Origin of the sequence: Faecalibacterium gallinarum (assembly GCF_022180365.1) — a bacterium.
Classification (GTDB): Bacteria; Bacillota; Clostridia; order Oscillospirales; family Ruminococcaceae; genus Faecalibacterium; species Faecalibacterium gallinarum.
Genome location: NZ_BQKV01000109.1, coordinates 1 through 42,265, shown reverse-complemented (window position 1 = coordinate 42,265; position 42,265 = coordinate 1). Strand labels below are relative to the sequence as shown.

Annotated in this window: 42 protein-coding genes and 1 tRNA gene; 36 read left to right on the top strand and 7 right to left on the bottom strand. The window is 62.2% G+C overall.

Annotated elements, in window-relative coordinates; translation table 11 throughout:
• Positions 1–409 precede the first annotated feature (409 nt).
• The 6 genes from JCM17207_RS13090 (at position 410) to JCM17207_RS13065 (ending at position 6,433) form a co-directional block, all read left to right on the top strand.
• Entirely contained in the window at positions 410–1,708 is a 1,299-nt protein-coding gene (locus JCM17207_RS13090; protein WP_238318070.1) for a D-alanyl-D-alanine carboxypeptidase family protein, read from the top strand.
• Positions 1,709–1,797: 89 nt separating this feature from the next.
• Positions 1,798–2,364 carry a dTDP-4-dehydrorhamnose 3,5-epimerase gene (rfbC, locus tag JCM17207_RS13085; RefSeq protein ID WP_238318069.1) on the top strand — a complete coding sequence of 189 codons (567 nt, stop codon included), beginning with the start codon at positions 1,798–1,800 and terminating at the stop codon, positions 2,362–2,364.
• Between the two features lie 23 nt (positions 2,365–2,387).
• Complete coding sequence (locus tag JCM17207_RS13080) at positions 2,388–3,179, top strand: ABC transporter permease (RefSeq protein WP_238318068.1); 792 nt, start codon at positions 2,388–2,390, stop codon at positions 3,177–3,179.
• Between the two features lie 16 nt (positions 3,180–3,195).
• The gene (locus JCM17207_RS13075) at positions 3,196–3,939 is read left to right on the top strand and encodes an ABC transporter ATP-binding protein (RefSeq protein WP_238318067.1); all 744 of its coding nucleotides are present in this window, start codon (positions 3,196–3,198) and stop codon (positions 3,937–3,939) included.
• 24 nt (positions 3,940–3,963) lie between these two features.
• On the top strand, positions 3,964–5,841 hold the full coding sequence (locus JCM17207_RS13070) for a glycosyltransferase family 2 protein (protein WP_238318066.1): 1,878 nt from the start codon (positions 3,964–3,966) through the stop codon (positions 5,839–5,841).
• A 55-nt stretch (positions 5,842–5,896) separates the two neighbouring features.
• The gene (locus JCM17207_RS13065; protein ID WP_238318065.1) at positions 5,897–6,433 is read left to right on the top strand and encodes a DUF5662 family protein; all 537 of its coding nucleotides are present in this window, start codon (positions 5,897–5,899) and stop codon (positions 6,431–6,433) included.
• A 75-nt stretch (positions 6,434–6,508) separates the two neighbouring features.
• On the opposite strand, the gene JCM17207_RS13760 is transcribed toward JCM17207_RS13065, so the two are convergent.
• Positions 6,509–6,637, bottom strand: a complete 129-nt coding sequence (locus JCM17207_RS13760; RefSeq protein WP_273493900.1) for a hypothetical protein — start codon at positions 6,635–6,637, stop codon at positions 6,509–6,511.
• Between the two features lie 430 nt (positions 6,638–7,067).
• Here JCM17207_RS13760 and JCM17207_RS13060 point away from each other — a divergent pair, with 430 nt between their 5' ends.
• The 6 genes from JCM17207_RS13060 to JCM17207_RS13035 are packed head-to-tail and all read left to right on the top strand — an operon-like array spanning position 7,068 to position 11,948.
• Positions 7,068–8,309 (top strand): RnfC family protein, encoded by a 1,242-nt coding sequence (locus JCM17207_RS13060; RefSeq protein WP_238318064.1) that lies wholly within the window; start codon positions 7,068–7,070, stop codon positions 8,307–8,309.
• On the top strand, positions 8,309–9,271 hold the full coding sequence (locus tag JCM17207_RS13055) for an RnfABCDGE type electron transport complex subunit D (protein ID WP_238318063.1): 963 nt from the start codon (positions 8,309–8,311) through the stop codon (positions 9,269–9,271). Before JCM17207_RS13060 ends, JCM17207_RS13055 begins: the two co-directional genes overlap by 1 nt.
• Positions 9,268–9,816, top strand: coding sequence for an RnfABCDGE type electron transport complex subunit G (locus JCM17207_RS13050; protein WP_238318062.1), 549 nt, complete (start codon positions 9,268–9,270; stop codon positions 9,814–9,816). The genes JCM17207_RS13055 and JCM17207_RS13050 overlap by 4 nt, the downstream gene beginning before the upstream one ends.
• A gap of 16 nt (positions 9,817–9,832) precedes the next feature.
• The gene (gene rsxE, locus JCM17207_RS13045; protein ID WP_238318061.1) at positions 9,833–10,507 is read left to right on the top strand and encodes an electron transport complex subunit RsxE; all 675 of its coding nucleotides are present in this window, start codon (positions 9,833–9,835) and stop codon (positions 10,505–10,507) included.
• Positions 10,504–11,136, top strand: a complete 633-nt coding sequence (locus JCM17207_RS13040; protein WP_238318060.1) for an electron transport complex protein RnfA — start codon at positions 10,504–10,506, stop codon at positions 11,134–11,136. The genes rsxE and JCM17207_RS13040 overlap by 4 nt, the downstream gene beginning before the upstream one ends.
• A 14-nt stretch (positions 11,137–11,150) precedes the next feature.
• Complete coding sequence (locus tag JCM17207_RS13035; protein WP_238318059.1) at positions 11,151–11,948, top strand: RnfABCDGE type electron transport complex subunit B; 798 nt, start codon at positions 11,151–11,153, stop codon at positions 11,946–11,948.
• A gap of 404 nt (positions 11,949–12,352) precedes the next feature.
• Here JCM17207_RS13035 and JCM17207_RS13030 read toward each other — a convergent pair whose 3' ends face one another.
• Positions 12,353–12,985, bottom strand: a complete 633-nt coding sequence (locus tag JCM17207_RS13030) for an epoxyqueuosine reductase QueH (protein ID WP_238318058.1) — start codon at positions 12,983–12,985, stop codon at positions 12,353–12,355.
• Positions 12,986–13,101: 116 nt separating this feature from the next.
• On the opposite strand from JCM17207_RS13030, the gene JCM17207_RS13025 reads away from it, so the two are divergent.
• From JCM17207_RS13025 to JCM17207_RS12995, 7 genes are all read left to right on the top strand, one after another.
• The gene (locus tag JCM17207_RS13025; RefSeq protein WP_238318057.1) at positions 13,102–13,329 is read left to right on the top strand and encodes a DUF896 domain-containing protein; all 228 of its coding nucleotides are present in this window, start codon (positions 13,102–13,104) and stop codon (positions 13,327–13,329) included.
• 177 nt (positions 13,330–13,506) lie between these two features.
• Positions 13,507–14,799 carry an adenylosuccinate synthase gene (locus tag JCM17207_RS13020; RefSeq protein ID WP_238318056.1) on the top strand — a complete coding sequence of 431 codons (1,293 nt, stop codon included), beginning with the start codon at positions 13,507–13,509 and terminating at the stop codon, positions 14,797–14,799.
• A gap of 54 nt (positions 14,800–14,853) precedes the next feature.
• The gene (locus JCM17207_RS13015; RefSeq protein WP_238318055.1) at positions 14,854–15,759 is read left to right on the top strand and encodes a DegV family protein; all 906 of its coding nucleotides are present in this window, start codon (positions 14,854–14,856) and stop codon (positions 15,757–15,759) included.
• A gap of 242 nt (positions 15,760–16,001) precedes the next feature.
• Positions 16,002–18,098, top strand: coding sequence for an FAD-dependent oxidoreductase (locus JCM17207_RS13010; RefSeq protein WP_238318054.1), 2,097 nt, complete (start codon positions 16,002–16,004; stop codon positions 18,096–18,098).
• 92 nt (positions 18,099–18,190) lie between these two features.
• Positions 18,191–18,577, top strand: a complete 387-nt coding sequence (locus tag JCM17207_RS13005) for a NusG domain II-containing protein (protein WP_238318053.1) — start codon at positions 18,191–18,193, stop codon at positions 18,575–18,577.
• Positions 18,578–18,742: 165 nt separating this feature from the next.
• Entirely contained in the window at positions 18,743–18,919 is a 177-nt protein-coding gene (locus JCM17207_RS13000) for a hypothetical protein (protein WP_238318052.1), read from the top strand.
• Positions 18,920–18,955: 36 nt separating this feature from the next.
• Entirely contained in the window at positions 18,956–19,447 is a 492-nt protein-coding gene (locus tag JCM17207_RS12995; RefSeq protein WP_238318051.1) for a GNAT family N-acetyltransferase, read from the top strand.
• A 78-nt stretch (positions 19,448–19,525) separates the two neighbouring features.
• Here JCM17207_RS12995 and JCM17207_RS12990 read toward each other — a convergent pair whose 3' ends face one another.
• The gene (locus JCM17207_RS12990; RefSeq protein ID WP_238318050.1) at positions 19,526–19,807 is read right to left on the bottom strand and encodes a hypothetical protein; all 282 of its coding nucleotides are present in this window, start codon (positions 19,805–19,807) and stop codon (positions 19,526–19,528) included.
• 239 nt (positions 19,808–20,046) lie between these two features.
• Here JCM17207_RS12990 and JCM17207_RS12985 point away from each other — a divergent pair, with 239 nt between their 5' ends.
• A complete protein-coding gene (locus tag JCM17207_RS12985; protein ID WP_238318049.1) occupies positions 20,047–20,418 on the top strand; it encodes a hypothetical protein in 372 nt (123 codons plus the stop codon).
• 149 nt (positions 20,419–20,567) lie between these two features.
• On the opposite strand, the gene JCM17207_RS12980 is transcribed toward JCM17207_RS12985, so the two are convergent.
• Positions 20,568–20,643, bottom strand: a tRNA-Val gene (locus tag JCM17207_RS12980).
• Between the two features lie 218 nt (positions 20,644–20,861).
• Here JCM17207_RS12980 and ruvC point away from each other — a divergent pair.
• The 12 genes from ruvC (at position 20,862) to JCM17207_RS12920 (ending at position 33,282) form a co-directional block, all read left to right on the top strand.
• Entirely contained in the window at positions 20,862–21,374 is a 513-nt protein-coding gene (ruvC, locus tag JCM17207_RS12975) for a crossover junction endodeoxyribonuclease RuvC (RefSeq protein WP_238318048.1), read from the top strand.
• Between the two features lie 31 nt (positions 21,375–21,405).
• Positions 21,406–22,020, top strand: a complete 615-nt coding sequence (gene ruvA / locus JCM17207_RS12970) for a Holliday junction branch migration protein RuvA (RefSeq protein ID WP_238318047.1) — start codon at positions 21,406–21,408, stop codon at positions 22,018–22,020.
• A gap of 3 nt (positions 22,021–22,023) precedes the next feature.
• On the top strand, positions 22,024–23,082 hold the full coding sequence (ruvB, locus tag JCM17207_RS12965; protein WP_238318046.1) for a Holliday junction branch migration DNA helicase RuvB: 1,059 nt from the start codon (positions 22,024–22,026) through the stop codon (positions 23,080–23,082).
• A gap of 128 nt (positions 23,083–23,210) precedes the next feature.
• The gene (gene glmM / locus JCM17207_RS12960) at positions 23,211–24,566 is read left to right on the top strand and encodes a phosphoglucosamine mutase (protein ID WP_238318045.1); all 1,356 of its coding nucleotides are present in this window, start codon (positions 23,211–23,213) and stop codon (positions 24,564–24,566) included.
• Between the two features lie 13 nt (positions 24,567–24,579).
• Entirely contained in the window at positions 24,580–25,464 is an 885-nt protein-coding gene (locus JCM17207_RS12955; protein ID WP_238318044.1) for a class I SAM-dependent methyltransferase, read from the top strand.
• A 73-nt stretch (positions 25,465–25,537) separates the two neighbouring features.
• The gene (locus JCM17207_RS12950) at positions 25,538–26,377 is read left to right on the top strand and encodes an energy-coupling factor transporter ATPase (protein WP_238318043.1); all 840 of its coding nucleotides are present in this window, start codon (positions 25,538–25,540) and stop codon (positions 26,375–26,377) included.
• 13 nt (positions 26,378–26,390) lie between these two features.
• Positions 26,391–27,314, top strand: coding sequence for an energy-coupling factor transporter ATPase (locus tag JCM17207_RS12945; protein WP_238318042.1), 924 nt, complete (start codon positions 26,391–26,393; stop codon positions 27,312–27,314).
• Positions 27,314–28,129, top strand: a complete 816-nt coding sequence (locus JCM17207_RS12940; RefSeq protein ID WP_238318041.1) for an energy-coupling factor transporter transmembrane component T family protein — start codon at positions 27,314–27,316, stop codon at positions 28,127–28,129. Before JCM17207_RS12945 ends, JCM17207_RS12940 begins: the two co-directional genes overlap by 1 nt.
• Positions 28,130–28,216: 87 nt before the next feature.
• Entirely contained in the window at positions 28,217–28,984 is a 768-nt protein-coding gene (truA, locus tag JCM17207_RS12935) for a tRNA pseudouridine(38-40) synthase TruA (RefSeq protein ID WP_238318040.1), read from the top strand.
• Positions 28,981–30,177 (top strand): DUF5711 family protein, encoded by a 1,197-nt coding sequence (locus JCM17207_RS12930; protein WP_238318039.1) that lies wholly within the window; start codon positions 28,981–28,983, stop codon positions 30,175–30,177. The genes truA and JCM17207_RS12930 overlap by 4 nt, the downstream gene beginning before the upstream one ends.
• A gap of 109 nt (positions 30,178–30,286) precedes the next feature.
• Positions 30,287–30,943, top strand: coding sequence for a hypothetical protein (locus tag JCM17207_RS12925; RefSeq protein ID WP_238318038.1), 657 nt, complete (start codon positions 30,287–30,289; stop codon positions 30,941–30,943).
• 38 nt (positions 30,944–30,981) lie between these two features.
• Complete coding sequence (locus JCM17207_RS12920) at positions 30,982–33,282, top strand: ATP-dependent Clp protease ATP-binding subunit (protein WP_238318037.1); 2,301 nt, start codon at positions 30,982–30,984, stop codon at positions 33,280–33,282.
• Positions 33,283–33,550: 268 nt separating this feature from the next.
• On the opposite strand, the gene JCM17207_RS12915 is transcribed toward JCM17207_RS12920, so the two are convergent.
• The gene (locus JCM17207_RS12915; RefSeq protein WP_238318036.1) at positions 33,551–34,840 is read right to left on the bottom strand and encodes a cation:proton antiporter; all 1,290 of its coding nucleotides are present in this window, start codon (positions 34,838–34,840) and stop codon (positions 33,551–33,553) included.
• Positions 34,841–35,133: 293 nt separating this feature from the next.
• On the opposite strand from JCM17207_RS12915, the gene JCM17207_RS12910 reads away from it, so the two are divergent.
• On the top strand, positions 35,134–36,252 hold the full coding sequence (locus JCM17207_RS12910; RefSeq protein WP_238318035.1) for an MGDG synthase family glycosyltransferase: 1,119 nt from the start codon (positions 35,134–35,136) through the stop codon (positions 36,250–36,252).
• Between the two features lie 74 nt (positions 36,253–36,326).
• Entirely contained in the window at positions 36,327–37,886 is a 1,560-nt protein-coding gene (locus JCM17207_RS12905) for a RecQ family ATP-dependent DNA helicase (protein ID WP_238318034.1), read from the top strand.
• Positions 37,887–37,978: 92 nt separating this feature from the next.
• On the opposite strand, the gene nrdG is transcribed toward JCM17207_RS12905, so the two are convergent.
• Positions 37,979–38,533 carry an anaerobic ribonucleoside-triphosphate reductase activating protein gene (nrdG, locus tag JCM17207_RS12900; RefSeq protein WP_238318033.1) on the bottom strand — a complete coding sequence of 185 codons (555 nt, stop codon included), beginning with the start codon at positions 38,531–38,533 and terminating at the stop codon, positions 37,979–37,981.
• A gap of 404 nt (positions 38,534–38,937) precedes the next feature.
• On the opposite strand from nrdG, the gene JCM17207_RS13755 reads away from it, so the two are divergent.
• Both JCM17207_RS13755 and JCM17207_RS12895 read left to right on the top strand, forming a co-directional pair.
• A complete protein-coding gene (locus tag JCM17207_RS13755; protein WP_282449943.1) occupies positions 38,938–39,060 on the top strand; it encodes a hypothetical protein in 123 nt (40 codons plus the stop codon).
• A gap of 36 nt (positions 39,061–39,096) precedes the next feature.
• Positions 39,097–39,318 (top strand): HPr family phosphocarrier protein, encoded by a 222-nt coding sequence (locus JCM17207_RS12895; protein ID WP_238318032.1) that lies wholly within the window; start codon positions 39,097–39,099, stop codon positions 39,316–39,318.
• Positions 39,319–39,430: 112 nt separating this feature from the next.
• Here the strand turns inward: JCM17207_RS12895 and nrdD are convergent, their stop codons facing one another.
• Positions 39,431–41,602 (bottom strand): anaerobic ribonucleoside-triphosphate reductase, encoded by a 2,172-nt coding sequence (nrdD, locus tag JCM17207_RS12890; protein WP_238318031.1) that lies wholly within the window; start codon positions 41,600–41,602, stop codon positions 39,431–39,433.
• Positions 41,603–42,265: the final 663 nt, after the last annotated feature.

Below are 42,265 nucleotides of genomic sequence, written 5' to 3'. Positions count from 1 at the left end.
GGGGGGGGGGTAGATGCATATTATACAAATAAATTTTTTTAAAGATGTGAAATAAACGTGTTTTATACAAAATTTGGAGAAATTGGCTTTTTAAAAGACAAAAACCAGACCTGTACAAAAAATGCGAATTAACAATGTAAATTGTAGAAAGGCTGGCTTTTGGTGCAGATGCCAACCGGTTTTTAAGGTATACAACACAGACAAAAAGTTTAGGTCTGCGTATCACTTGCGCCCAAGGCGCGCTGAAACCTACAGCTGCCGCGACTCGGGCGTAGCGGCCCCCACCCAACGTACAGCGCGAATAAAAACCTTTGCGGAGGGGGGAAAGTGTGCTATACTGTAAAAGATAGCGCGCGGAGACCATACCGCGCAGACGTTTGGCCGCCCCCGGCGGCGGAAAGAGGGAAAGATGACGAAACTCACCGCGGCGCTCTGCGTTTTGCTGCTGGCGGCCCTAGCGACCCTGGCGGCCCTGCCCGCCGGGGCGGCGGGGCCGGCGCTGGAAAATACCCTGGCCTACTGCATCATCGACGCCGACACCGGCCTTGTGCTGGCGGGGCAGAATATGGATATGGAACTCCACCCCGCCTCCATCACCAAGGTGATGACCATGGGCCTGGCCTGTGAAAAAGCCCAGGGCAGCTGGGACACCCTGTGCACCGTCAGCCACGACGACGTCTACTCCCTGGCGGGCACCGACTCCAGCCATATCGCCCTCCAGGAAGGGGAACAGGCCCCGCTGGAAGATCTGCTCTACGCCACCGCCATGGCCAGCGCCAACGACGCCGCCAACGTCCTGGCCGAATACTTCGGCGGCGGGACCATCGAGGGGGGCGTCGAGGCCATGAACGCCCAGGTGGAAGAACTGGGCCTCCAGCACACCCACTTCGTCAACCCCCACGGCATCAGCAACGACGAGCATTATACCAGCTGTTATGATATCGCCCGGATATTACGCTGGGCATTGGGCCAGCCGGGTTTTCAGGACCTGATCACCCGGAACGAGGTTTATGTGATGGAACCCACCAACCTCCAGCCCGTCACCCGGTACTTCGCCCTGGACGACTCGCTGCGGATCGGCAGCAGCCGATATTATATCCCCTCGATTCTGGGCTCCAAGACCGGCTACACCAACATCGCCCGGTACAGCTACGTCTGCCTGGCGGAACAGAACGGGGTGCGGCTGATCTGCGCCACCATCCACAGCGAATTGAAAACCGATAAATACGCCGACGTAGCCACCCTTTTGGACTACGCCTTCAGCCAGTGGACCGGCTATACCCAGATCTCCGGCGGCGCCGAGACCCGCCAGCTGGAAGTCGCCGGCGGCGGCGGGGCCGTGGGCGCGGTGGCGGTCACCGACCCGGGGGTGAGCCTGCTGCTGGCCCCGGGCCTGACGGCAGAGGATGTCTCGGTCACCCTGGAACTGCCCGACCGGTACCTGATGGGCAGCGAGCTGGAAGCCTTTGCCGTCTACACCGTCAACGGCGGCGCCGCCCAGGAAACCGCCAGCGTCCGGGTGCCGCTGCATCTCGATGGGCTCGCAGCCCTCTTTGATTCCAGCCGGGGCGGCATCCTGCCCGCCGCCGAGGACGTTTCCCCCGCCGTGGTGCGGTGGGAACTGGCGGCGGCCGCTGTGGCGGCCCTGGCGCTGGCTGCGGCGGCCTTCCGGCTGACCCGGCGCCGGGCCGCCCCCCGCAAAACCTGACCCCGACAGGGGGAACAACCCCCTGTTCAGGATAGATTGCAAAACCGTATGGATGAATTTTTACACAAGAAGAACAAGAGGTAGAAACCATGGGCAAGTTTACGTTTATTGAGACCGAGATTCCCGGCGTGGTGGTGATTGAACCCCAGGTGTTTGGCGACGACCGGGGCTATTTTATGGAGACCTACAAGAAAGAGGACTTCGCCGCGGCGGGCATCCCCGCCGAGTTCGTCCAGGACAACCAGAGCCGCTCCACCCGGGGCGTGCTGCGGGGCCTCCACTTCCAGAAAGAGCACACCCAGGGCAAGCTGGTCCGGGTGACCCTGGGCGAGGTGTACGACGTGGCGGTGGACTGCCGCCCCAATAGCAAAACCTTCGGCAAGTGGGTGGGGGTGACCCTCTCGGCCGAGAACAAGAAGATGTTCTACATTCCCGAGGGCTTCGCCCACGGCTTTTTGGTGCTGAGCGACGTGGCCGAGTTCTGCTATAAGTGCACCGACGTCTACGACCCCACCTCGGAGGGCGGCATCCCCTACGACGACCCCACCGTCAACGTCCAGTGGCCCGACTGCGGCTGCGAGCACAAGACCAGCGCCAAGGATAAGCTCCACGAGCCCTTCGCCGCCCAGAAGTTCGAGTTCTTTGAGAAGTGGTGAGCGCCGTGGCAAAACTCAAAGGAATGGTAAACGCCTTTTGGCGGTACCGGTATCTGCTGTATAACCTGGTGAGCCGGGATTTCAAGCTGAAATACCGCCGGAGCGTGCTGGGCGTGGTGTGGAGCGTTCTGAACCCTCTGCTCATGTGCCTTGTGTACTGGGCGGTGTTCAGCAGCCTGATGGATATGCGGGGCAGCGGGATCGACAACTTCCCCGTCTTTCTGATGTGCGGCCAGCTGCTCTTTAACTTCTTCAACGAGGCCACCTCCAGCGGCATGAGCAGCGTCCTCTCCGCCGCGCCCCTTCTGAAAAAAGTCTATATCCCGAAGTATATCTTCCCGCTGGAAAAATGCTGCTTCGCCATGGTGAACTGCCTGTTCAGCTTTGTGGCGCTGCTGCTTGTGATGCTCTTCACCGGCAGCCCCTTCCACTGGACGGTGTTCGAGGCGCTCTACCCCCTGGTGACCCTCTTCTTTTTCAGCCTCGGGGTCAGCCTCTTTTTGGCGGCCTGCACCGTGTTCTTCCGGGATATCATGCACATCTGGAGCGTCTTTATCACGGCGCTGCTCTATTTCTCGGCCATCTTCTACGACCCCGCCCAGATGACTTTCAACATCGGCGGGTTCAACATGCAGCAGGTCATCGCCCTCAACCCCATCTACTGGTATATCACCGGTTTCCGCCGGACGGTCATGTGGGGCCAGGCGCTGGATCTGCGGATGATCGAGGTCTGCGGGGTCTGCGCGGTGATCTCCATGGTGGTGGGTGTGTCGGTCTTCCGCAAGACACAGGACCGCTTTGTGCTGCATATTTAAGGAGGGCGCTGGAACAATGGAACCGATGATCCGCATCGAGAACGTCTCGATGTGCTTTAACCTCTCGAGCGAAAAGCACGAGAGCCTGAAAGAATATTTCCTGGCCATGGTCCAGGGCCGGCTGCACTACGACGAGTTTTACGCCCTGAAAAACGTCAGCTTCGACATCATGCCCGGGGACTTTTACGGCCTGGTGGGGCTGAACGGCTCGGGCAAATCCACCCTGCTCAAAACCATCGCCGGGGTGTACAAGCCCACCCGGGGCAAGGTGACGGTGAACGGCACCATCGCCCCCCTGATCGAGCTGGGGGCGGGCTTCGACATGGATCTGACCGCCCGGGAGAACATTTATCTGAACGGCACGGTCCTGGGCTTCTCCCCCAAGTACTTGGACGAGAAGTTCGACGAGATCGTGGAGTTCAGCGAGTTGCAGAACTTCCTGGACGTGCCCCTGAAAAACTACTCCTCCGGCATGGTGGCCCGGATCGGCTTTGCCATCGCCACCATTACGAAACCCCAGATCCTGATTGCCGACGAGGTTCTGTCGGTGGGCGACTTCCTCTTCCAGCAGAAGTGCGAAAAGCGGATGCAGGAGCTGATGGCCGGGGGCACCACCGTGATCCTGGTCTCCCACTCCATCGAGCAGATCGAGCGGATGTGCTCGAAAGTCGCCTGGCTGAGCCACGGCCAGCTCAAGATGAACGGCGATACAAAAACCGTCTGCGACGCCTATAAGGCCGTCCAGCGGGGCCAGGCCTAAACCAAAAACGAAAGGGGAGAGAGGATGAACCAGCAGCTGAAACGGGCCCGGGAGCTGGGCCGCTACGCGGTGCAGCTGGCCCGGGAAGAGGGGCTTTCCACCATGGCCCGGCGGGGCGCCGGATTTTTCAAGCGGCGGTTTCTAGGCAAAAAAGCCCGCTACCTGCCCACCAAAAACTATCTGGCGGCCCAGCGGGCGGAATATGCGGGCAAGACGGCGGAGAGCTGCGGCCTGCCCAAAATCAGCATCCTGACCCCCCTCTACAACACCCCGCCCGCCTACCTGCGGGCCTTCCTGGATTCCTTTGTGAACCAGACGGCCCCCAACGGCCAGCTCTGCCTGGCGGACGCCTCCGACCCCGCCCACCCCGAGGTGGGGCGGATCGTAGAGGAATATCGGGCGAAGAATCAACAGATCGTATACAAAAAGATCGAAAACAAGGGGATCGCCGCCAACACCAACGCCGCCGCGGCCCTGGCCGAGGGGGAATATCTGGCCCTGGCGGACCACGACGACGTGCTGGCCCCTCACGCTATGGCGGAGATGGGCCGGGCCATCCTCGACCTGCGGGCCAAGGGCCAGCCCGACGGCTTTTTGTACAGCGACGAAGCCTTGTTTGAAAAGGACATCCGGCGGCCCCGGGCGGCCCACTTCAAGCCCGACTACGCCCCGGACTATTTCCTCTGCTGCAACTACATCTGCCACCTGGCGGTTTTCCGGCGGGATTTATTCGAGGCGGTGGGGGGCGAGCGGCCCGAGTGCGACGGCAGCCAGGACCACGATTTGTTCCTCCGGCTGATCGAGCAAAACGGCGGCGCGGCCCATCTGCCTCAGGTGCTCTACTACTGGCGGGTCCACGCCGGTTCCACCTCGGGGGGCACCGGGGCCAAACCCTATGTGGCCGCCGCGGCGAAAAAGGCCCTGGCCGACCACCTGGCCCGCACCGGCCGGAAAGGGGAGGTGTGCGACGGGCTTTTCCCCAGCACCTACCGGGTGAAGTGGGAGATTGAGGGGGAGCCTCTCGTCAGCATCCTGATCCCGAGCAAGGACCACACCGCCGACCTGGAAAAATGCCTTTCCTCCATCTACGAGAAAACCCAGTGGAAGAAGTTCGAGGTGATCGTCATCGAGAACAACTCCACCGAGCCCGAGACCTTTGCTTATTACGAAAAGGCCCCCGCCCGGTACCCGGGTCTGCGGGTGGTGAAATGGCCGGGGAAGGGGTTCAACTTCTCGGCCATCAACAACTTCGGCCGGGAAAGCGCCAAAGGGGAGTATCTGCTCCTTTTAAACAACGATGTGGAAATCCTCAACGGGGACTGGCTCACCGAGCTGCTCCGGCCCTGCGCCCACGAGGGCGGCGCGGCCATCTGCGGGGCCATGCTCTACTACCCGGACGACACCATCCAGCACGCGGGGGTGGTCACCGGCCTCGGGGGCTATGCGGGCCACAGCCACAAATACCGCCCCCGGGGCGGCAGCGGCTATCTGTTCCGGGCGGCCACGGTGCAGGATTTCTCGGCGGTGACCGGGGCCTGCCTGCTGGTGAAAACCTCGGTCTATGACCAGGTGGGGGGCCTGGACGAGGGGTTCGCGGTGGCCTTCAACGACGTGGATTTCTGCCTCCGGGTGCGGGAGGCGGGCTACCGGATCGCCTGGACCCCCTACGCCCAGCTCTACCACTACGAGAGCAAGAGCCGGGGCGGGGACGAGAAAGACCCGGTGAAGGCCCGGCGGTTCGCCGCCGAGCAGCAGCGGCTCTACGACCGCCACGGCCGGGAAAACATCCTGGACGACCCCTATTACAACCCCAGCCTGACCTACGACCGGGAGGATTTCTCCGAGAGCGCCGACCTGCGGCGGCTCCAAAACGGGGAACTGACCGTCCGGTTCCGGCAGTAAAGTTTAACAAAAGGTCAAATCCAACAAAAATATTCCAAAGGGGAGAGAGTACGCCATGAACATTGCGGGCCATTTCAAGACCATCACCCGGCACAAGCTGCTGGTGATGGAGTATTGTTTCGAGTGCGGGCTCTACGCCCAGGGGCTGGCCCACGACCTGAGCAAATACAGCCCCACCGAGTTCATCCCGGGGTGCATCTACTACCAGGGGGACCACAGCCCCAACGAGGCCGAGCGACAGGCCAAGGGCTACACCGCCGCCTGGCTCCACCACAAGGGCCGGAACAAGCACCACCTGGAATACTGGATCGACTACGGCACCGAGAAAGCGGGCCTCACCGGGATGAAGATCCCCCTGCGGTACATCTGCGAGATGGTCTGCGACCGGGTGGCCGCCAGCCGGGTCTATCTCGGGGACAAATACACCGACGCCTCGGCCTGGGAGTACTACCAGCGCAGCCGGGACCACTATCTGATGCACCCCGAGTCCCGGGCCATGCTGGAGAAACTGCTGCTCATGGTGCGGGACTGCGGCCAGGAGCGGACCTTCGCCTACATCCGGGCCCTGTTGGGGGTCCAGAAGGACTACTGAGCCTTTATAAAAATACAAAAAAACGGCCCCTCCGCCTTTTTGGGCGGCAGGGGCCGGCGCTTTTTTGTGTTGGGATCAGAACTCGTCGCCGTAAATATGGATATACCGGGGGCCGTTCTTGTCGTGGTAGAACAGCAGAAGGGCCGTCAGCCCGACAGCCAGGGCAGTGAATACGGCGAGCAGGGTTTTGAGTGCTTTCATCATGAAACAAGAACCTCCTTTAATCATCGGCGGGTCGATCAATTCAGCGCCGCCCGGCCGGGCCAGGGGCGGTTTTGAGCCGTGAGAATGTCTGTACTGCTTAGTATACCATAATCCCACCCCGTTGGCAAACCACAACCTGCCCCGAGGAAGAAAAAGGAAAAAAGAATGCCGGTTAGCCAGGACTAATAGTAAGGAAATTTAAGGATCTGCTAAATTTTTGTCTTGTTTGACGTTGACTTGAGCGGATGAAATGATAAAATAAATATGTTAAGCAGCTGTCGGGCCCCCGTGCGCCTTCACGCAGATAAAGGGGCCCGGCCATCAATCAGAATGGGGGATTGTATAGTCCATGTTGAACAAGCTGAAACGTGCGGCGCTTGGCGCGCATACGCCGCATGACAAAGCAACTGCTGCAAGCAAACCGGTCCCGATGCCTCTGCCCGCGCAGGTACGCATCCTGATGAGCCAGCATATCGGCGCACCGGCCAAACCCGTTGTCAAAAAGGGCGACGCTGTCTGCGTCGGCACCCTGATCGGCGAGGCGGCTGGCTTCGTCTCCGCCAACATCCACTCCAGCGTCTCGGGCACGGTCTCGGCGGTGGAGACCTTCCGCCTGGCCAATGGCAAGACCTGCGACGCGGTGGTCATCGCCACCGACGGCAAGCAGACCGTCGACCCCGCCATCCAGCCCCCGGTGGTCACCGACAAAGCCAGCTTCCTGGCGGCGGTGCGCGCCTGCGGCCTGGTGGGCCTGGGCGGCGCCGGTTTCCCGACCGACGTCAAGCTCCAGCCCAAGACCCCGGTGGATACCCTGCTGATCAACGCCTCCGAGTGCGAGGTCTGGCTGACCAGCGACACCCAGGAGATGCTCTGCTGCAGCGACGACATCGTCCGCGGCATCCAGGCGGTGCTCCAGTACACCGGCATCCCCAAGTGCATCATCGGCATTGAGAAGAACAAGCCCGAGTGCATCGACCTGCTCTGCGCTAAGACCAAGGACCTGAGCAACGTGGAGGTCAAACCCCTGCCCAGCGTCTACGGCACCGGCGCCGAGCTGATCCTGATCGAGAAGTGCCTGGGCCGCGAGGTGCCCCACGGCGGTCTGCCCGCCGACGCCGGCGCCATCGTGATGAACGTCACCTCCGTCAGCGCCCTGGGCAAGTACCTGGCCACCGGCATGCCGGTGGTGGAGCGCACCATCACCCTGGACGGCGACGCCTGCGCCCAGCCCAAGAACCTGGTCGTCCCCGTGGGCACCGCCTACGAGGATATCATTGCGGCTGTGGGCATCAAGGACGGCGTCACCCTGGGCAAGGTCGTTGCCGGCGGCGCCATGATGGGCCCCGCGGTGGAAAGCCTTTCTTACCCCACCACCAAGACCACTTCCGGCCTGATCCTGCTGAGCGAGGCCGCGGCCAAGCCCGCCCCCGCCCAGGCTTGCATCCGCTGCGGCCGCTGCATCGAGTACTGCCCCATGGGCCTGGCCCCGGTGGAGGTCAATGCGGCCTACGCCACCCGGGACGTGGAGGAGCTGGGCAAGCTGCACGTGGACTACTGCTTCAACTGCGGCTCCTGCACCTTCGTCTGCCCGGCCAAGCGCCCCTGCACCCAGATGATGAGTCTGGCCAAGGCCTACTATCTTGATCAAATCAAAAAAGGAGGCAATAAGTAATGGATACGAAACTTATTGTTTCGGCCTCCCCGCATCTGCGGTCGGACGAGAGCACCCAGGACCTGATGGCCAACGTGATCGTCGCCCTGACCCCCTGCGTGGTGGCCTCTGCGATTATCTTCGGCCTGCGGGCTCTGCTGGTGGTGGCCGTCTCGGTGATCGCCTGCGTGGCCTTTGAGTGGCTGTACTGCAAGCTGCTGAAAAAGCAGAGCCCCATCGGCGATCTGTCCGCTGTGGTCACCGGCATCATCCTGGCCCTGAACGTGCCGGTGAATATGCCCCTGGGCGAGCTGGTGATCGGCGCTCTGGTTTCCATCATCATCGTCAAGCAGCTGTTCGGCGGCATCGGCATGAACTTCGCCAACCCCGCCCTGGTGGGCCGGATTGTCCTCTTCATCAGCTTCGCTACCGAGATGAACGCCTGGGTCTACCCCGACGCAGCGGTGGACCAGCTGTCCAAGGCCACCCCGCTTCAGGTGGCCAACCCCGGCAAGCTCAACCTGCTGGACCTGTTCATGGGCATCCACGGCGGCGTCCTGGGCGAGACCTGCGCCCTGGCCATCGTGCTGGGCTTTGTCTACCTGGTGGTCACCAAGACCATCAGCGCCGCTATCCCCGTGGCCTATGTGGGCAGCATGTTCGTCTTCTACATGATCGCCACCGGCAGCGTCCATGAGAGCCTGGCGGCGGTCCTGTCCGGCGGCCTGCTCTTCGGCGCCGTCTTTATGGCCACCGACTACGTCACCAGCCCCTTCACCCTGAAGGGCAAGCTGATCTACGGCCTGGCCCTGGGCGCTGTGACCTTTGCCATCCGGTACTGGGGCAGCTACACCGAGGGCGTGTCCTTCGCGCTGCTGTTCATGAACCTGTGGGTTCCCTTCATCAACGACTGGACCCGTCAGACCCCCTATGGCTATGTCAAGCCCGCGAAGAAAGCAGCAAAGGAGGGCGCCGGCAAATGAATAAGTCTACCACTTGGGAGAGCACGGTCAAGCCGATCCTGGTGCTCAGCGTCAGCGCGCTGGTCGTCAGCCTGCTGCTGGCCGTCATCAACTCCTTTACGGCTCCTGTGATCGAAGCCAACGAGAAGGCCACCACCCTGGCGGCCTATGTGGAGGTCATGCCCTCTGTTTCCAGCGCGGCTGACCTGGAAGAAGTCACCGACTACACCACCCCCGGCGTCTCCGGCGTGGTGAAGTACACCGACGGCAGCATGGCGGTTAAGGCCGGCGAGTCCGGTTTCGACGGCGGCATCGTCACCGTCATCCTGGGCTTTGACGCCAACGGCACCGTCACCGGCATCTGGGTGGACGCTTCCACCCAGACCAGCGGCATCGGCTCCAACGTGGCCAATGCCGACTACCTGGCCCAGTTCAACGGGATGGACGGCACCCAGAACATCACCGCAGGCAACGGTTACGACAGCTACTCTGGCGCGACCTATTCTGCTGATGCGCTCTTTGCCGCCATCAATGACTGCATCAACTGCTACAATGAGCTGGCATAAGGGAGGTTGGTAAGAAATGGCACAAGAAAAAGTTTCCAAGGTAAGCATCCTTACCAACGGTATTATTAAAGAGAACCCGGTTCTGCGGCTGATCCTGGGCACCTGCTCGGCTCTGGCTGTCACCACCGCTGTCTCCAGCGCGCTGGGCATGGGCGTGGCCTTCACCTTCGTGCTGGTCTGCTCCAACATCATGATCGCCATGCTGCGGAACGTCATCCCCGCCAAGGTCCATCTGCCCTGCTACATCGTCATCATCGCGGGCTTCGTGACCATCGTCCAGATGGTGATGCACGCCTACTTTGAGAGCCTGTACACCGCTCTGGGCGTGTTCCTGCCCCTGATCGTCGTCAACTGCATCATCCTGGGCCGTGCTGAGATGTTCGCCTGCAAGAACACCGTCATCGACTCTGCCCTGGACGGCGTGGGCATGGGCATCGGCTACACCCTGACCGTGGTCTGCATGGCTACCCTGCGCGAGATCCTGGGCAGCGGCACCTGGCTGGGCTTCCAGGTTCTGCCCGAGAGCCTGCCCAAGATCGGCATCATGACCCAGGCCCCCGGCGCCTTCCTCTGCTTCGGCCTGCTGATGGCCGGCTGTGTCTGGCTGGAAGGCAAGCTGGACGCCCGCATCGAGCGGAAGATCGGCTGCCAGCCCCTCAAGGAACTGCAGGAAGGAGAGGATAAAGAATGATCGTCAAACTCGCTGCCATCTTCTTCAGCATGATCCTCGTGAACAACTACGTGCTGGTGAAGTTCTACGGTATCTGCCCGTTCCTGGGCGTCTCCAAGAAGCTGGATTCTTCCATCGGCATGTCCGGCGCCGTCATCTTCGTTATGCTGATGGCCACCGCCGTCACCTTCCCCATCCAGATCTATGTTCTGGACCCGGCGGACCTGGGCTACCTGCAAACCATCGTCTTTATTCTGGTCATTGCGGTTCTGGTCCAGTTCATCGAGATTTTCCTCAAGAAATACGTTGTCTCCCTGTATAACTCCCTGGGCGTCTACCTGCCCCTGATCACCACCAACTGCTGCGTTCTGGCCGTCACCATCCTGGTGGTGGACGACTACGGCGCCGATGTGGCCACCCTGGGCTTTGCGGCGGCCTACATCGAGGCTCTGGTCTGCGCGGTGGGTTCCGGCGTGGGCTTTATGCTGGCCATGTGCCTGTTCAGCGGCGTGCGCAAGCGTGTGGAGCTCTGCGAGGCCCCCGGCCCCTTCAAGGGTCTGCCCATCACCCTGATCGCAGCGGCGATCACCAGCCTGTCCTTCATGGGCTTTGGCGGCATCGTCGAGAACCTGTTTAACGTCACGCTCTAAGGAGGAAACGGAAAATGAATATCGTATTGGCTGTTGTCCTCTGTACCGTCGTGGGCGCGGTGGGCGCCATCATCCTGGTGGCCGCCTCCAAGTTCATGGCTGTGGAGGAGGACCCCCGCATTGAGCAGGTGACGGGCTGCCTGGCCGGCGCCAACTGCGGCGGCTGCGGCTACGCCGGCTGTGCCGACTACGCCAAGGCGGTCGTCCTGAACGGCGAGGCCTGCGACAAGTGCGCCCCCGGCGGCCCCAAGGCCACCGCTGCCATCGCCAAGATCATGGGCAGCGAGGCTTCCGCTGTGGTCAAGAAGGCCGTGGTCCAGTGCCAGGGCAGCGCCGACCACTGCAAGCCCAGCTATGAGTACAAGGGCATCCAGAGCTGCGCCGCGGCTGCGGCCCTCTACGGCGGCCCCAAGAGCTGCTCCTTTGCCTGCACGGGTCTGGGCGACTGCGTCAAGGCCTGCAAGTTCGACGCCATCCACATTGTGGACGGCGTGGCTGTGGTGGATCAGTCTAAGTGCACCGGCTGCGGCGCCTGCGCTGCCGTCTGCCCCAAGCACGTCATCATGATCGACACCGCCGGCCCCGAGAAGCCGGTGGTCATGTGCTCCAACTGCGACAAGGGCCCCACCGCCAACAAGCTCTGCACCACCGCCTGCATCGCCTGCGGTATGTGCCAGCGCAACTGCCCCTCCGACGCCATCCATGTTGTGGATAACCTGGCCCGGATCGACTACGACAAGTGCACCGGCTGCGGTACCTGCGTCGCCAAGTGCCCCAAGAAGATCATCACCTACCCCCTGAAGAAGGCGTGAGGGATGACCCCCGGCCAAAGGCCGCTCTGAAATGACAAGACCCCTGTGGAGCCGCCGAAGGGCGGTTTTACGGGGGCCTTTTTGATGAGGGAAGGGTTATGATTTGAACCCACCCACCCGCCCTTTAGATGTTCCCCTGGGGCCTGCGGCCCCGCCCCCCGTGGGGGCTCTGAACCGAAAACGGCTGTTTCCAGGGCCGCCGCCCGGATTCGCCCGGCAGGCCCCGCAAGTCGGTCCACCACGCGGCCCGAGAGTGCGGAGCCAGCCGGTCGAACCGCTCGGCTGCCACAGCGCGCAAGTTCGTTCATCCCGCCGCGGAAATCGGCTCAGCACAAGAGGAGGGTGGGATAAAATAAATCCCTCTCCTGCAAAAAAGGGGCCGCAAACTTGCTGGCCCCATAGGTTCATCCTTTATTTGGCTCTGTGATTCCCCGGGCCCGGGCGCTGAACTCGCACCCGCAATAGTCCTGGCGGTAGAGGCCGTACTCCTCCGACAGCTGCAAGGAGCGGAGATAGCCGTTCTTTTTCTTGAAGTCGGAGGGCAGGTGTTTCACCCCGAACTCCTGTTCCAGCTCCTGGCCGATCTGGTTGATCCGGGCGGCGTCCTTGTGGGGGCTGATGGAGAGGGTGGTGGCGAACCAGTCGAACCCGTGTTCGGCGGCGTACTGGGCGGCCCGGCGCATCCGCAGCCGGTAGCAGACGGTGCACCGCCCGCCCCGCTCCGGCTCGGCCTCGAGGCCGGCGACGGCGGAGTAAAACTCCTGGGGGTCGTAGCGGTCCTCCACCACCTTCACCCCCAGGGGGTGGGCCGCGGCCACAAACCGCTCCAGCTCCTGGCCCCGGCGGCGGTATTCCGCTTCCGGCCAGGTATTGGGGTTATAATAGAGGACGGTAATCTCGAAAAACTGGCTCAGCTGTTCCAGCACCGCGCTGGAACAGGGCCCGCAGCAGGCGTGGAGCAAAAGCCGGGGCCGGCTGCCCCCGAGAGAGGCCAGCACCGCGTCCATCTGCTGGGCGTAGGTCAGCTGTTTGGGCATAAAACATCACCTCGCGGTAAAAATCAAAGATCAGGGCTCTGCCCCGAGTATAGCACAACCCGCCCCAAAGCGCAAAACGCCCCGCCGGCGGGAAAAATCAAAAGGAGAAACATGCCATGACACAGGAGAAGATCGCCCGCATCAACGAGCTGGCCCACAAGAGCAAAACCCCCGAGGGCCTCACCGAGGCGGAAAAGCAGGAGCAGCAGGCCCTCCGCCAGGAGTACCTGGCAGATTTCCGCCGGAGTTTCCAGAACCAGCTGGAGCACACCTCCATCCAGGAGCCGGACGGCACCATCCACAAACTGCCCCGCCGCCCCGTCCCCAAACTGCCCAAAAACTGAGCCAAATCCCCCGGGAACGAAATTGCCCCTTTTTTTCGGGGGCAAATGCGAGTATAATAGATACTGTACGGGTGTGTGCTTTTCACCGCCCGGCAAAAAATGGTTTCCAGGATGGCGTATCCCGGGCAAGGTGCCCGGAAAAGGCTGTTCTTCGATAAAAAAAGAGGTCAAAGAATTATGCTTACAGCAATCACAGGGATCAACTGGGGCGACGAGGGCAAGGGCCGCATGGTGGACCTGCTCAGTCAGGAGTACGATATTGTCGTCCGCTATCAGGGCGGCAACAACGCCGGCCACACCGTCAAGAACGAGCGGGGCAAGTTCGTTTTGAACCTGCTGCCCTCCGGCATCCTCCGCCCGGAGGTGGTCTGCGTCATGGGCAACGGTATGGTCATCGACCCCCAGCACCTGGACGGCGAGATTACCAAGCTCCGGGAGCAGGGCATCCAGATCAGCCCCGCCAACCTGAAGATTTCCGACCGCGCCACCATCACCATGCCCTACCATGTGGCCCAGGACGGCCTGGAAGAGGCCCGTCTGTCCAAGACCGGCGCCCAGTTCGGCTCCACCAAGCGGGGCATCGCCTACGTCTACGGCGACAAGTATATGAAGAAGACCCTGCGGATGGGCGACCTGCTCCACCTGGACGAGGCCGTCAAGAAGCGCCTGGTCACCATGGTGGACTCCAAGAACCTGGTGATGGAGGGCAGCTACGGCGCCGCCCCCATCGACGTGGAGGAGATGTGGGCCTGGCTCCAGAAGTACGCCGCCATCTTCAAGGACTACGTCTGCGACGCCGGCGCCTACCTGGACAAGGCCGACCGCGAGGGCAAGAAGATCCTCTTCGAGGCCCAGCTGGGCGCTCTGCGGGATGTGGACTTCGGCATCTATCCCTACACCACCTCTTCCAACGTCATCGGCGCCTACGCCCCCATCGGCGCAGGCATCCCCGGCCACAAGCTGGACAACTCCATCGGCATCATGAAGGCCTATTCCTCCTGCGTGGGTGACGGCCCCTTCACCGCCGAGCTGGCCATGACCGAGGAGGAGAAGCACTACCTGCGGGAGGCTGGCCACGAGTACGGCGCAGCCACCGGCCGTCCCCGCCGGGTCGGCCCCATCGACCTGGTGGCCAGCCGGTACGGCGTCTTCTGCCAGGGCTGCGACGAGGTCGCCCTGACCCTGCTGGACGTGCTGGACTACATGGAGAAGGTGCCTGTGGTCAAGGCTTATAAGCTGTCGGACGGCAGCATCACCGACCGGTTCCCCATGGGCGAGGCCCTGGACACCGCACAGCCGGTGGTGGAGTACCTGCCGGGCTGGCACTGCGACATCACCGCCGCCCGCAAGTGGGAGGACCTGCCCAAAGCCGCCCAGGATTACATCCTGTATCTGGAACAGGCCGTGGGCTGCAAGATCACTTATATCTCGGTGGGCGCCGAGCGGGAGGCTTATATCCACCGCACTTAAGCCCAACGGGCCGAGAAAACCGCCCTGCCGGGGCGAAAACAAGGGGGAAGCGAAATGTTTGAACTTATTACCGATAGTGCCTGCGATCTGACGCCCGAACAGGCCCGGGCCATGCAGCTGACGGTGGTGCCTTTTTATGTCTCCACCGACGGCGTGACCTACCTGAAAGAAGGGCAGGAGATGCCGGTGCGGGAGTTCTATCAGTTCATGGTCGATCACCCCGAGGCCACGCCCAAGACCAGCCTGCCCAGCATCGAGGACTTTGAGCAGGTGTTCCGCGCCAAGGCGGCCGCCGGCAAAGAGGTGCTCTGCCTCTGCTTCACCGGCAAGATGAGCGGCGGGGTGGGCAGCGCCCGCAACGCCCGCACCCTGGTGCTGGAGGATTACCCCGACGCCCGGATCGAGGTGCTGGACACCGCCGGCGCCACCGTCACCGAGGCCGCCACGGTGGAGAACGCCGTGGCCCTGCGGGACGCGGGCTGCACCCTGGACGAGGCCCTGACCTGGCTGAACGGGGTGATGCCCACCAACCAGATCTTCTTCACCGTGGGCAACCTGGACTACCTCATCAAGGGCGGCCGGATCGGCAAGGTAGCGGGCCGGGCGGCCAACTTCCTGGGGGTCAAGCCCATGATCCACTTCAAAGAGGGCGAGATCTTCTCGGGCGGTGTGGCCCGGGGCCGTCAGAAGAGCTTTGAGAAGGCGCTGGACCAGCTGCTGGGCTACCTGACCGAGCGGAACGCCGACCCCGACGACTACCGGATCATCGTGGGCTACGGCTACGACGAGGAGGAGGGCAAGCGGCTCTGGATGCAGGCCCGCGCCGCCCTCCGGGCCAAGTACCCCGGCTCCGCCTGCGACGTGGAGCTGCTCCAGATCGGCGCGACGATTGCCGTCCATACCGGGCCCTACCCGCTGGGCCTGGGCGTGGTGCGGCGGTACCGGCCGGAAAATAAGTAAACCCAAGAGAGTCTGCCGAGAGGCAGGCTCTTTTTTTGATCCGCCGGCCGGGCGAAACACCGCCTTTTCTTCTCGTGTTCAGAGAAAAAACCAAAAAAACAGGGCGATTGCAGGTAAAACGATTTACAAACATTTCACAATGTGATATATTAGGAGCGGAAGTGGGAAAAATTGGCCCCAAAAGGTCAATTCGACCCACCCAGAGAGATAGGAAAAAAGAATTGAAATGGAGGAATTTTGTGATGAAAAAGCGGATCCTCGCGGGCGTGCTGAGCGCAATGATGCTCCTGTCCGCCTGCGGTACCGGCGCTTCCACCGCTTCCACCGCTGCCAGCAGCACGGCAGCTTCGGGCTCCGGCTCCACCGCATCGGGTGTCTTTGAGGGCTCCTCTGTGGGCATGCAGGGCACCGTCACGGTGGCTATGACCGTCGAAGAGGGCAAGATCACCAACGTGGAGCTCACCGAGTGCCACGAGACCCCGTCCATCGCCTCGGTGGCCATGGAGCGGCTGCCCCAGCAGATGGTGGAGCACCAGACCACTACCCTGGACGCCGTCACCGGCGCTACCCTGGCCAGCAACGCCATCATGCGGGCAGCTTCTGCTGCGGCTGAGGCTGCCGGCCTGGATATGGACCAGCTGAAGGCCAACGCTTACTCCGAGCCCGCGGGCGAGGATGAGACCTGGGAGACCGACGTCCTGGTGGTGGGCGGCGGCGGCGCCGGCTTCTCGGCTGCCATCACCGCAGCACAGGGCGGCGCAAAGGTCATCCTGATCGAGAAGAGCTCGGTCATCGGCGGCAACACCCTGATGCAGGGCGGCGCCTTCAATGCGGTGGACCCCGCCGCTCAGGCCGAAGTGATCCTGACCGAGGCCCAGAAGAACACCCTGGACGGCTATCTGGCCCTCTCCACCTCGGACGAGAACCTGCACTTTGATCAGTTCCCCGAGTGGGCTGAGGTCCTGACCCAGCTCCAGAGCGACATCAACACCTTCTATGCAGAGAACGCGGACAAGACCGCCGGCGTGGATATGCCCGGCTTCGACTCCATCTCTCTGCATATGTGGCACATCTACACCGGCGGCCTGCGCCAGATGAACGACGGCAGCTGGATGGCCTCCGACATCGACCTGGCCCGCAACCTGGCCGAGAGCGCCCTGGGCACCTTTGAGTGGATGCGGGACGACCTGGGCCTGTACGCCCCCTCCGGCGAGGGCGAGGGCGACACCCTCTACACCGTTCTGGGCGCTATGTGGCCCCGGACCCACCGGGTCGAGACCAGCACTGAGCTGATGGACGACCTGCGCGCTGTGGCTGAGGACGCCGGCGTCACCGTCTACACCGAGACCGCCGCCACCAGCCTGCTGACCGACGAGAACGGCAAGGTCATCGGCGCCACCGCCGAGAAGGCCAACGGCACCAAGATCACCATCAACACCGCCAACGGTGTTGTCCTGGCCAGCGGCGGCTACTGCGCCAACCCCGCTATGGTCAAGGAGTATGACCAGTACTGGGGCGACGATCTGACCGATCACACCCTGACCACCAACGTGGGCACCAACGAGGGCGACGGCATCCTGATGGCTCAGGCCATCGGCGCCGACACCGTGGGCATGGAAGTGGCTCAGCTGATGCCCTCTTCCTCTCCGCTGAAGGGCACCATGACCGACGGCGTCTGGGGCGATGCTTCCGAGCAGATCTGGATCGACGGCGAGGGCAACCGCTTCGTCGATGAGTACGCCGAGCGCGACGTCCTGGCCAAGGCTTCTCTGGCTCTGGAGGACGGCATCTTCTACATCCTCTACGCCGGCCCCGTGGGCGAGAACGGCATGACCACCGGCGCTACCCTGGATCAGGCCATGTTCGGCACCACCATCCAGGATATGGTGGACAACGGCCACGTCTGGTACGGCTCCACCCTGGCCGAGCTGGCGGAGGCGACTGCTACCAGCGCCGGCGGCGCTGCCCCTGCCTTCACCGAGGAGGCTCTGCGCAACACCATCGAGAAGTACAACAGCTATGTGGAGGCCCAGGAGGACCCCGACTTCCACAAGGAGGTTCTGGCGGGCGCCGTTGACATCGAGGCCATCGAGGCCGACCCCAACGTGGGCTTTGTCATCTCTCCCCGCAAGGCTTCTCTGCACCACACCATGGGCGGCCTGAAGATCGACACCGAGGCGCATGTCCTGAACACCGACGGCGAGATCATCGAGGGCCTGTGGGCTGCGGGTGAGGTCACCGGCGGCATCCACGCGGGCAACCGTCTGGGCGGCAACGCTGTGGCAGACATCTTCACCTACGGCCACATTGCAGGCGGCAACGCTGCTGCCGGCAAGTAAACCGGAACCCCTCTGCTGAGGGAAACAACAGACAACCAGGGGGCTGCCGCAGTTTGCGGCGGCCCCTTCTTGGGTAGGGAGAACAGTACAGGATGAGCAAAGAACAAACGAAAGGCCGGGCCCGCCCCGGCAGCTGGAAGCAGAACCTTTTGTTTGCCCTGGTGGTGCTGGCCCTGGCGGGCGCCATCGGCGGGTACTACTGGGTTCAGCGGGCCAATCGCCCGGAAAAGATGGCCCACCTGGTCTATGGCACCGGCGAGCGCCGGGAGGTGGAGATCGATCTGCGGGAGGACGGGGACTATACCTTTGATTCCAACGGGTACGAGATCCATCTCCAGGTGCGGGAGGGAACCATCGCCTTTGTGGACAGCCCCTGCCCAGACCACGTCTGCGAGGGCTTCGGCTGGATCAGCGAGGTGTACGACTGGGCGGCCTGCATCCCGGCCCAGGCCATGCTGACCATCGAGCCGGTGGAATAAGCCGAATCCCCCGAACCCCCCGGAACGCCAAAGAGTCTGCCGAAAGGCAGGCTCTTTTTTTGCGGGAAACATTTGGAAATCCCCGGGGAAATATGCTATACTGGAAAAAAGCCCCGGGGGAGGTCCCCGGCGGCACAGAGGAACAAACCAAAGGAGGGGAACGGTATGCGGATCGCAACGATTGAAATTTTCACGATGCTGCTGCTCTTTGTGGTGCCGATTCTGGTGGGCATCGCCCTGGTGAAATACTTCATCCGGTACGGCATCGACTACTACCTAGACCAGAAGGAAAAGCGCGCCGCCGCCCGCCAGAACCCCCAGATCCCCGATAATCCCCAGTAACGCCCCCAAGACGAGAACAAAGGAGAACATTCCCCCATGACCACCTTCTGCAAAATCGGCCCCGAAGAGGCCGCCCGCCTGTCCGAGATCGCATCCCGGGTGGTGAAAGCCCACTTTGACCCCCTGATCGGCCCGGCCCAGAACGACTACATGATCGAGAAATTCCAGTCGGAACCGGCCATCCGGGCCCAGCGGGCCGGGGGCTATCGGTACTACTGGGTGATGGAGGAGGGCGAGACCGCCGGTTTTCTGGCCTTTTACCCCCGGGAGGGCAAGCTCTATCTGAGCAAGTTCTACCTGCTGGAAGGGTTCCGGGGCCGGGGCCTGGCGGGGAAGATGTTCGCCTTTGTGGCCGAGTCCGCCCGGGCCGAGGGGCTGAGCGCCGTCTACCTCAACGTCAACCGGGGCAACACCGGGGTCATCCGGGCGTATGAGCACCTGGGCTTTCAGATCGTCCGGGAGGAGAAAAACGACATCGGCGGGGGCTTTTTTATGGACGATTATGTGATGGAGTGCCCCCTGACCTGACCCAAAAAACAGAAAAAACAAAGGGCTCCGGGCCTTCCCTCGTGCAGGGGGGAGACTCGGAGCCTTATTTTTCAGCGGTTACCGGGCCAGGTCGTGGAAGAAGTCGGGGGGCAGGGTTTCCAGGGTGCTGCGCCGGATTAAGATGGTGTAGTGGTACAGATAGGCGTTGCGCAGGCCGGTGGTGGGGATCATCCCCCGGGCCGAGCGCATGGGGCCGCTGGCCCCCCGCACCCGCACCCGGTAGGGGATATGGGCCGCGTGGAGCTTGGCGGTCACCTTGGCCTTGGTGGCCAGGTCGTAGGTCCAGTAAACTTCCACATAGCGGTCGAAGAAAAGCCGGTTCAGCCAGTTGGGCAGCATGGAAAACACCTCCCTCTGTCAGAGACCCGGGCCGCCCGGGATCTATGCAAAATCCTCTATTCTAAGAATACCGGAAGACAGGCGGGGTGTCAAGACAGCGGAGGTGACAAAAAATCAGCCGTATTTTGGACGTGCGGGAGGATTGTGCTGGGGCGAGCCCCTGTGGTATACTGAAAAAAACAACGTCCGGTCGAACACAACCGGCAAAAACGGGTTTGTCGCCGAGAGGAGGAAACAGGATGCCGCTGCATATCGATGGAACTCTTTTTCTGATGGTCGCCGTCTATCTGGCCCTGGGGGTGATCGTGGCGTGGATGCCCGATTCCTTCCCCCGGTTTCAGAGAAATCACCCGGGCATGTCCTACCCGGTGGTAAATTTCAGCCTGCCCTTTGAAGTGGACGAAACCAGCTGGCCCCGGGTCAAGCGGGTAGGCAGCCGGGTGTTCTTCTTTTTCGCCCTGGTGGAAGGGGTCAATGCCCTCTGCGAGGGGTTTGGCCTGTATGAAAACGCTCCGCTGCCCCGCAGCCGGGTTTCGGGGATTTTGTTCTGCGGGTGCATCTGCTGCTACCTGATCGCCACCGCCCTGGCCGCCCGGGGCGAGAAAAAGTGAAGAGTGAATAAGTAATAAAACCCTGGGCTCTTTCAATGGGCGGGAACTGCCGGAGCCTTGGGCTGTCGCGGCGGGGGCGCTGTGGTTTCCGCCCGCCTACGGCGCGAATGAAAAAATCCCCCGAACGCTTTCGCGTTCGAGGGATTTTTTGGTGGACGGTACAGGACTCGAACCTGTGACCTCCTGCACGTCAAGCAGATGCTCTACCAGCTGAGCTAACCGTCCAACTCGTTTGCTGTTGTCAGCTCGCTTATATTACCACATTTCGACCCGGATTGCAAGCCCTTTTTCAAAGAAAATGTGAATTTTTTTAAAAGACCCCCCGCCCCGCCCCCGGGCGGGGGGCTTTTTGGTTGCCCTGCCCTTGAGAACGTGGTATAATAAATCGTTAGAAATATCGCGGCCGGGGGGCTTTTTGCGCCCTCGGCCCGGGAGGGCAGAGGATGAGAGTTTTGGGCATCGACCCCGGCTACGCCATTGTGGGCTGGGGCGTGGTGGATTATGCGGGCAACCGCTTTGCGCCGGTGGATTTCGGCGCGGTGTGCACCCCCGCGGGGATGGCTTTTGAGCAGCGGCTGGCCCAGGTCTACGACGGGGTGCGCCAGATCATCGCCCGCACCCAGCCCGAGGCGCTGGCCATCGAAAAACTGTTCTACCAGCACAACCAGACCACCGTGATCGGGGTGGCCGAGGCCCGGGGGGTCGTCCTGTTGGCGGCGGCCCAGGCGGGGCTGCCCATCTACGAATACACCCCCATGCAGGTGAAGCAGGCCGTCACCGGCTACGGCAAAGCCGTCAAAAAGCAGGTGCAGGAGATGACCCGCCTGCTGCTTCATTTACAGGCGGTGCCCAAACCCGACGACACCGCCGACGCTTTGGCCATGGCCATCACCCACTGCCACACCAGCGGCAACCGGCTGGACCGGCTGACCCCCCGGCAGATCGGCCCCATCTGATCGCCGGATACGATAAGGGAGGAGAAGGGACATGATTCACTGCCTGACCGGCAAAATCCTCAAGAAAAATCTGGACGGCGTGGTCGTCAGCTGCGGCGGGGTGGGCTATTACGCCCAGTGCCCCGCCAGCGTGGCGGGGGCGCTGCCCGGCGTGGGGGCCGAGGCCACCCTCTATACCGTCTTGAACGTCAGCGAAAACGACATCAGCCTCTACGGCTTCGCCACCGAACAGCAGCAGGCCTGTTTCAAGATGCTCACCGGCGTGTCGGGGGTGGGGCCGAAAGTGGGCCTCGCCATCCTGTCGGTGATGGAGCCGGACCGGGTGGCCCTGGCCATCTCGGCGGGGGACCACAAGGCCTTTAAAGCCGCCAGCGGCGTGGGCCCGAAACTGGCCCAGCGGATCACCCTGGAACTGAAAGACAAGGTCGCCAAGGGCTTTGTGGAGGGCATCCAGCTGGAGGACCTCTCGGGCGCAGCGGGGGCAGGCCCGGCGGCCACCCAGGGCAGCACCCAGGCCATCGCGGCCCTGGTCTCCCTGGGGTACAGCCAGAGCGAGGCGGCTTTGGCGGTGGCCAAGATCGACCCGGCCCTCCCGGTGGAGGAGATCATCAAACTCGCCCTGCGGGGCATGGCGGGCAGGAGGTAAACCATGCAGGACCAAGCGGCACTCTACGGCGCACAGCTGATGCAGCCCGGCCTCACCGGCATCGACAGCGAGGAGAACACCCTCCGCCCCCAGCATCTGGAGGACTACGTCGGCCAGGAGAAGGTCAAACAAAACCTGAAAATCTATCTTGAAGCGGCCCGCCGCCGGGGCGAGCCCATGGACCATATTCTGCTCTATGGCCCCCCGGGCCTGGGCAAAACCACCCTGGCGGGGATCATCGCCAACGAGATGGGGGTCCAGATCCGGATCACCAGCGGCCCCGCCATCGAGAAACCCGGCGATCTGGCCGCCCTCCTCACCAGCTTGCAGGAGGGGGACGTCCTCTTCATCGACGAGATTCACCGGCTCTCCCGCCAGGTGGAGGAGGTCCTCTACCCGGCTTTGGAGGACTACGCCCTGGATATCATGATCGGCAAGGGCCCCAGCGCCCAGAGCATCCGGATCAACCTCCCCCGGTTTACCCTGGTGGGGGCCACCACCCGGGCGGGCCAGCTCACCGGCCCGCTGCGGGACCGGTTCGGGGTGCTGCTCAAGCTGGAACTGTACAGCCCCGACGAACTGTCCCGGATCATCCAGCGGAGCGCGGGGATTCTCGACCAGCCCATCACCCCCGAGGGGGCCTATGAGATGGCGAAGCGCAGCCGGGGAACCCCCCGTGTGGCCAACCGCTTTTTGAAACGGGTGCGGGACTTCGCCACCGTTTTGGGGGACGGCGTCATCGACCAGGACGTGGCCCTGATGGCCCTGAAACGGATGGACGTGGACGCCCTGGGCCTGGACGAGCTGGACCGGAGCCTGCTCCGGGCGGTGATCGAGATGTACAACGGCGGCCCCGTGGGCCTCGAGACCCTGGCCGCCGCCCTGGGGGAGGAGGCCGTCACCCTGGAGGACCTGTGCGAGCCCTACCTGATGCAGCTGGGCTTTTTGACCCGGACCCCCCGGGGCCGCTGCGTCACCCACCTGGCCTATGAGCACCTGGGCCTCCGGGCCCCCGAGGGGGACTCGACCCCCGAGGAGAACGGCCAGCAGAGCCTGTTTTAAACCGGCGTTTGCCCCGGCGGTGGAAAACCGCCCCCGGCAAATCCTGAAAATACAATAAAAGAAAAAGAATCCGCTGTCCTTTGGCCCCCCGGGCGCATAAAATGAGGGCAGCAAGGAGGAATTGGAAGATGGGAAAGTATTTTGGTACCGACGGCGTCCGCGGCGTGGCGGGCGTGGATCTGACCTGTGAGCTGGCCATGAAGATCGGCCGGGGGGCGGCTGCCGTCCTGACCGAGAAAACCGGCCGCCGGCCCCGCATCCTGATCGGCAAGGACACCCGCCAGTCCGGCGATATGCTGGAAGCCGCCCTCACCGCCGGCCTGTGCAGCGTGGGCGCCGACGTGGAGAGCTTGGGGGTTCTGCCCACCCCGGCGGTGGCCTACCTGGTCCGCAAGTACAAGGCGGACGCGGGCGTGGTGATCTCCGCCAGCCATAACCCCATGGAGTTCAACGGCATCAAGATTTTCGCGGGCACCGGCTACAAGCTCCCCGACGAGGTGGAGGAGCAGATCGAGGCCCACATCGACAACGACTGCAAGGATATCCCTCTGGCCGTGGGGGAGGAGATCGGCACCGTCTCTCTGCGGAGCGACGGCCTGCGGGATTATGTGGACCACCTGTACGAGGCCATCGGCGGGGACCTGTCCGGCCTGAACCTCTGCATTGACTGCGCCAACGGCGCGGCCGCGGCGGTGGCCCAGAAGCTCTTCCCCCGTCTGGGGGCCAAGTGCACCTTCATCGGTGTTTCCCCCGACGGCAAGAACATCAACAAAGAGGTGGGCAGCACCCACCTGGAAAACCTGGAAAAGGCCGTGGTAGACGGCGGCTATGACTGCGGCATCGCCTTTGACGGGGACGCCGACCGGTGCCTGGCCTGCGACGAAAAGGGCCGGGAGATCGACGGCGACAAAATCATCGCCCTGCTGGCTATGATGATGAAGGAAAAGGGCCGGCTGGACGGGGATACCGCGGTGGTCACCGTCATGTCCAACCTGGGCTTTATCAAATACATGGAGGCCCAGGGCATCCACACCGAGAAAACCGCGGTGGGGGACCGGTACGTTTTGGAAAATATGCGGGAGCACGGCTACGCCGTGGGCGGCGAACAGAGCGGCCATGTGATCCTGCTCCATCACGCCACCACCGGCGACGGCGAGTTGACCGCCGGTAAGCTCTTGAAACTCCTGGCCCAGAGCGGCAAGAAGATGAGCGAGCTGAACGACATCTACGCCCAGTTCCCCCAGGTGCTGGTGAACGTCACCGCCAACGCCGCCCAGAAAGCCGCCTACAAAGAGGACGAAGTTTTGGCGGGCTTTATCGAGAACGAACAGCAGAAGCTGATGGGGATGGGCCGGGTCCTGGTGCGGGTCTCGGGCACCGAGCCGAAAATCCGTGTGATGGTGGAGGGCCAGGACCTGGAGGCCATCCGCCTGTGCGCCAACCGGATCGTGGACCAGATCGACCGCCGCATCCTGCACAAATAAGAAAGGAGTCGCCATGCGCCCTGCTGATACCTGGAAAGATTACGAGCTGCTGGATGCCACCGACGGCAACCGGCTGGAACGCTGGGGCCAGACCCTGCTGGTCCGCCCGGACCCCCAGGTCGTCTGGAAAACCCCCAAACAGAGCCCCCTCTGGGCCAAGGCCGACGCGGTCTACCACCGGTCGAACCAGGGCGGCGGCTCCTGGGAGTACCGCCGCCGCCTGCCCGAAAAGTGGCAGATCACCTGCGGCGAAGGGGAGGATAAACTGACCCTGATCGTCAGCCCCACCGGCTTTAAGCACACCGGCGTTTTCCCCGAGCAGGCCGTCAACTGGGCCTGGTACGCCAAAAAAATCCGCGCCGCCGGGCGGCCGGTCCGGGTTTTGAACCTCTTCGGCTATACCGGCGGGGCCACCCTGGCCTGCGCCGCGGCGGGGGCCACCGTCTGCCACGTGGACGCCTCGAAAGGGATGGTCCAGTGGGGCAAGGAGAACGCCGCCGCCAGCGGTTTAGCCGACCGGCCCATCCGCTGGCTGGTGGACGACTGCGGCAAGTTCGTCGCCCGGGAGAAGCGCCGGGGCAACACCTACGACGGCATCATCATGGATCCCCCCAGCTATGGCCGGGGCCCCGGCGGCGAAGTCTGGAAGCTGGAGGACTGCATCTATGACCTGGTCTGCCAGTGCGAGGAGGTCCTGAGCGACAACCCCCTCTTCTTCGCCGTCAACAGCTACACCACCGGGCTCTCCCCGGCGGTCATGGAATATATGCTCAAAACCACCCTCTGCCCCCGGTTCGGGGGCCGCACCTCCTGCGACGAGATCGGCCTGCCGGTGACCGCCACCGGCGGGGTGGTGCCCTGCGGCGCCACCGCCATCTGGGAGAGCGCCGAGGGCTAACCCATCAAACCAAGTGGAGTACAGCGCCGGGCCCGCCGGGCCGGGGGCGCGCACTACCGGAAAGAGAAACGCAATGGAAGAAACGATTTTAACCGCAAAAGATTTGAAATTCCGCTATGACCCGGATTCCCCGGTCTACGCCCTCAAGGGCGCCTCGATGGAGGTGAAGCGGGGGGAGTTTGTGGCGGTGCTGGGGGCCAACGGCTGCGGCAAGAGCACCCTGGCCAAGCACTTCAACGCCATTCTGCTGCCCGAGGCGGGCACTGTCCTGGTGGAAGGGATGGACACCGCCGACGAGGACAAGCTCTATGACATCCGCCAGACGGTGGGCATGGTGTTCCAGAACCCGGACAACCAGATCGTCGCCACCGTGGTGGAGGAGGACGTGGCCTTCGCCCTCGAAAACCTGGGTGTCCCCACCGACGAGATGCGCCGCCGGGTAGACGACGCCATGAAGATGGCGGGGATCTACAAGTACCGGGAGCGGGCCCCCCACAAACTCTCGGGCGGCCAGAAACAGCGGGTGGCCATCGCGGGCGTGGTGGCCATGCGGCCCGACTGCCTGATTTTGGACGAGGCCACCGCCATGCTGGACCCCCGGGGCCGGGAACAGGTGATGCAGACCATCCGCCACCTGAACAAGACCATGGGGATCACCGTGGTTTCCATCACCCACTATATGGAGGAGGCCGCCCAGGCCGACCGGGTCCTGGTGATGAGCCAGGGCGAGGTGGTGATGGAGGGCACCCCCAAAGAGGTGTTCAGCCAGACCGAAAAGGTCCGCAGCCTCCATCTGGACGTGCCCCAGGCGGCAGAACTGCGGGACGAGCTGGTGAAAGCCGGCGTCCCCCTGCCGGAGGGCATCATCGACACGGGCGAGTGCGCCCAGGCGCTCTATGAGCTGCTGAAGTAAGGGGGCGGAACCAATGGCAAGCATCATCAAGGTAGAAAACCTGAGTTATGTCTATAACCCCGGGATGCCCGGGGCCACCACCGCGCTGGAAAATGTCAGCTTCGAGGTGGAAGAGGGGGATTTCGTGGGGATCATCGGCTCTACCGGTTCGGGCAAGAGCACCCTCATCTCCCACATGAACGGCCTGAACCGTCCCACCAGCGGCAAAATCTATATCGACGGGCGGGATATCTGGGCCGACCCTGCCAAAATCCGGGAGTTCCGGTTCATGGTGGGCCTGGTGTTCCAGTACCCCGAGTACCAGCTCTTCGAGGAGACCTGTTATAAGGACATCGCCTTCGGCCCCAAGAACATGGGCCTGGACGAAAAGGAGATCGACCGCCGGGTCCACGAGGCGGCCCGGTTCGTGGGCCTGAGCGAGGAGCTCTTGCAGCGCAGCCCCTTTGAGCTCTCCGGCGGCCAGAAGCGCCGGGTGGCCGTGGCGGGCGTGATGGCCATGGAGCCCCGGATTCTGGTGTTGGACGAGCCCGCCGCCGGCCTCGACCCCGAGGGGCGGGACACCATCCTCTCCCAGGTGAAGGAGTACCACAAAAAGACGGGCACCACCGTCCTGCTGGTCTCCCACAGCATGGAGGATATTGCCCGCTACGCCAACAAAGTCCTGGTGATGGCCGAGCGGAAGCTGGCCATGTACGACACGGTGGAGCGGGTCTTTGACCGCGCCCCCGAGCTGCTGGAATTGGGCCTCTCGGTGCCCCAGGTGACCAAAATTTTCCTGAAACTGCGGGAGATGGGGATTGACCTGCCCACCGACGTTTACACCATCCCCTATGCGGTGAAAACCATCCTGGAGGCCAAGGCCCGCCGGGATGCGGGCGAAAATCTGACCCTGCCCCGCCGCACCGTGGGGGAGAATAAGAAAGGAGGCGAGGCGTAATGCTGCGGGATATTACCATCGGCCAGCACTTCCCCGGGGATAGCCTCGTCCACCGGTTCGACCCCCGGCTCAAGCTGGTGTTGACGATTCTTTATATTGTGCTGCTCTTTGCGGCCTCCAACCCCCTGGGGCTGGCCCTCTCGATTCTGTTTTTGGCCGTCATGTACAAGGTGGCGAAGATCCCCCTCAAGATGATCGGCCGGAGTTTGAAACCCATCCTGCCCATCGTGCTTTTCACGGCGGTGCTGAACCTCTTCTTTGTCACCGGCCAGGGGGAACCGCTCTTCCAGTTCTGGATTCTGGAAATCTACCCCGAGGGCGTCCGGTACGCGATTTTAATGAGCGTCCGGGTCATGGCCCTGATCGCGGGCACCAGCCTTTTGACCTACACCACCAGCCCCATCGTCCTGACCGACGCCATCGAGGCGCTGCTCCGGCCGTTGGGCAAACTCCACTTCCCGGTGCATGAGCTGGCCATGATGATGAGCATCGCCCTCCGGTTCATCCCCACGTTGATCGAGGAGACCGACAAGATCATGAACGCCCAGAAGGCCCGGGGCGCCATGCTGGACACCGGCAAACTCACCGAGCGGGTCAAGGCCCTGGTGCCGGTACTGATCCCCCTCTTTATCTCGGCCTTCCGCCGGGCGGACGAGCTGGCCATGGCCATGGAGTGCCGCTGCTACAAGGGCGGCGAGGGCCGCACCCGGCTGAAGGTGCTCCGCTGCACCCGCCAGGACTACATCAGCCTGGCGGTCTGTTTGGTCTGCTTTGGGGGGATTCTGGCCTCCCGGCTGCTTTTCCCCAATTTCTGACAAGAATCGCCGAGCTGCGGCGCGCGGGGGCAATCTCCGCGGGCTGCGGCTCTTGTTCTATCCCTTTGAAGGAGGGCCCGACGCTGTATGAACTATCTACTCACCCTGGCCTACGACGGCACCGAATACTGCGGGTTCCAGGTGCAGCCCAACGGGCGGAGCGTGGCCGCCGCCTTCCAGGACGGGCTGGAGGCGGTGCTGGGGGCCCGGCCGGACATCAAGGGGTGCAGCCGCACCGACGCGGGGGTCCACGCCCTGGGTTTCGCCCTCAACTTCCACGCCGACTGCAAAATCCCGCCCTTTAAGCTGCCCCTGGCCCTCAACAGCCGGCTGCCCCGGGATATCCGGGTGCTCTCGGCCCGTCTGGTGCCCGAGGACTTTCACGCCCGGTACGCCGCCCACACCAAAACCTATCTCTACCGGATTTTAAACAGCGCCATCGACTCCCCCTTTGACGCCCGGTATTACCACCGCATCCCCGGGCGTCTGGATACCGACCGGATGGCGAAGGCCGCCGCGGGCTTTGTGGGGCGGCACGATTTTCTCGCCCTCTGCGCTTCGGGCAGCTCGGCGGCGGCCCACGGGGACACCGTCCGCACCATCACCGACTGCACCGTCACCCGAAAAGGGGACCGGGTGGAAATTCTGGTGACGGCGGACGGGTACTTATACAACATGGTGCGGATCCTGGCGGGCACCCTCTGCGAGGTGGGGGCCGGGCGGATGGACCCCGGCGCCATTGGGGGGATTCTGGCCAGCCGGGACCGGGGCCGGGCGGGGCCGACCTTGCCCGCCAAGGGGCTTTTTCTGCACCATGTGAGCTATGATTTGCCAGAGGAGGAGACACGGGGATGAAACGTTCCAATCGCGGCCCCCGCTCGGGGGAAAACCTCTCCGCCGGGCGGGTGGAATATCTCGAGCAGGCCCGGCGGCGGGTCCAGGCCCGGCGGCTGCGCCGGACGGTGGTGATCGTTTTGCTGCTGGCGGCCCTGGTGGTCTACGCCACCGGCGCGGTGGGCAGCTCCATCGCCCTGGCCAAAGACCTGGTGGACAGCGTCAAGATCGCGTTCCTGCCCCGCCAGGGCTACCCCCAGCAGACCGGCATCCAGGAAATTTACCAGATAGAACCCCTGGCCGGGGGCTATGTGCTCCTGGGGGAGGAGGGGTGCGTGGTCTACTCGGACAAGGGCAACCGCCTGAACTCCATCCAGACCAGCTACGCCCGCCCCGCCCTGGCGGTGGGCAAGACCCATTTTGTCCTTTATAACCGCTCGGGCAACGAGCTGCGGGTGGAAAGCCGCACCCAGAATCTCTATACCATGACCATGGAGAATAAGATTTATCTGTGCGGCATGGCAGACGACGGCAAACTGGCGGTGGTCACCGAGGACACCCGGACTCTGGCCCGGCTGACGGTCTACTCGGCCCAGATGGAAGAGCTGCTCCGCTGGAGCGTCACCACCACCGAGGGCACCCCTTTGCGGGTGGCCTTCTCGCCCGATAACGGCAAACTGGCGGTGGCCACCCTCACCGCCAAGGACAGCGCCATCCTCTCGAACCTCTATCTTTTGGGGGTCAGCGAGGGCGACCCGGTCTGCCTGGCAGGCGTCCCGGGCTGCATCCCCCAGTGGGTGGGGTGGACCTCGAACCGGGAGATCCTGGTGATCTACGACGACCACGCGGCCCTCTATGACGTAAGCGGCGCCGAAAAAGGCCGGTACGACTACGGCGGAAACGGGCTTGTGGACTTTTCCGTCGGGGATGCGGGTCCGGCGCTTCTCTTCGAGGGGGGCCAGGTGGCGCTGCTCAACAAGGGCCTCGGGATCGAGTACCAGGGGGCGGTGCCCTCGGCCAACCGGATTCTCCGGACCAAAGAGAATTTTTATCTGCTCTGTGACCAGTCGGTGGAGGTCTTCGGCGCCGACGGGGTCTACCAGTGGAGCCAGCAGCTGGAGGCAAAGCCCGAGGCGCTGCTGGCGGGGCGGCAGCTGCTCCTCTTTTGCAGCAACACGGTCCAGCAGCTGGAACCGCCGGCCCCCGAAGAATAAAACCCCGGGGTGGGAATCATGCTAATTTGGTACTCTGCGGACCAAAAACCACCAGAGGAATTGAGAAATGTTCATGAATCCGTCATTAGTTTTTGATATCATTTGTACTGTGTTCTGGCTCGTCATGGCCCTGCGCTACGCCCGCAAAGGGATGCTGGCCTCCCTGGTCCAGATCGGGGGGAGCCTGGTGGGGCTGATCGGGGCTTGGCGGTTCGCCGTCTGGGGCTCGGCGGCGGTCTTTAACCGGTTTTTCGCCGGGGGCTTCCGCACCGCCATCGCCGAGAGCATCGCCGCCGGGGGCGCCGTGGACCTGAGCCAGATCGCTGCGGAATACGCGGGCTTTCTGCCCGAGGGGTTCCGCCAGTCCATTGTGGAGGCCTGTCAGCGGTCCCTCTCGGCCGTCCTCACCGATAACGCGGTGGTTATGGCCGACGCCATCGTCCAGCACGTCCTGATGCCCCTTTTGACCCCGGTGATCTCCATCGTCCTGTTTTTTGTGGCCTACGCCCTTTTGCGGATGCTGGTGAGCCTGCTGGTGACGGTGCTGGGGCTGGTGAATCACCTGCCGGTGATCGGGGCCGTCAACCGGGGCTTGGGCTTCGCCGTGGGCGGGTTTGCCAGTTTGGTGGATGTGTTCCTTGCGCTCTGTGTGATCTGGGCTTTGGTGGTCATCACCGGCGGCGGGCTGCCCCTTTTGAACGAGGCGACCCTCAGCGGCAGTCTCTACTATAAGGCATTTAATCTCGTGAACCCCTTCCTCTATTGAGCGGGTGAGATGCGTTTTTTCAAAATAAGGAGGAACCTATGGTCTGTATTCGATGCAAAAAGCGTCCGGCCATTATCTTTGTCCAGCGGATGGATTCCAATAGCCAGATGAAGCAGGAGGGCTACTGCCTGCGCTGCGCCCGGGAGCTGCACATCAAACCGGTGGAAGACCTGATGAAGCAGTTCGGGATGTCCGAGCAGGACATGGACAACATGGAAGACCGGATGGAAAATATGCTGGAAGAGATGGGCGGCGAGGGGGCCAACCCCTTCTCCATGATGATGGGGATGGGCCAGCCCGGCGAGAACGAGGAAACCGACGACGCCGAGGGGTTCACCCCCGGGGGCAACGCCACCTTCCCTCTGAGCCTCTCGGGCCAGGAGGAGAAAAAGGACGCCGGCCGCGCGGGGAATAAAAAGCCCCCCCGCCGCAAGTTCCTGGACACCTACTGCGAGAACCTGACCGAGAAGGCCCGGGCGGGCAAGATCGACGACATCATCGGCCGGGACCGGGAGATCTACCGCACCATCCAGATTTTGAGCCGCCGCCAGAAGAATAACCCCTGCCTCATCGGCGAGGCGGGCGTGGGCAAGACGGCCATCGCCGAGGGGATCGCCCAGCGGATCGCCAAGGGCCAGGTGCCCGCCCAGCTCAAGAACAAGGAGATTTACCTTCTGGACCTGACCGCTCTCGTGGCGGGCACCCAGTTCCGGGGCCAGTTCGAGCAGCGGGTGAAAGGCCTGCTCAGCGAGGTGAAGGCCGCGGGCAACGTCATCCTGTTCATTGACGAGGTCCACACCATCACCGCCGCCGGCGAGAGCGAGGGCGCCATGAACGCCGGCAACATCCTGAAACCCGCCCTCTCCCGGGGCGAGATCCAGGTCATCGGCGCCACCACCTTCGCCGAGTACCGCAAGTATATCGAGAAGGACCAGGCCCTGGAGCGCCGGTTCCAGCCGGTGCGGGTGGAGGAGCCCAGCGTGGCCGACACCCTGGCGGTCATGAACGGCATCAAGCGGTATTACGAGGCCCACCACCACGTCAAAGTCCCCGCCGACGTTTTGAACGCCACGGTGCTTTTGTCGGAGCGGTATATCACCGACCGTTTCCTGCCCGATAAGGCCATCGACCTCTTGGACGAGGCCTGCGCCTGCTGCAACCTGGCCCACCCGGTGATCTCGGAGTATCTCGAGATGCAGCAGGAGGCCGACCGCCTGAAAGCCGAGGAGGCCGCCATGGCCGAGGCGGACGCCAACCAGCCCATCGACTACGAGCAGGCCGCCGAGCGGAAGACCCGCCTGGCCCAGCTGGAAAATGAGCTGCCCGCCAAGCAGGCCGCCGCCAGCGAGATCAATGTGAGCATGGACGACGTGGCCCGGGTCATCGAGCTGTGGACCGGCATCCCCGCCGTCAAGATTCGGGAGAGCGAGTTTGTGAAACTGGCCTCCCTCGAGACGGAGCTGAAAAAGAAGATCGTGGGCCAGGACGAGGCCGTCCATCTGGTGGCCCAGGCCATCAAGCGGAGCCGCGCCGACCTGGCGGGCCGCCGCCGCCCGGCCAGCTTTATCTTTGTGGGCCCCACCGGCGTGGGCAAGACCGAGCTGGTGAAACAGCTGGCCAGCCAGCTCTTCGACGGCCCGGACCCCCTGATCCGGCTGGACATGAGCGAGTATATGGAAAAGTACGCCGTCTCCCGGATGATCGGTTCGCCTCCGGGCTATGTGGGCTACGAGGAGGCCGGCCAGCTCACCGAGAAGGTCCGCCGCCGCCCCTACAGCGTCGTCCTCTTCGACGAGATCGAGAAGGCCCACCCCGACGTGATGAACATCCTCCTCCAGATTCTGGACGAGGGCAAGATCAACGACGCACAGGGCCGGACGGTGGATTTCTCCAACACCGTCATCTGTATGACCTCCAACGCGGGCAGCACCAGCCAGAGCACCGGGCTCGGCTTCAACAAGACCGAGGCCCAGCTCAGCGAGGAAAAGACCATGAAAGCCCTCTCCCAGTTCCTCCGGCCGGAGTTTTTGGGCCGTGTGGACGAGGTGGTGGTCTTTAAGCCCCTGAGCGACGAGACTCTGGAGGGGATCGCCGCCCTCATGCTGGACGAATACAAACCCGGCATGGAGGCCCGGGGCATCGCGTACAGCTACACCCCCGCCGCCCTCAAGGCCCTGGTGGCCAAGTGCCAGGGGGGCAAGTTCGGGGCCCGGGATCTGCGCCGGATCATCCGCAAGAATGTGGAGGATGTGGCCGCCGAGCGGCTCATCGGGGGCGAACTCGCCTCCGGCGGGAGCCTCGTGGTGGACGCCGAAAACGGCGAGATCGTCCTGCGCTGAAAGTTATCCTAAAATCAAAAGCCGCCTGCTCTTTGGGAGCGGGCGGCTTTTTTGATGTGGCGGCGAAATTATAAAAACATCCGGCCCGGACGACATGTGCGTACGGGCCGGATACATACAGGGAAATTTTGCGGCAAATTGTGTGCGAGGCCAAAGGCCGAGTGCGCGGTTTGCCGTGAAATTTTGTCCCCGGGGGAATACTAGGGGGGAGGAATTTCTGACCTGCGAATGCAGGCAGAAATGGGTCCCCCCTAGAAGCGCACAGCGCTTAACCCAGGGTGTGCCCCGGTTTCGGCTTGTTGGGGCTGCGGGAACTGGTGCGGCCCTCGGGGTTGATCTCGCCCGCCTTGGTCAGGGCGATCTTGGTGAGGGTGGGGCCAACCAGCTCATACACCAAAACCGAGAAGAGGACCACGTTCCGCACCACGGCGCCGTCCGACAGGTTGGCGGCGGTGAGAGCCATGCCCAGGGCTACGCCCGCCTGGGGCAGCAGGGTGGGGCCCAGGTACCGGCTGATGGTGGGGCTGCACTGGGACAGCCGGCAGCTGGAATAGGCGCCGAAGATCTTGCCCGCCGAGCGGCTGATGAGAAACACCACGCCGATCAGGAGCACCATCGGGTTTTTCAGGATGTTCAGGTCCAGCTCGGCGCCCGAGAGGACGAAGAAGAGGATGTTCACCGGGCTGGTCCAGCGGTCCACCCGGTCCATCAGCTCTTCGCTGGTCTCGCAGATGTTGCAGAAGACGGTGCCGGTCATCATGCAGACCAAGAGCAGCGAAAAGCCCAGGTGCACCGGCCCGATGTCAAACTCCAGCATGGACAGGCCCACCGTCAGCAGGACAAAGGCGATGGAGAGGCTCATCCGCTTGGAGCGGGAGTGGAAGTATTTTTCCAGAGCGTTGAGGGCAAAGCCCGCCACAGCGCCCAGACCCAGGGAGAGGAGAATCTCGCAGAGCGGCTCCACCAGGACGCCGATCATGTCGATGTGGCCTTTTTCCAGGGCGTTGGCGATGCCGAAGGAGACCGAGAAGAGCACCAGGCCCACGGCGTCGTCGATGGCCACCACCATCAGGAGCAGGTGGGTCAGGGGGCCGTCGGCCTTGTACTGTTTGACCACCATCAGGGTTGCCGCGGGAGCGGTAGCCGCCGCGATGGAGCCCAGGGTGATGGCCGAGGCCGCCGAGATCACGTCCGGCCGGATAAAGTGGAGGGCCAGCAGGGCGGCGTCCACCACCAGGGTGGTGATCACCGCCTGGAGGATGCCGATGGTGATGGCCTGGCGGCCCATGCTCTTGAGCTGGCTGAGCCGGAACTCGTTGCCGATCACAAAGGCGATGAAGCCCAGGGCGACCTGGGTGACGATCTTAAAGGACTCGACTTCCTCCAGAGAAACAAAGCCGATCAGGGGCAGGCCCAGCTGCCCCAAAAAGAAGGGCCCCAGCAGAAGCCCCGCCACCAGATAGGCGGTGACGGCGGGCAGGTTGACGAGCTTGACGGCGCGGGACATCAAAAGCCCCGCGATCAGGCAGACGGAAAGGGTAATGAGAATTTGTTCCATAAAACAGTCAGGGGCCAGGCCCCGTGAATCCTCCTTGATTTTTAAGCCAAAGGGCAGAACGCTCTATGAACCAGTATGAGTATACTACGTTGGATTTTGAAATTCAATGTGCCAGGTTCAAAAGAGGCGGTCTGTTTTTTTCCTGGTTTTGGCTATACTCAACAAAAAAATTCGGACGGGTTCATGCGACAAAAAGGAGATTCCAGAAACAGCAGATTGAAAACCGCAGAAAATTGTGTATAATGGGGCTATAATGGTGAAAAACGGGTATTTCCCGCAGAGGACAATCGGTTATGAAAAAAATATTATTGATTACAGCGATGTATACCGGCTACGGCCATAAGTCTATTTCCGATTCTCTGGTAGAGCAGTTCAAAGAGATCCCGGATCTCGAGGTCCGGGTGATCGATGGGTTTGAACTTCTTGGCCCCTATGGGCCCCGGATGTCCAAGATCTATGGTGTGACCACCCGCTACGCCAGCGGTTTGTGGAAGCTGTCGTATGAACTGTCGGATCATGACAACCTTCTCCTCAAAACCGGAATTACAGGGATCTCTTCTTTCAGCCTGCACAATTTCCGGCGTTTGATGGAGTCGTTCCGCCCGGATCTGATCCTGAGCGTCCACTCGATGTTCAACGGGTCGATCCTCCGAATCCTGAACCATTTGAAACTGAATATCCCTCTGGTGGTGCTCCAGGCAGATATCATCAACATCCACAGGACCTGGTGTGAGCCCGGCGCGTTTCGGACGATCTGCCCCACCCAGGAGGCCTATGACTGTTCGCTGCGCCACGGGATGCCCCGGGAAAAACTGGTTTTGATCGGGTTCCCCAGCCGCCGCCAGTTTACAGACTGGGCGAGAAACCACCCCAAACAGGAATACGATGGCAAACGCCCGCTGCGCTGCCTGATGATGAGCGGCGGCGAAGGGAGCGGCAACCTCAAACGGTATGCGGAGATGCTGATGACCCAGACCAATGTGTCGCTGACCATTATCTGCGGCCGGAATCGCCGGATGAAAGAGGCGCTGGAGGCTTCCTTCCTGCCGGAATACGAAGGCCGGATGCGGATTCTGGGGTTTGTCACCGAGATGCAGAAAGAGATGGCGGAGCACGATCTGCTGATTGCAAGAGGGAGCCCCAACTCTCTGATGGAGGGCATCGTGATGAACCTGCCCCTGGTCGTCACCGGGGCGCTGCCCGGGCAGGAACGGGATAACCCCCAGCTGATCACAAGGCACAACCTGGGCGTCATCTGCGATGGGCCGGAAAAGATCCCGCAGGTGATCGACATTCTGCTCCAGAACCATTGCCAGCAGTACCACGAGATCGCGGCGGCCCAGCGGGAGTACCGGGATCTGGACAACGCGAAAAAGATTGCCAATTACGTGGTAGGATTGATCAACAAATAAAATTTCTTCTCAAAAAAGGCCTCCAATCCCCAATGGAGGCCTTTTATTTCACAGGATTTTCGGAAAAAAGGGATATGCAGGAAGCAATCAATGTACTGAAAAAATACTTCGGCTACGATACCTTTCGCCCCGGGCAGGAGGAAATTGTCCGCCAGCTGCTGGCGGGGCGGGACGTATTGGCGGTTATGCCCACCGGCGCGGGCAAGTCGGTCTGCTACCAGGTGCCCGCCCTGCTGCTGCCCGGCATCACCATCGTAGTCTCCCCCCTGGTCAGCCTGATGCGGGACCAGGTGGGGGCCCTGGTCCAGGCGGGGGTCAAGGCGGCGTTTCTGAACAACAGCCTCAACGACCGCCAGAAAGCCCTGATGCTCCAGCGGGCCCGGGCCGGGTGGTACAAGATCATCTATGTAGCCCCCGAGCGGCTGGAGATGCCCGGCTTTCTCCATTTTGCCAGGGAACAGCGGATCAGCATGGTGGCGGTGGACGAGGCCCACTGCATCAGCCAGTGGGGCCAGGATTTCCGCCCTAGCTACCTGAAAATCCAGCAGTTCATCGACCAGCTGCCCGCCCGGCCGGTGGTGGGGGCTTTCACCGCCACGGCCACCGCCCGGGTGCGGGAGGATATCCGGGCGGCGCTGGATCTCCGCACCCCCTACGAGGTGACGGCCAGCTTCGACCGGCCCAACCTCTTTTTTGAGACCCGGCAGATGGTTTCCAGCGAAAAGCCCGCCCGGCTTTTGGAGCTGATTCTGGAACAGGGGGACAAGACCGGGATCGTCTATTGCAGCACCACCCGCCAGGTGGACGAGGTCACCGTCCTGCTCATGAGCCACCGGATTCGGGCGGCGGCCTACCACGCCAAGCTGGCCCCCGAAGTGCGGCAGAAAAACCAGGACGATTTTCTCTACGACCGGATTCAGGTGATGGTGGCCACCAACGCCTTCGGCATGGGGATCAACAAGCCCAACGTCCGGTTTGTGATCCATTACAATATGCCGAAGGACCTGGAGAGCTATTACCAGGAGGCCGGCCGGGCGGGGCGGGACGGTGAGCCCGCCCGGTGCGTGCTGCTCTACGCGGGGATGGACGTGCGGACCATCCGCTTTTTGATGGAGCGGGAACAGGAGAACCAGACCGATCTTCCCCCCGAGGTGAAGACCGAGGCCGCCGAAAAGGCGGAGGAGCGGCTCAAGTACATGACCTATTATTCCACCACCCGGCGGTGTTTACGGGGGTTCATCCTCGGGTACTTCGGCCAGAAGGCCCCGGCCCGCTGCGGCCGCTGCTCGGCCTGCCTGGCCCTGGAACGGGAAGAACGGGCCGCCGCCGCGCGGATGGAAGCCGCCCGGCAGAACCCGCCGCCCCGGCGCTCGGCTCCCAAAGCCGCCCCCGACGAATTCGACCAGAAACTGCTGTCGGCCCTTTACGGCCTGCGCAAACGGCTGGCCGCCCGGGCCAAGATCCCGGCCTTCCTGGTGCTGGGGGACGCCGCCCTGCGGGAGATCTGCGCCAAAAAGCCGGTGAGCCTGGACGAGTTCCGGTCCATTCCCGGGGTCAACGAGGCCAAGACCGCCCGCTATGGCGTCAGCTTTGTCCGGCTGGTGCAGGAGATGCTGGACAGCCGGAACGGATAACCCGAAACCACAAAAGAGCGGAACCGCTTTCCCCCAAAAAGGGGAGGGCGGCGCCGCTCTTTTTTATATTATACATTATATAGGCGCGGGGCTCAGTCCATGGTGTGGGTGGAAAAGACCGGTTCGTCCACCCAGAGCACCGGCTGCCCGGCGGCCAGGGATTTGGGCATATCCAAAAGCCGCTGGTTGCTGCTGCCCCGGAACCGCAGGGAGATGTCGTGGAGGGATTCCACGAAGGGCCCGTCCACCAGCACGTCCAGATAAGACAAGAACTCGTCGGTCACCTCGCACCGGCCCCGGCTCTCCACCTGGCCGGTGAGCTGCTCGAAGGTGTAGCCCGAGTAGCACCAGATGGTTTTCTGGGGGTAGAGGGCCTTGAAGTTCCGGGCGAACCGCACCAGCTCCCGCTGGTTCTCGGGCTCCATGGGCTCGCCCCCCAAAAGGGACAGCCCGGTGATGTAGTCCGGCTGGCAGGAGGCAAAGATCTCGTTCCGGATGATTTTGTCGAAGGGCTGGCCGTAGCTGAAATCCCAGGCCACCTCGTTAAAGCAGCCCTTGCACCGGTGGGTGCACCCCGAGACAAACAGGCTGGTCCGTACCCCGGGGCCGTTGGCGATGTCGTAGTATTTGACGGTGGCGTAATTCATGAAAAAAAACTCCTTTCCGGGAGGGGGCCCGGCGGCCGCTGTTCCCCGCCCAAAAAGTGGACGGAGAGCGGGCCGGCAGCGGACAAACTCCGGCACAAAATAGTGAACGTTTTGTTTATAACGAAGCAGCGTTTCTTTGGGGCGTACGTGTTTCTCCTGCGTGCACACAAAACCGTGCTCTTGCGCTGAAAACTATTGTCTTGGTCGTGTTAATATTGTTGAGCCTGACGAATTGCACAAAAACCACTTGCATTTGATGTGCAAGGTGAATATAATACGGCCATGGACATGGATACAATATGTTCTACCGGTTCGAGGCGTGTCCTCGGCCGGCCGGCAGAGGGGGCTCTCCGTTGGAGCCCCCGCCGAACAGGCTTTTGCCTGACAAACTCGGCAAAACTTTTTTGTTGATTTGTTTTCTCATAAAGGAGCACGATATCATGAAGATCATGAACAAGATCCTGCACTCTGTGTTTGAGGTCATCTACACTGCGGGCGCCGTTCAGACCCAGCGTGAGGATGTCTGATTCCTCTCAGCCAATAGACCGAAAGGAGCGTTTGGAATGATTCAGAAGGTTAAGATCGCGGGTGTTCAGCAGATCAAGGCCCTGGTGGATGCAGCCTGCGGGCTGGACAGCGACGTGGGCGTCCACGACGCCAACGGCGAGATCGCCGATGCCAAGAGCATCCTGGGCATCCTGCGGCTGGATTACAGCCGCCCGGTTCAGATCGTCTCGGAGAACGAGCGCGCCCTGCGCATCTGCGTCCGCGCCGTGACCGCCTGAGCCCCATAACACCCCCTAAATCCTAAAACCCTAAACCAAAGCCCCCGCCGGGTTCGCCCGGCGGGGGCTTTGTGTTGGGGGAGCGCCTGCGCAAAAGCCGGAGCGTTCAGAATTACAGGTGGAGGACCCGGTCCTTGATCTCCTGGGTGCGGCCCTGGTTCCAGAACTGGGTGCCGATATACCCGCAGGTGCGGCGGGCCACGTTCAGCTTGTTCTGGTCCCGGTTGCCGCACTTGGGGCACTCCCAGACCAGCTTGCCGTCGTCCTCGACGATCTTGATCTCGCCGTCGTAGCCGCAGCACTGGCAGTAGTCGGACTTGGTGTTCAGCTCGGCGTACATGATGTTGTCGTAGATGAACTGGAGCACGCTCATGACGGCCTCCAGGTTATCCTGCATGTTGGGCACTTCCACATAGCTGATGGCGCCGCCGGGGGACAGCTGCTGGAACTCGCTCTCGAACTTCAGCTTGGTGAAGGCGTCGATCTGCTCCGACACATGGACGTGGTAGCTGTTGGTGATATAGTTCTTGTCGGTGATGCCGGGGATGATGCCGAACCGCTTCTGCAAGCACTTGGCGAACTTGTAGGTGGTGGACTCCAGGGGGGTGCCGTAGAGGGAGTAGTCCATGTTCTCGGCCTTCTTCCAGGTGGCCAGCCGGTCGTTCATGTGCTGCATGACGCTCAGGGCAAAAGGCTTGGCGCTGGGGTCGGTGTGGCTCTTGCCGGTCATATACTTGACGCACTCATACAGGCCCGCATAGCCCAGGCTGATGGTGGAGTAACCGCCGAAGAGCAGCTTGTCGATCTTCTCGCCCTTCTTCAGGCGGGCCAGGGCGCCGTACTGCCACAGGATGGGGGCGGCGTCGCTGGGGGTGCCCAGCAGCCGCTTGTGGCGGGCCTGCAAAGCCCGGTGGCAGAGATCCAGCCGCTCGTCGAAGATCTTCCAGAACTTCTCGAAGTTGCCCCCCGAGCTCAGGGCCACGTCCACCAGGTTGATGGTGACCACGCCCTGGTTGAACCGGCCGTAGTACTTGGGCTGGTTGGTCTCGGGGTCCACATAGGGGGTCAGGAAGCTGCGGCAGCCCATGCAGGTGTAGCAGTGGCCCTCGCCGTTCTTGTCGACCTTCAGTTCCAGCATCTTCTTTTCCGAGATATAGTCGGGCACCATCCGCTTGGCGGTGCACTTGGCGGCCAGCTCGGTCAGGTAGTAGTAGGGGGTGCCGGGGCGGATGTTGTCCTCCTCCAGCACATAGATCAGTTTGGGGAAGGCCGGGGTGATCCAGACGCCCTTCTCGTTCTTGACGCCCTGGTACCGCTGGCGGATGGTCTCCTCAATGATGATGGCCAGGTCGGCCTTCTCCTGGGGGTTGCGGGCCTCGCCCAGGTACATAAAGACGGTGATAAAGGGGGCCTGGCCGTTGGTGGTCATCAGGGTGACCACCTGGTACTGGATGGTCTGGACGCCCCGGTTGATCTCGGCCCGGAGCCGGCGCTCCACAATGGCCTTCTTCCGCTCGGCGGAGACATCCAGGCCCGCCATCTCCTCCTCCACTTCCAGGGCGATCTTCTTGCGGGAGACGTCCACGAAGGGGGCCAGATGGGTCAGGCTGATGCTCTGGCCGCCGTACTGGTTGGAGGCCACCTGGGCAATGATCTGGGTGGCGATGTTGCAGGCGGTGGAGAAGCTGTGGGGCTTCTCAATATAGGTGCCCGAGATGACGGTGCCGTTCTGGAGCATATCCTCCAGGTTCACCAGGTCGCAGTTGTGCATGTGCTGGGCGAAGTAGTCCGAATCGTGGAAGTGGATCAGACCTTCCTGGTGGGCCTTGACGATGTCCGGGGGCAGCAGCAGCCGGCTGGTCAGGTCCTTGGAGATCTCGCCCGCCATATAGTCCCGCTGAACGCTGTTGACGGTGGGGTTCTTGTTGGCGTTCTCCTGCTTGACTTCCTCGTTGTTGCACTCGATCAGGCTGAGGATCCGCTCGTCGGTGGTGTTGGTCTGGCGCTTGAGGTTCTGGACATAGCGGTAGGTGATATAGTGGCGGGCCACGTTGTGGGCCCGGGCGTCCATCAGCTCGTTCTCCACCATGTCCTGGATCTCTTCCACGTTGACGGCCCGGTTCAGGGCCTGGCAGCGCTCCGCCACGGCCGAGGAGATCCGGGTGATCTGCTCCTGGGTCAGACGATCGCGGGCATCCACCGAGTCATTGGCCTTGGTAATGGCCACAATGATCTTGGTTATGTCGAAGGGGACCTCTGTCCCGCTGCGCTTGATGATCTTCATGACGTATCCTCCATCTGTCAAAGGGCTGTGGCAGAAAGATCAGCCACAGCCTGCAATGTCTTATCGCACTTGTTGTTGTGATTAAGATAATACACCATCATTTGGGGGTGAGTCAATAGATGCACCACAATATATTGGAATTTGTAGGTTTACCCAAATTTTAGACTGGATTTTCAGTCTAAAATCTCCCCGGGTCACGCTTGACAAACAAAAGCCCTCGTCCGGAGCTTTTGCGCTCTATAATAGGTATATATTTATATAAGGCGGAGTCCAGAAGAGAGCCGCCCGGCGGCCTTTTTGGCCTGTCCCGAAAAAACTCCAAAAAATCCCAAAAAAGGTGTTGACAAAAGGGCGGGGCGGTGGTATTATACTCAGGCACCCCGGGTCACACGAAAGAATGACTCTTGCGGGAGCCCACGAAACCGATCGAAAAGCTCAAAACACTTCGAAAAAAAGTGCTTGACAAACGAGCGGTTCGGTGGTAAAATAAAGAGGTCGTCAGCCGAGAGGCGAGCGACACACAGGACCTTGAAAATTGAACAATATCGAAAAACTTGTAACGGAACCTTATTGCGTGCGGATTTGGAAACGCACGTTAAACAATTCCAAAAACAAAGTAATTCGTATAGGACGCAAGCGATTGCGTGCTGAGCGAAGAACAAG

What these genes read in the sequence shown, in the direction of transcription:
- JCM17207_RS13010 (WP_238318054.1), top strand. Translation starts at nt 16,002, where the DNA reads ATGAAAAAGCGGATCCTCGCGGGCGTGCTGAGCGCAATGATGCTCCTG.
- JCM17207_RS12930 (WP_238318039.1), top strand. Translation starts at nt 28,981, where the DNA reads ATGAAACGTTCCAATCGCGGCCCCCGCTCGGGGGAAAACCTCTCCGCC.
- JCM17207_RS13760 (WP_273493900.1), bottom strand. Translation starts at nt 6,637, where the DNA reads ATGATGAAAGCACTCAAAACCCTGCTCGCCGTATTCACTGCCCTGGCT.
- JCM17207_RS13080 (WP_238318068.1), top strand. Translation starts at nt 2,388, where the DNA reads ATGGTAAACGCCTTTTGGCGGTACCGGTATCTGCTGTATAACCTGGTG.
- JCM17207_RS12905 (WP_238318034.1), top strand. Translation starts at nt 36,327, where the DNA reads ATGCAGGAAGCAATCAATGTACTGAAAAAATACTTCGGCTACGATACC.
- JCM17207_RS13090 (WP_238318070.1), top strand. Translation starts at nt 410, where the DNA reads ATGACGAAACTCACCGCGGCGCTCTGCGTTTTGCTGCTGGCGGCCCTA.
- nrdD (WP_238318031.1), bottom strand. Translation starts at nt 41,602, where the DNA reads ATGAAGATCATCAAGCGCAGCGGGACAGAGGTCCCCTTCGACATAACC.
- JCM17207_RS12955 (WP_238318044.1), top strand. Translation starts at nt 24,580, where the DNA reads ATGCGCCCTGCTGATACCTGGAAAGATTACGAGCTGCTGGATGCCACC.
- ruvC (WP_238318048.1), top strand. Translation starts at nt 20,862, where the DNA reads ATGAGAGTTTTGGGCATCGACCCCGGCTACGCCATTGTGGGCTGGGGC.
- glmM (WP_238318045.1), top strand. Translation starts at nt 23,211, where the DNA reads ATGGGAAAGTATTTTGGTACCGACGGCGTCCGCGGCGTGGCGGGCGTG.
- JCM17207_RS13035 (WP_238318059.1), top strand. Translation starts at nt 11,151, where the DNA reads ATGAATATCGTATTGGCTGTTGTCCTCTGTACCGTCGTGGGCGCGGTG.
- JCM17207_RS13005 (WP_238318053.1), top strand. Translation starts at nt 18,191, where the DNA reads ATGAGCAAAGAACAAACGAAAGGCCGGGCCCGCCCCGGCAGCTGGAAG.
- JCM17207_RS13000 (WP_238318052.1), top strand. Translation starts at nt 18,743, where the DNA reads ATGCGGATCGCAACGATTGAAATTTTCACGATGCTGCTGCTCTTTGTG.
- JCM17207_RS12990 (WP_238318050.1), bottom strand. Translation starts at nt 19,807, where the DNA reads ATGCTGCCCAACTGGCTGAACCGGCTTTTCTTCGACCGCTATGTGGAA.
- JCM17207_RS12940 (WP_238318041.1), top strand. Translation starts at nt 27,314, where the DNA reads ATGCTGCGGGATATTACCATCGGCCAGCACTTCCCCGGGGATAGCCTC.
- JCM17207_RS13055 (WP_238318063.1), top strand. Translation starts at nt 8,309, where the DNA reads ATGGATACGAAACTTATTGTTTCGGCCTCCCCGCATCTGCGGTCGGAC.
- JCM17207_RS12985 (WP_238318049.1), top strand. Translation starts at nt 20,047, where the DNA reads ATGCCGCTGCATATCGATGGAACTCTTTTTCTGATGGTCGCCGTCTAT.
- JCM17207_RS13065 (WP_238318065.1), top strand. Translation starts at nt 5,897, where the DNA reads ATGAACATTGCGGGCCATTTCAAGACCATCACCCGGCACAAGCTGCTG.
- JCM17207_RS12945 (WP_238318042.1), top strand. Translation starts at nt 26,391, where the DNA reads ATGGCAAGCATCATCAAGGTAGAAAACCTGAGTTATGTCTATAACCCC.
- JCM17207_RS13015 (WP_238318055.1), top strand. Translation starts at nt 14,854, where the DNA reads ATGTTTGAACTTATTACCGATAGTGCCTGCGATCTGACGCCCGAACAG.
- rsxE (WP_238318061.1), top strand. Translation starts at nt 9,833, where the DNA reads ATGGCACAAGAAAAAGTTTCCAAGGTAAGCATCCTTACCAACGGTATT.
- JCM17207_RS13050 (WP_238318062.1), top strand. Translation starts at nt 9,268, where the DNA reads ATGAATAAGTCTACCACTTGGGAGAGCACGGTCAAGCCGATCCTGGTG.
- JCM17207_RS12915 (WP_238318036.1), bottom strand. Translation starts at nt 34,840, where the DNA reads ATGGAACAAATTCTCATTACCCTTTCCGTCTGCCTGATCGCGGGGCTT.
- truA (WP_238318040.1), top strand. Translation starts at nt 28,217, where the DNA reads ATGAACTATCTACTCACCCTGGCCTACGACGGCACCGAATACTGCGGG.
- ruvB (WP_238318046.1), top strand. Translation starts at nt 22,024, where the DNA reads ATGCAGGACCAAGCGGCACTCTACGGCGCACAGCTGATGCAGCCCGGC.
- nrdG (WP_238318033.1), bottom strand. Translation starts at nt 38,533, where the DNA reads ATGAATTACGCCACCGTCAAATACTACGACATCGCCAACGGCCCCGGG.
- JCM17207_RS12995 (WP_238318051.1), top strand. Translation starts at nt 18,956, where the DNA reads ATGACCACCTTCTGCAAAATCGGCCCCGAAGAGGCCGCCCGCCTGTCC.
- JCM17207_RS12910 (WP_238318035.1), top strand. Translation starts at nt 35,134, where the DNA reads ATGAAAAAAATATTATTGATTACAGCGATGTATACCGGCTACGGCCAT.
- ruvA (WP_238318047.1), top strand. Translation starts at nt 21,406, where the DNA reads ATGATTCACTGCCTGACCGGCAAAATCCTCAAGAAAAATCTGGACGGC.
- JCM17207_RS13070 (WP_238318066.1), top strand. Translation starts at nt 3,964, where the DNA reads ATGAACCAGCAGCTGAAACGGGCCCGGGAGCTGGGCCGCTACGCGGTG.
- JCM17207_RS13030 (WP_238318058.1), bottom strand. Translation starts at nt 12,985, where the DNA reads ATGCCCAAACAGCTGACCTACGCCCAGCAGATGGACGCGGTGCTGGCC.
- JCM17207_RS13040 (WP_238318060.1), top strand. Translation starts at nt 10,504, where the DNA reads ATGATCGTCAAACTCGCTGCCATCTTCTTCAGCATGATCCTCGTGAAC.
- rfbC (WP_238318069.1), top strand. Translation starts at nt 1,798, where the DNA reads ATGGGCAAGTTTACGTTTATTGAGACCGAGATTCCCGGCGTGGTGGTG.
- JCM17207_RS12950 (WP_238318043.1), top strand. Translation starts at nt 25,538, where the DNA reads ATGGAAGAAACGATTTTAACCGCAAAAGATTTGAAATTCCGCTATGAC.
- JCM17207_RS12920 (WP_238318037.1), top strand. Translation starts at nt 30,982, where the DNA reads ATGGTCTGTATTCGATGCAAAAAGCGTCCGGCCATTATCTTTGTCCAG.
- JCM17207_RS13020 (WP_238318056.1), top strand. Translation starts at nt 13,507, where the DNA reads ATGCTTACAGCAATCACAGGGATCAACTGGGGCGACGAGGGCAAGGGC.
- JCM17207_RS12895 (WP_238318032.1), top strand. Translation starts at nt 39,097, where the DNA reads ATGATTCAGAAGGTTAAGATCGCGGGTGTTCAGCAGATCAAGGCCCTG.
- JCM17207_RS13075 (WP_238318067.1), top strand. Translation starts at nt 3,196, where the DNA reads ATGGAACCGATGATCCGCATCGAGAACGTCTCGATGTGCTTTAACCTC.
- JCM17207_RS13025 (WP_238318057.1), top strand. Translation starts at nt 13,102, where the DNA reads ATGACACAGGAGAAGATCGCCCGCATCAACGAGCTGGCCCACAAGAGC.
- JCM17207_RS13060 (WP_238318064.1), top strand. Translation starts at nt 7,068, where the DNA reads ATGCCTCTGCCCGCGCAGGTACGCATCCTGATGAGCCAGCATATCGGC.